The 46,049-nt window shown below is 74.3% G+C and carries 46 protein-coding genes, 2 tRNA genes and 1 pseudogene (1 of these 49 only partly in view); 20 read left to right on the top strand and 29 right to left on the bottom strand.

Annotated elements, in window-relative coordinates; genetic code table 11:
* Positions 1-213 carry the final stretch of a ribose-5-phosphate isomerase gene (locus CGE01nite_RS02455; RefSeq protein ID WP_048341619.1) on the top strand. Its footprint begins 234 nt before the window's first position, so only the last 213 of its 447 coding nucleotides appear in the window; the start codon falls outside the window, past its left edge; it ends in the stop codon at positions 211-213.
* Positions 214-255: 42 nt separating this feature from the next.
* Here the strand turns inward: CGE01nite_RS02455 and CGE01nite_RS02460 are convergent, their stop codons facing one another.
* The 5 genes from CGE01nite_RS02460 to CGE01nite_RS02480 all read right to left on the bottom strand — a co-directional run bounded on the left by CGE01nite_RS02460 (position 256) and on the right by CGE01nite_RS02480 (position 4,418).
* The gene (locus CGE01nite_RS02460) at positions 256-1,521 is read right to left on the bottom strand and encodes a GNAT family N-acetyltransferase (protein WP_141368753.1); all 1,266 of its coding nucleotides are present in this window, start codon (positions 1,519-1,521) and stop codon (positions 256-258) included.
* A gap of 40 nt (positions 1,522-1,561) precedes the next feature.
* Complete coding sequence (locus CGE01nite_RS02465) at positions 1,562-1,909, bottom strand: MGMT family protein (RefSeq protein WP_048341611.1); 348 nt, start codon at positions 1,907-1,909, stop codon at positions 1,562-1,564.
* A 45-nt stretch (positions 1,910-1,954) separates the two neighbouring features.
* On the bottom strand, positions 1,955-2,992 hold the full coding sequence (locus CGE01nite_RS02470) for an LLM class F420-dependent oxidoreductase (protein WP_141368755.1): 1,038 nt from the start codon (positions 2,990-2,992) through the stop codon (positions 1,955-1,957).
* 70 nt (positions 2,993-3,062) lie between these two features.
* Positions 3,063-4,049 (bottom strand): DUF1648 domain-containing protein, encoded by a 987-nt coding sequence (locus CGE01nite_RS02475; RefSeq protein WP_141368757.1) that lies wholly within the window; start codon positions 4,047-4,049, stop codon positions 3,063-3,065.
* A 6-nt stretch (positions 4,050-4,055) separates the two neighbouring features.
* Positions 4,056-4,418, bottom strand: coding sequence for a GntR family transcriptional regulator (locus CGE01nite_RS02480; RefSeq protein ID WP_048341614.1), 363 nt, complete (start codon positions 4,416-4,418; stop codon positions 4,056-4,058).
* 69 nt (positions 4,419-4,487) lie between these two features.
* Between CGE01nite_RS02480 and CGE01nite_RS02485 the strand changes: the two genes are divergently transcribed.
* Complete coding sequence (locus tag CGE01nite_RS02485) at positions 4,488-4,976, top strand: NUDIX hydrolase (protein WP_170210867.1); 489 nt, start codon at positions 4,488-4,490, stop codon at positions 4,974-4,976.
* A 27-nt stretch (positions 4,977-5,003) separates the two neighbouring features.
* Here the strand turns inward: CGE01nite_RS02485 and epsC are convergent, their stop codons facing one another.
* From epsC to CGE01nite_RS02510, 5 genes are all read right to left on the bottom strand, one after another.
* Positions 5,004-5,588 carry a serine O-acetyltransferase EpsC gene (gene epsC / locus CGE01nite_RS02490; RefSeq protein ID WP_048341615.1) on the bottom strand — a complete coding sequence of 195 codons (585 nt, stop codon included), beginning with the start codon at positions 5,586-5,588 and terminating at the stop codon, positions 5,004-5,006.
* An 80-nt stretch (positions 5,589-5,668) separates the two neighbouring features.
* Positions 5,669-6,604 carry a cysteine synthase A gene (cysK, locus tag CGE01nite_RS02495; protein WP_048341616.1) on the bottom strand — a complete coding sequence of 312 codons (936 nt, stop codon included), beginning with the start codon at positions 6,602-6,604 and terminating at the stop codon, positions 5,669-5,671.
* A gap of 463 nt (positions 6,605-7,067) precedes the next feature.
* Positions 7,068-7,439, bottom strand: coding sequence for a hypothetical protein (locus tag CGE01nite_RS02500; protein ID WP_141368761.1), 372 nt, complete (start codon positions 7,437-7,439; stop codon positions 7,068-7,070).
* Positions 7,440-7,674: 235 nt separating this feature from the next.
* Complete coding sequence (locus CGE01nite_RS02505) at positions 7,675-9,399, bottom strand: bifunctional 3'-5' exonuclease/DNA polymerase (RefSeq protein ID WP_371857560.1); 1,725 nt, start codon at positions 9,397-9,399, stop codon at positions 7,675-7,677.
* Positions 9,400-9,541: 142 nt separating this feature from the next.
* On the bottom strand, positions 9,542-10,186 hold the full coding sequence (locus tag CGE01nite_RS02510; protein ID WP_048342239.1) for an SGNH/GDSL hydrolase family protein: 645 nt from the start codon (positions 10,184-10,186) through the stop codon (positions 9,542-9,544).
* 75 nt (positions 10,187-10,261) lie between these two features.
* Here CGE01nite_RS02510 and CGE01nite_RS02515 point away from each other — a divergent pair.
* A tRNA-Pro gene (locus CGE01nite_RS02515) sits at positions 10,262-10,335 on the top strand.
* 56 nt (positions 10,336-10,391) lie between these two features.
* Here the strand turns inward: CGE01nite_RS02515 and CGE01nite_RS17525 are convergent.
* From CGE01nite_RS17525 to CGE01nite_RS02525, 4 genes and pseudogenes are all read right to left on the bottom strand, one after another.
* Positions 10,392-11,615: a helix-turn-helix transcriptional regulator gene (locus CGE01nite_RS17525; protein WP_371857561.1), complete on the bottom strand. Its 1,224-nt coding sequence runs from the start codon at positions 11,613-11,615 to the stop codon at positions 10,392-10,394.
* 1,179 nt (positions 11,616-12,794) lie between these two features.
* Positions 12,795-13,258, bottom strand: a pseudogene (locus tag CGE01nite_RS17530) (ATP-binding protein); the annotation flags it as partial.
* Complete coding sequence (locus CGE01nite_RS16850; protein WP_170210869.1) at positions 13,240-13,482, bottom strand: hypothetical protein; 243 nt, start codon at positions 13,480-13,482, stop codon at positions 13,240-13,242. The pseudogene CGE01nite_RS17530 and the gene CGE01nite_RS16850, both read right to left, overlap by 19 nt.
* Before the next feature lie 164 nt (positions 13,483-13,646).
* Positions 13,647-14,828, bottom strand: a complete 1,182-nt coding sequence (locus CGE01nite_RS02525; RefSeq protein WP_141368767.1) for an AAA family ATPase — start codon at positions 14,826-14,828, stop codon at positions 13,647-13,649.
* A 207-nt stretch (positions 14,829-15,035) separates the two neighbouring features.
* Here CGE01nite_RS02525 and CGE01nite_RS02530 point away from each other — a divergent pair, with 207 nt between their 5' ends.
* Complete coding sequence (locus CGE01nite_RS02530; protein WP_141368769.1) at positions 15,036-15,497, top strand: iron chaperone; 462 nt, start codon at positions 15,036-15,038, stop codon at positions 15,495-15,497.
* 29 nt (positions 15,498-15,526) lie between these two features.
* Here CGE01nite_RS02530 and CGE01nite_RS16855 read toward each other — a convergent pair whose 3' ends face one another.
* The 4 genes from CGE01nite_RS16855 to CGE01nite_RS02550 all read right to left on the bottom strand — a co-directional run bounded on the left by CGE01nite_RS16855 (position 15,527) and on the right by CGE01nite_RS02550 (position 19,371).
* Positions 15,527-16,099: a hypothetical protein gene (locus CGE01nite_RS16855; protein ID WP_170210870.1), complete on the bottom strand. Its 573-nt coding sequence runs from the start codon at positions 16,097-16,099 to the stop codon at positions 15,527-15,529.
* Between the two features lie 118 nt (positions 16,100-16,217).
* Positions 16,218-16,937 (bottom strand): glycosyltransferase family 2 protein, encoded by a 720-nt coding sequence (locus CGE01nite_RS02540; RefSeq protein WP_048342281.1) that lies wholly within the window; start codon positions 16,935-16,937, stop codon positions 16,218-16,220.
* Positions 16,934-18,250: a bifunctional PIG-L family deacetylase/class I SAM-dependent methyltransferase gene (locus CGE01nite_RS02545; protein WP_170210871.1), complete on the bottom strand. Its 1,317-nt coding sequence runs from the start codon at positions 18,248-18,250 to the stop codon at positions 16,934-16,936. The genes CGE01nite_RS02540 and CGE01nite_RS02545 overlap by 4 nt, the downstream gene beginning before the upstream one ends.
* A gap of 35 nt (positions 18,251-18,285) precedes the next feature.
* The gene (locus CGE01nite_RS02550; RefSeq protein ID WP_229747448.1) at positions 18,286-19,371 is read right to left on the bottom strand and encodes an acyl-CoA dehydrogenase family protein; all 1,086 of its coding nucleotides are present in this window, start codon (positions 19,369-19,371) and stop codon (positions 18,286-18,288) included.
* A gap of 436 nt (positions 19,372-19,807) precedes the next feature.
* On the opposite strand from CGE01nite_RS02550, the gene CGE01nite_RS02555 reads away from it, so the two are divergent.
* Positions 19,808-20,404: a hypothetical protein gene (locus CGE01nite_RS02555; protein WP_141368775.1), complete on the top strand. Its 597-nt coding sequence runs from the start codon at positions 19,808-19,810 to the stop codon at positions 20,402-20,404.
* Positions 20,405-20,453: 49 nt separating this feature from the next.
* Here CGE01nite_RS02555 and CGE01nite_RS02560 read toward each other — a convergent pair.
* A tRNA-Gly gene (locus CGE01nite_RS02560) sits at positions 20,454-20,527 on the bottom strand.
* Positions 20,528-20,768: 241 nt separating this feature from the next.
* Between CGE01nite_RS02560 and tig the strand changes: the two genes are divergently transcribed.
* The 6 genes from tig (at position 20,769) to CGE01nite_RS02590 (ending at position 27,135) form a co-directional block, all read left to right on the top strand.
* Positions 20,769-22,130 (top strand): trigger factor, encoded by a 1,362-nt coding sequence (gene tig / locus CGE01nite_RS02565; RefSeq protein WP_141368777.1) that lies wholly within the window; start codon positions 20,769-20,771, stop codon positions 22,128-22,130.
* A gap of 238 nt (positions 22,131-22,368) precedes the next feature.
* Positions 22,369-22,983 carry an ATP-dependent Clp protease proteolytic subunit gene (locus tag CGE01nite_RS02570; RefSeq protein WP_048342246.1) on the top strand — a complete coding sequence of 205 codons (615 nt, stop codon included), beginning with the start codon at positions 22,369-22,371 and terminating at the stop codon, positions 22,981-22,983.
* 56 nt (positions 22,984-23,039) lie between these two features.
* Positions 23,040-23,747, top strand: a complete 708-nt coding sequence (locus CGE01nite_RS02575; protein ID WP_048342247.1) for an ATP-dependent Clp protease proteolytic subunit — start codon at positions 23,040-23,042, stop codon at positions 23,745-23,747.
* 340 nt (positions 23,748-24,087) lie between these two features.
* The gene (gene clpX, locus CGE01nite_RS02580; RefSeq protein WP_048342248.1) at positions 24,088-25,353 is read left to right on the top strand and encodes an ATP-dependent Clp protease ATP-binding subunit ClpX; all 1,266 of its coding nucleotides are present in this window, start codon (positions 24,088-24,090) and stop codon (positions 25,351-25,353) included.
* 45 nt (positions 25,354-25,398) lie between these two features.
* Positions 25,399-25,734: a chorismate mutase gene (locus CGE01nite_RS02585; protein WP_369796491.1), complete on the top strand. Its 336-nt coding sequence runs from the start codon at positions 25,399-25,401 to the stop codon at positions 25,732-25,734.
* A 201-nt stretch (positions 25,735-25,935) separates the two neighbouring features.
* Positions 25,936-27,135, top strand: coding sequence for a baeRF2 domain-containing protein (locus CGE01nite_RS02590; RefSeq protein WP_141368779.1), 1,200 nt, complete (start codon positions 25,936-25,938; stop codon positions 27,133-27,135).
* Between the two features lie 63 nt (positions 27,136-27,198).
* On the opposite strand, the gene CGE01nite_RS02595 is transcribed toward CGE01nite_RS02590, so the two are convergent.
* The 4 genes from CGE01nite_RS02595 to CGE01nite_RS02610 all read right to left on the bottom strand — a co-directional run bounded on the left by CGE01nite_RS02595 (position 27,199) and on the right by CGE01nite_RS02610 (position 33,077).
* The gene (locus tag CGE01nite_RS02595) at positions 27,199-27,792 is read right to left on the bottom strand and encodes a PilZ domain-containing protein (RefSeq protein WP_048342250.1); all 594 of its coding nucleotides are present in this window, start codon (positions 27,790-27,792) and stop codon (positions 27,199-27,201) included.
* A 131-nt stretch (positions 27,793-27,923) separates the two neighbouring features.
* Positions 27,924-29,783, bottom strand: coding sequence for an AMP-dependent synthetase/ligase (locus CGE01nite_RS02600; protein ID WP_141368781.1), 1,860 nt, complete (start codon positions 29,781-29,783; stop codon positions 27,924-27,926).
* An 89-nt stretch (positions 29,784-29,872) separates the two neighbouring features.
* A complete protein-coding gene (valS, locus tag CGE01nite_RS02605) occupies positions 29,873-32,512 on the bottom strand; it encodes a valine--tRNA ligase (RefSeq protein ID WP_141368783.1) in 2,640 nt (879 codons plus the stop codon).
* Between the two features lie 61 nt (positions 32,513-32,573).
* A complete protein-coding gene (locus tag CGE01nite_RS02610) occupies positions 32,574-33,077 on the bottom strand; it encodes a hypothetical protein (RefSeq protein WP_053071570.1) in 504 nt (167 codons plus the stop codon).
* 165 nt (positions 33,078-33,242) lie between these two features.
* Between CGE01nite_RS02610 and CGE01nite_RS02615 the strand changes: the two genes are divergently transcribed.
* Genes CGE01nite_RS02615 through CGE01nite_RS02630 form a run of 4 tightly spaced genes read left to right on the top strand, consistent with a single transcriptional unit; the run spans position 33,243 to position 36,368 of the window.
* Entirely contained in the window at positions 33,243-33,533 is a 291-nt protein-coding gene (locus CGE01nite_RS02615; protein ID WP_141368785.1) for a hypothetical protein, read from the top strand.
* Positions 33,530-35,071, top strand: coding sequence for a WXG100 family type VII secretion target (locus CGE01nite_RS02620; protein WP_141368786.1), 1,542 nt, complete (start codon positions 33,530-33,532; stop codon positions 35,069-35,071). Before CGE01nite_RS02615 ends, CGE01nite_RS02620 begins: the two co-directional genes overlap by 4 nt.
* Positions 35,068-35,709: a hypothetical protein gene (locus CGE01nite_RS02625; RefSeq protein WP_141368788.1), complete on the top strand. Its 642-nt coding sequence runs from the start codon at positions 35,068-35,070 to the stop codon at positions 35,707-35,709. Before CGE01nite_RS02620 ends, CGE01nite_RS02625 begins: the two co-directional genes overlap by 4 nt.
* Entirely contained in the window at positions 35,706-36,368 is a 663-nt protein-coding gene (locus tag CGE01nite_RS02630) for a hypothetical protein (protein WP_141368790.1), read from the top strand. The genes CGE01nite_RS02625 and CGE01nite_RS02630 overlap by 4 nt, the downstream gene beginning before the upstream one ends.
* Before the next feature lie 47 nt (positions 36,369-36,415).
* On the opposite strand, the gene CGE01nite_RS02635 is transcribed toward CGE01nite_RS02630, so the two are convergent.
* Entirely contained in the window at positions 36,416-36,964 is a 549-nt protein-coding gene (locus CGE01nite_RS02635) for a CGNR zinc finger domain-containing protein (RefSeq protein ID WP_048342257.1), read from the bottom strand.
* A gap of 97 nt (positions 36,965-37,061) precedes the next feature.
* Here CGE01nite_RS02635 and CGE01nite_RS02640 point away from each other — a divergent pair, with 97 nt between their 5' ends.
* From CGE01nite_RS02640 to CGE01nite_RS02655, 4 genes are all read left to right on the top strand, one after another.
* Entirely contained in the window at positions 37,062-38,036 is a 975-nt protein-coding gene (locus tag CGE01nite_RS02640) for an EamA family transporter (protein ID WP_141368792.1), read from the top strand.
* Positions 38,037-38,182: 146 nt separating this feature from the next.
* Positions 38,183-39,154: a TIGR03557 family F420-dependent LLM class oxidoreductase gene (locus CGE01nite_RS02645; RefSeq protein ID WP_048342287.1), complete on the top strand. Its 972-nt coding sequence runs from the start codon at positions 38,183-38,185 to the stop codon at positions 39,152-39,154.
* A complete protein-coding gene (locus CGE01nite_RS02650) occupies positions 39,151-39,951 on the top strand; it encodes a coenzyme F420-0:L-glutamate ligase (protein WP_371857559.1) in 801 nt (266 codons plus the stop codon). Before CGE01nite_RS02645 ends, CGE01nite_RS02650 begins: the two co-directional genes overlap by 4 nt.
* On the top strand, positions 39,948-41,165 hold the full coding sequence (locus CGE01nite_RS02655; RefSeq protein WP_229747446.1) for a glycoside hydrolase family 3 N-terminal domain-containing protein: 1,218 nt from the start codon (positions 39,948-39,950) through the stop codon (positions 41,163-41,165). Before CGE01nite_RS02650 ends, CGE01nite_RS02655 begins: the two co-directional genes overlap by 4 nt.
* A gap of 3 nt (positions 41,166-41,168) precedes the next feature.
* On the opposite strand, the gene CGE01nite_RS02660 is transcribed toward CGE01nite_RS02655, so the two are convergent.
* The 5 genes from CGE01nite_RS02660 to CGE01nite_RS02680 form a co-directional block, all read right to left on the bottom strand.
* Positions 41,169-41,678, bottom strand: a complete 510-nt coding sequence (locus CGE01nite_RS02660; RefSeq protein WP_141368794.1) for a hypothetical protein — start codon at positions 41,676-41,678, stop codon at positions 41,169-41,171.
* 1 nt (position 41,679) lies between these two features.
* Positions 41,680-42,249 carry an HhH-GPD-type base excision DNA repair protein gene (locus tag CGE01nite_RS02665; RefSeq protein ID WP_141368796.1) on the bottom strand — a complete coding sequence of 190 codons (570 nt, stop codon included), beginning with the start codon at positions 42,247-42,249 and terminating at the stop codon, positions 41,680-41,682.
* A 52-nt stretch (positions 42,250-42,301) separates the two neighbouring features.
* Positions 42,302-43,096 carry a putative F420-0 ABC transporter ATP-binding protein gene (locus tag CGE01nite_RS02670; protein WP_141368798.1) on the bottom strand — a complete coding sequence of 265 codons (795 nt, stop codon included), beginning with the start codon at positions 43,094-43,096 and terminating at the stop codon, positions 42,302-42,304.
* Positions 43,087-44,100, bottom strand: a complete 1,014-nt coding sequence (locus CGE01nite_RS02675) for a putative F420-0 ABC transporter permease subunit (protein WP_141368837.1) — start codon at positions 44,098-44,100, stop codon at positions 43,087-43,089. Before CGE01nite_RS02675 ends, CGE01nite_RS02670 begins: the two co-directional genes overlap by 10 nt.
* Before the next feature lie 143 nt (positions 44,101-44,243).
* Entirely contained in the window at positions 44,244-45,386 is a 1,143-nt protein-coding gene (locus CGE01nite_RS02680; protein WP_141368800.1) for a putative F420-0 ABC transporter substrate-binding protein, read from the bottom strand.
* A 517-nt stretch (positions 45,387-45,903) separates the two neighbouring features.
* Between CGE01nite_RS02680 and CGE01nite_RS02685 the strand changes: the two genes are divergently transcribed.
* The coding region (locus tag CGE01nite_RS02685; protein WP_141368802.1) for an SDR family NAD(P)-dependent oxidoreductase at positions 45,904-46,049 on the top strand (146 nt) is incomplete at its 3' end.

A 46,049-nucleotide genomic window follows, 5' to 3' on the forward strand; every position in this document is an offset into this window, starting at 1 on the left:
GTCGTCGGCGTGCGCGCCGCGCTCGCGTGGAACCAGGCCACCGCGACCCTCGCGCGCCAGCACAACGACGCGAACGTGATCGCGATCGGCGCTCGCCAGCACTCGGTCGACGAGGCGCTCGAGCTGGTCGACGCGTTCCTCGCCGAGCCGTTCAGCGGCGACCCCCGGCACCAGCGCCGCATCGACCTCCTCGCGGAGTACGAGGCGCGCTGACGCCGGGGGGGGGCGGCCCGGACCCTCAGCGTCCGGCGGGCCTCAGAACACCCAGCTGCAGACGGGGGCGAGCGGCCAGCCGAAGGCCGCCGCCGCCGGCAGCAGGGTGCCCGGGGTCACCTCGGTGACCAGGCCCGCGCTCGCGAGCGCGGCGAGCGAACGCCCGCCGAGGTACGCGGCACCGAGCTCACGCACGTCGAGCCGCAGGTCCGGCTCGTCGTCGGTCGTGGCCACCTCGGCGGGGTAGCCGTCGGCGCCCGCCTCACCGGTCGTGAGCCGCCAGCGGCCCGCGTTGGCAGGAAGGCGCGCGTCGGTGACCTCGAGGACGAGGTCGACCGGCGCGCTGTACCGACGCGCGGTGAGCGCGGCGGGCAGGTCGAGCAAGCGGACCCAGATGTTGTCCGCGATGCGCGGGACGGCACCCCGGGGATCCACGAGCAGCCCGAGCAGCGGGTCGTCGGCGGGGAGCATGCCGCTGGAGACCTCGGCCGTGAGGTCGAGGTCCAGCACGAACGACCACAGGCGGTGCGCGGCGGCCGCGTCGGTCGCGACGGCCTCCCGGATCAGCACCGGGTAGCGCGGCCCGGGGTCGGCCCACGTCTCCTTGCGGCGCAGCAGCGCGTAGGCGCGCGGATCGCCCGCCTCGTCGTGCACCGTGACGATGCGCAGCGGCTCGCCGCCGTCGCGCCACGCGGGCGGGTCCACGACGCGACCGCGGCGCATCGCGTCGGTCGGGCGCGTGACCCAGCCCGGCCGCCCGGCGCCTGCCGCGACGTGCACGGCGTGCACGAGGTCGGTGTGCTTGTCGGGGTCGGCCGAGTCGAAGCGCACGGTCAGCGACTCGCTGCCCGGCACGTCGCGCAGCTTCGCGCCGCGCGGGATCTTGACCCGCACGTCGTGGGCGGCCGCGCCGTAGCCGAACCGCCCGTAGATGGCCATCTCCGCGGCGAACAGCGCCGAGACGGGCTCGCCGCGCTCGAGCGAGCGGGCGAAGTGGAAGTCGATCATGGCGGACAGCAGCCCGCGCCGGCGCTCGTCGGGTCGCACGCCGACCCACGTCAGGCCGGAGCAGGCGACCTCGCCGCCGGGGACGGGCAGGTCGAAGTCGTAGGACGCGTGCACGGCCGCCAACGTGCCGTCGGGGCGCTCGACCGCGGCGGTGCGGTCCCAGGGGAGCTGGTCGGGGACGATCTCGCTCGTCTTCTCGTCGGGCTCGAAGGCGAACGCGAGGTGGTCGACGGCGACGAACTCCCGCTTGCGGTCGTGCGGGACGGCGACGGTGCGGTATCCGGGCGGCAGAGGCGTCATGGAGACATCGTGGCCCGGCCGGGGGGCTGTCGGCACGTCCTTATCGAGCGGCGTCCGCGGTGTCGTCGGGGAACCAGATCGCACGCCGCAGCGCGACGCGTGAGCCGTCCGCGACCAGGGACGTCCCCTCGGCGCGCAGCTCGACGAGCGCGCGCTGCAGGTGCCGTGCCGGCGGTGCGCCGGAGGCGTTGACCACGCGCCACCACGGCACGCCGCCGCCGGCGCGTGCCATCACCTGGCCGACCTGACGCGGCCCGCCGCGCGCGGGCTCACCCGCGGCGACGAACCGCTCGGCCACGACCTCGGCCACCGTGCCGTACGTCATCGCGCGGCCGGCGGGGATGGTCGCGACGAGGTCGAGCACGGCCTCCAGGTACGCGTCGTCCACGGCGTCGAGTGTGCCGGACGCGCCGGCCTGTCCGCGTGCGGCGCGTCAGTCGCCCTGCAGGACGGCGGCGACGGCCGGCAGCGTGCGCGGGTCGCCCTGGACGACGAGCGTCGTGATCGCGGTCGAGCGCCACGCGGGGAGCTGGGCGCGCACGTCGTCGGGCGTGCCGACGAGCGCGACGTCCCGGACGAGATCGACGGGCACGGCCGCGGCTGCCCGCGCCTTGTCGCCGGCGAGGTAGTGCGCCTGGATCTCGTCGCACACCTGCGCGTACCCGAGCCGGTCCAGCACGTTGCGGTGGAAGTTGGCGCCCTTGGCGCCCATCCCGCCCGCGTACAGCGCGACGAACGGGCGGATCTGCTCGGCCGCGGCCTCGACGCTCTCGCCGAGCACCACCGGCACGGGCGCGACGACCTCGAAGCCCGCGGGGTCGCGGTCGTCGGACCGTGCAGCGAAGCCGTCGGCCAGCAGCGCGCGGTACTCGGCGTCCATGCGCGGCGAGTAGAACATCGGCAGCCAGCCGTCCGCGATCTCCGCCGCGAGAGCGACGTTCTTGGGCCCCTCGGCGGCCAGGTGGATGGGCAGGTCCGCACGTAGCGGGTGCACGGTGGGCTTGAGGGCCTTGCCGAGGCCCATGCCCTCGTCGGACGGCAGCGGGAGGCGGTAGAACGCGCCGTCGTACGCCACCGGGGCCTCGCGCGCGAGGACCTGGCGGACGACGGCGACGAACTCGCGCGTGCGGGCCAGCGGGCGCGGGTACGGCTGGCCGTACCAGCCCTCGACCACCTGCGGCCCGGACGCGCCGAGCCCGAGCACGAACCGGCCGCCCGACAGGTGGTCGAGCGTGAGCGCGGCCATCGCCGTGGCGGTCGGTGTGCGGGCCGAGATCTGCGCGATCGCGGTGCCGAGCCGCACGCTCGTCGTGCGCGACCCCCACCACGCGAGCGGCGTGAACGCGTCCGAGCCGTACGCCTCGGACGTCCACACGGAGTCGAAGCCGAGGCGCTCGGCGGCGATCACGGTCTCGAGCGCGCCGGGCGGCGGGCCCGCGGACCAGTACCCCAGCGAGTAGCCCAGTCGCATCCCGGCCTCCAGTGACGTCGTCGTCGCGCCGCAGGCCCTGCGGCGCGGTCAGGTTACCGGTCGGTACTTCTCACGCGCGTGCGCGGTCCGCGAGCGTGTTGAGCAGCGCGGCCGCGGTCGCGGCGTCGTCGACCGTCACGACGAGCACACGCCCGCCGGTGCGGTGCACCTCGACGGCCTGCCCGGCGCGCAGCGCGAGCGCCGAGCGCCCGCCGCGGCCGAGCCGGTAGCCCCAGCCGCCGAACTCGCGCAGCGGGCGGACGTCGACGACGGCGGCACGCTCGACCTCGTCCAGGGGGACCCGCACCGTCGGCCAGCCGACGAGCGAGCGCGCCTGCAGGCCCTTGTCGTCGACCGTCACGCGCCACACGAGCGTCACCGCGAGCAGCGCTGCGAGGATGACGGGCACGACGAGCACGGGCCAGGCGCCGAGTGCGACGACGAGCACGACCGACGCCGTGATCGCGACCACGGCGCTCACGACCGCGGCGGGAGCCGTGACGGTGCGGCTCCACGCGGCGCGCTGCGTGGCGGACAGGGGCACCCGCGGGGCGTCGGGGTCGACGCGTGCGCTGGTCGGCAGCGGCGCGTCACGCGGGACGAGCAGCGCCGCGGCGATGCCGACGGCCAGCGCGCCGAGCAGGGCCCCCACGATCGTGCCGCCCACGCCGGGCGCCTGGGCCGCGTCGGCCAGCCCGCGCTGCGCCGAGAGCGTGCCGAGCAGGATCAGCGCGAACAGCGTGCCCAGGCCGGCGGAGGTCGCCACGGCGATCCGGCGCATCGCGCCGTCCCGGCCGGCCCAGAACGCCATCGCCCACGCGCCGACGCACAGCACGAGCCCGAGCAGCAGCGGGGCGAGCGCCCCGCCGAACGAGGAGAACCCGTCGGGGCCGTCCGTGCCCCAGTGGGTCGCGACCGGGTCCGGCAGCTCGTCGCGCCACGAGAGCGCGACGAGCGCGCCGCCCGCCAGGAGCGCGACGGGCAGCACGAGGCCGAGCAGCGTCGAGCTGAGCCGGTGGGGGACCGGGGTCCGGACAGGGGTGGCCAACGCGGTCATGGGGGGTCAGTCCTCCGGGTTCTGGTGGAAGGCGTTCTGCAGCAGGGCGACCGCGACGGCCGGCGACACACCGGCGGTGCGGGCGGCGTCGACGAGGGCCGCGACGGGCGCGGCGAGCGCGGTGTAGTCGGGGTGCGCGGAGATCACCGCGCCGCGGCCGCGGCGCAGGTCGACCAGGCCCTCGTCGCGCAGGTCCTGGTAGGCGCGCAGCACGGTGTGCACGTTGACGTCGAGCGAGCTCGCCAGCACGCGTGCGGGCGGCAGCCGGTCGCCCGTGTGCAGCTCGCCGGCGGACACGGCAGCGCGCACCTGGGCGGCGATCTGCGTGAAGAGCGGCTCGTCGCGCGCCGGGTCGATGGTCCAGAGCATGCGAACAGCCTATTTGTTACCCAACAACTAGAACAAGTGCCGAGCAGGCGGGGAGTACGGTCGCGTGTCGTGGCGCAGATCCAGCACGTGACCAGGCTCGCGGCCTACGGCCTCGTCGAACGGGAGGGCCTCGTGCTCCTGGCGCGCGCGGGCGTCAGGTCCGACCTCCCGGGGACGTGGTGGCTGCCCGGGGGCGGTGTCGAGCACGGCGAGCACCCGGAGCAGGCGGTCGTGCGCGAGCTGCAGGAGGAGACGGGTCTCGCCGTCCGGGTCGCCGGGGAGCCGGCGATCCTGTCCGACCTGCTCGACATCCGGGCGCGCGGGATCCTGATGCACTCGGTGCGGCTGTGCTACCCGCTCGTCGTCGAGGCCGGCGAGCTGCGCGCCGAGGTCGACGGCACGACGGACGACGTCGCCTGGGTGCCGCGCGAGCGCGTCGCGTCCCTGTCGACGCTCCCGTTCGTCAGGCGTGCGCTCGGTCTGCCGGCACCGGACCCCGGCCGTGTCGTCGTGATCGACGCCGGACGGCTCGTCGACGAGGGTCCGGACGGCGACTGAGGCACCGCGCGCCCTGGACGCGCGACGTCAGATGTAGATGGCCGGGTCGTCGATCTCGGCGTCGAACGGCGCGGCGACGGGGCGCAGGCGGACCTGGGCAGGGACGCCCACCGCGATCGCGCCCGCGGGCACGTCGTGGATCACGACCGCGTTCGCGCCGACCTGCACGTCGTCGCCGATCCAGACGGGCCCGAGGATCTTGGCGCCCGCGCCCACCACGACGTTGTCGCCGAGCGTGGGGTGACGCTTGCCCTTGCGCATGGCCTTGCCGCCGAGCGTCGAGCCGTGGAACAGGACGACGTCGTCCCCGACCTCCGCGGTCTCGCCGATCACCACGCCCATCCCGTGGTCGATGAAGAGCCGACGCCCGAGCCGCGCGCCGGGGTGGATCTCGATGCCCGTCAACGCCCGCACGAGCTGCGACAGCAGGCGCGCCGGGAGACGCAGCGACGGCTCACGCCACATCGCGTGCGCGACGCGGTAGGTCCAGACGGCGTGCACGCCCGGGTAGGCGAGGGCGACCTCGAGCGCCGAGCGGGCCGCGGGGTCGCGACGGCGCGCGGCCTCGAGGTCCTCGCGGAACGTGGCGACGAAGTGCTGCAGCGAAGGCATGGGACCTGGCTCTCGGGGGACGAGGGGGTGAGCGGGACGGTCGCGCCCCGGCCGCACGCGGCGGCCGGGGCGCGTGCCGCTCAGTCGAGCAGGTCGGCGTAGAGGATCGTCGACAGGTAGCGCTCACCGAACGACGGGATGATCGCGACGATCAGCTTGCCCGCGTTCTCCGGACGCTCCGCGAGCTGCTTCGCGGCGGCGAGCGCGGCACCCGAGGAGATGCCCACGAGCAGGCCCTCCTCGGCAGCGGCACGGCGAGCGAACGTCACGGCCGTCTCGGCGTCGATGTCGATGACCTCGTCGTACACCGAGGTGTCGAGGATCTCCGGCACGAAGTTCGCGCCGATGCCCTGGATCTTGTGCGGGCCGGGCTGGCCGCCGTTGAGGATCGGCGACTCGGCGGGCTCGACGGCGACGATCGTGACGTCGGGCTTGCGCTCCTTGAGCACCTGTCCGACACCCGTGATGGTGCCGCCCGTGCCGATGCCCGCGACGAGGATGTCGATCTGGCCGTCGGTGTCGGCCCAGATCTCCTCGGCCGTCGTCTTGCGGTGGATGGCGGGGTTGGCCTCGTTCGCGAACTGGCGGGCCAGGATCGCGCCCGGACGCTCGGCGACGATCTCGTTGGCGCGGTTGACCGCACCCTTCATGCCCTCGGAGCCCGGCGTGAGGATGAGCTCGGCACCGAACGCCCGCAGCAGGGCGCGGCGCTCCTTCGACATGGTCTCCGGCATCGTCAGGACGACGTCGTAGCCGCGCGCGGCGCCGACGAACGCGAGGGCGATGCCCGTGTTGCCCGACGTCGCCTCGACGATCGTGCCGCCCGGCTTGAGCTCGCCCGACGCCTCGGCCGCGTCGATGATCGCGACACCGATGCGGTCCTTGACCGAGCTGGCCGGGTTGTAGAACTCGAGCTTGCCGACGACCGTGGCGGGGGCGCCGTCGGTGATCTTGTTGATGCGGACCAGCGGGGTGTTGCCGATGAGCGCGGTCGCGTCGTCGTAGATGCGTGCCATGGTTCCTCTTCGGTCGAGCCGACGCGGGTGCGGCGGCGGATGCGGGGGACTTGTCTGACGGGTACGAGCGAGAGCGGAGCTCTCAGGTGGCTGCGCCGGCGGTCGACGCCGGGGTGCGGACGGGCCGCCGGGGCGAGCGCTGGCGCACAGGACACGCCCACCGGGGAAGGGTGTCGTCGCGCGCGGGAGCCAGCGCTCTACCGACAGCGACAACAGGGCGCCACGAAGGCGCGCAGCGAGGAGGCAGGGGCGGACATCCGCTCGCTCATGCTCTCCTCCAAGGGCGGTCCGGGGACCGCAGTCGTTGGTGACCGTAGCGTCAACGCCATACCGGGCGCAAAGGTTCCCGCGCCTCGGACGCAGGTCAGGCGGTCCGGGCCGGCGCACAGCACGACGCCCGCCCCGGGGTCCCGGGGCGGGCGTCGGTTCCGCAGCGTGCGGCGGGTCGCAGAGCGGGAGGCGGTCAGGCCTTCTTCTCGGCGGTCAGCGTGATGACGGTGCCGACGGGGACGACTCCCTCGATCGGGTCCTGGCCCACGACGAGGTACACCGTCTCGGGCTCGGGCGTGATCTCGTTGCCGTCGGCGTCGACGACCTTGGTCTCGAGCCCGCGCAGACCCAGCGTGTCGATCGCGGTCTGGAGCTGGATGTGCGTGACGTCGAGCACCTCGGCCTCGGTGGGCGCCTCGGTCGCCTCGGGCGTGGCGGCCGCGCTCGAGGTGGCCTCGGCGGTCGCGGTGGTGTCGGTGGTCGCGTCGTCGGACGAGCAGCCGGCCAGCAGGAGCGTGGCGGCGGCGGCGAGCGCGACAGCGGTACGAACGGCAGACGACTTCATACGGAGAGATCCCCTTGGAACGATGCGTGTGGACGTCGCGGCGCGAGGCGCTGCGGTGCGGGCTCGGCGGCCCGGTTCGCTTCGACCCTAGGCATGACCACTGACACCTGTCGCCGGGATATCGGGCGATCCCGGACGATCGCGACCGTCTCGCTCGTCACACCTGGGCGCCCGCGCGCCTCGGCTGGGTCCTTCGTCCGCCGACCCGCGTCCGGTATCCGGGTTGAGGCGCAGGTCAGCGCGGTGCGTCGCGGCGCAGGGTCGCGGTGTCCTTCGCGGTGTCGTACGCCGTGGCCACGCCCACCGCGAGCGGGAACTCGATCGGGAAGCTCCCGAAGAGCAGCCGCCCCGCGGCGGTGGCCGCCTCGACGACGGCGTCCGCGACCGCCTCGGCGAACGGCGCCGGGCAGTGCACGACGAGCTCGTCGTGCAGGAAGTACACGAGGTGCGGCCGCCCGACGAACGGCGCGCGGACCGCGCCGGGTGCGTCCTCGTCGACCCCCATCGCCCACAGCCGGCGCCGGAGCTCGGCGATCCAGCACAGCGCCCACTCCGCCGCCGTGCCCTGCACGACGAAGTTGCGCGTGAAGCGCCCCCAGGCCCGCGTCTGGGCGCGGGCCTGCGACTGTGCGCCGTCGCTCGCGTCGGGGTCGAGCGCGTCGGCCTGGACCTGCAGCCATGCCGCGCCGGGCCGCGGGGAGCTGCGACCCAGCAGGGTCGAGACGATCTCGCCGCGCTCACCCGCGCGCGCGGCCTCCTCGACCAGGCCCGTCGCACGCGGGAACGCCTGGAGCAGTCGCGGCAGCACGCTCGCGCTCGCACCCGTCGTCCCGCCGTACAGCGCGCCGAGCATGCCCACCTTGGCGAGTGCCCGCTCCGGCACGACACCTGCCTCGACGATCCCCGCGTACAGGTCGCGGCCCGCGCCGGCCGCAGCCATGCGCTCGTCGTGCGCCATGCCCGCGAGCACGCGCGGCTCGAGCTGGGCGGCGTCCGCGACGACGAGGCGCCACCCCGGGTCCGCGCGCACCGCCGTGCGCAGCGTGCGGGGGATCTGCAGCGCGCCGCCGCCCGACGAGCCCCACCGGCCGGTGACGACCCCGCCCACGACGTACTCGGGCCGGAACCGCCCGTCGACGACCCACTCGTCGAGCCAGGCCCAGCCGTTGGCGCTGTGCAGCCGCGACAGCTTCTTGTACTCCAGCAGCGGGGCGATCGCCGGGTGGTCGAGGTTCGCGAGCTCCCACTGGCGCGTCGAGCTCACCGGCAGCCCGACGCGGCGCAGCGCGCGCAGCACGTCGGGCAGCGAGTCGGGGTTGAGAGTCGGCGCGTCGAGCTCGGTGCGCACCCGGGCGGCGAGGCGCTCCATCTCGGGCGGGCGCGAGCCACGCGCGGGACGCGGCCCGAGCCGAGAGCGCAGCACCTCGTCGTGCACGTCTGCGTCCCACGGGAGCCCCGCGTGCCGCATCTCGGCCGCCGCGAGAGCGCCCGCCGACTCGCCCGCGACGAGCAGCCGGAGCCGGCCCGCGACAGCGCTGCCGGCGATCGCGCTGCCCGCGACGGCCGCGTCCTGAGCGGCGAGCTCCGCGAGGCACGCGTCGACGTCGGGCGTCCGCGCGAGCTCGGCGGGCACGGCCGCCGACGAGTCGCCGGGGTGCTCGTCGGACGCGGCGTCGCCGTCCGTGGCCTCGAACAGCGTCGTCGGTGCGGCCGGACCCGGCTCGGCGGGTGCCGCCGCCGGCTCGTCGAACGCACCCGCCGCGCCGGTCGCCAGGGCCGACGACGCGGTCGCGACGGAGGCGCGCAGCAGGCGGTGCGTGAGGCGCAGGTCCAGGCAGCGCTCGACGCGCACGCCGTCGGCCAGCAGCCGCGGGTACCACGCGGTCGTGTCCGCCCACGCCCAGCGCACGGCTCGCTCGGTGCCCAGCACCGCGTCGCGAGCCGGCGCCTCCGGTGCCACGACCGCGACCACGGCGCGCGGCTCGGGGTCCCGCGCGCCCGGGTGTGCCACGACGACGATCACGTCACGAGCCTGCCGCACACCGCCGACACCGTCGTCCCGCCTGACCCGCCGCGGTGCGGTGAGGGCGCTCGGTGCCGGGTCAGGCGGGCAGGCCGAGCCGGTTGAGCCACGCCTCGGCCAGCAGCCCGTTGCCCGCGGGGGTCAGGTGCACGCCGTCCGTGGTCCAGTGCTCCGCGCTCGCGGCGATCGTGGCCTCGGCGAACATCGAGTCGGCCTCGAGCAGCACCGCGCCGTACTCGCCGGCGAGCCGACGCACGACCTCGATGCGGGGGTCCAGGTCCTCGCGCCACGCCTCCTGCTGCGGGCTGAGCGGCAGGAGGAACGGCTCGACGAGCACGAAGCGCACGTCGAGGCGCTCGCGCGCCGAGTCGAGCAGCGCCCGATAGGAGTCCTCGTACTGCTCGGTGCTCGTCGCCCGGCCCTGGTCGTAGCGGCGCCAGGTGTCGTTGATGCCGACGAGCAGCGAGATGACGGTCGGCTCGAGGGCGAGCGCGTCGGCCTCCCAGCGCTCGCGCACCAGAGCGGCCGTGTCGCCGCCGACGCCGCGGTTGTGGAACCGCAGGCCGAGGTCGGGCCGTCGGGCGCCCGCGAGCGCCGCTGCGACTGCGACCCAGCCGTGCCCCAGGCTCTCCGGGTCGTCCCGGTCGCGGCCCCAGTCGGTCAGGGAGTCGCCTTGGAACAGCACACGGTCGCCGCGGGTGAGGAACGTCGTCACGGGCGACATCCCATCACAGGCGAGGTCGTCCGGGCGGGCGCGGCCCGTCCCCTAGGCTGGGTGCCGCGCGGGCCGCCCGCGTGACGGGGTGTGGCGCAGGTTGGTAGCGCGTCCGCTTTGGGAGCGGAAGGTCGCCGGTTCGAATCCGACCACCCCGACGTCTGACCCACCGGGTCTGCCACGCAGCTGCGCGCGGCGAGCCGCACGGGCCGGCTCAGCGCGAGCCTATGAGCCCGCGCCGGTGGGCCACGTCCACCGCCTCGGCGCGGCCCGAGACCTCGAGCTTGGCGAGCACGTTCGAGACGTGCACCGAGACGGTCTTGCCGGAGATGAACAGGCGCCGCCCGATCTGGTTGTTCGACAACCCCTGGGCGACGAGCTCGAGCACCTCCGCCTCGCGTGCCGTGAGCACGTCCGAGCCGGCGGTCCGCGCGCCGGGCAGGGCCAGCCGGCCGCGCCGGGCGAGCTCCCTGATCGCCGTGGCGAGCGGGACCGCACCCATGTCCTCGGCGTCCGCGAGCGCGCGCGCCGCCTCGAGCGCGGCCTCGTCGCGGTCGCCGGACAGCAGCAGCGACTCGGCCAGGCGCCACCGCGAGCGTGCCTCCTCGTAGCGGTAGCCGTACCCGAACGCGTCGACAGCCGCGCGCCAGAGCTCGACCGTGCCGGGAGGCGACCCGAGCAGGCGCGCGTGCTCGGCGCGACCTCGTGCCGTCCACGCGAGGCCCTCGGGCCCGACCTTGCGACCGGGCGGCAGTGGGCGCTGAGCGGTCTGCTCGATACGCGTCGCGAACCGCTCGCCGGCCGCGACGCGCGCGCCCGGGTCCCGTCCGCGGACGCGGTCCTCCTGCGCGGCGTCGGCGAGGGCGGCCAGCGCGATCGACGACAGCCAGATGCCCGCGAAGAACAGGGGGAGCCAGGCCTTCTCCAGGTGGGCGATGACGCGGTCGACAAGCTCGACCGACTCGTCGAAGCGGCCCCGCCACGCGAGCGCGTCGGCGCCGCAGCCACCGGCGACGTGCGCGATCGCCGTGTCGCGGGACCACAGGGGTTCGAGCCTGCGGCACCGCTCGACGACGTCGCTCTCGCCGCGCGCCGTGGCGGCGTACAGCACGATGAGGTCGAGGAAGCCGCCGTCGTCGTCGGCCCGTTCCGGGACCTGGACGGGTGTGAGGTCCCCGCGTACGTAGGCGACGAGCGCCGCATACCCCGCGAGGTCGAGGCCGTGCGTCGTGTTGGTGAGGCCCGTGGCGCGCGCGCGCTCCACGCCGGTCGCGGCGAGCCGCGCGGCACCGTCGAGGTCGCCGACGTCGTAGCGCGACGACGCCATGTTCTGCAGGATCCGCAGTTCCGTCGTCGTGTCGCCCACCGCGCGCGCGGCGTCGAGGGCCTGGGCCAGGATCTGGTCCGCGCGGTCCGCGTCGTCCGACGCGACCAGCATCGCGAGCGAGGTCAGGGCGTCGGACTCGGCGTCGAGCGCACCCACGTTGCGCGCCACGTTGAGGGCCTCCTGGACCACGTCGAACGCCTCGACGTCCCGGTCCAGCCAGACGAGCGAGCGCGCGTGCGTGGCGAGCGCCCACGCACGAGCGGCGCTCGGGGTCGGGCCGAGCTCGTCGAGCGCGAGCGAGGTCTCGGCCAGCGCCTGCTTCGCGCGATCGAGGGCCTGCAGGTGCCGCGCGAGGCGGGTGCGCAGGGGAGCGCGTGCCTCGTCGTCGGCCGCCTCGACCGCGGACCGCGCGAGCTGGACCGCGCGGTCGCGCCGTGCGGCGTTGCCCGCGGCGTTCGCCGCGGCGGTGAGCGTCGCGACGCGCGAACCGGCGTCCGGCACCGCGTCCCAGAGCCGCAGCGCGACCTCGAGGTGCCGCAGCTCCTCCTGGGGTGCGAGCAGCTCGTGCGCCTGCTCGGCGGCCGCGAGGGACGCCTCGAGTGCTGTGGGCAGGTCGGGTGCCGCGAGCGCGTGGGTCGCGAGCTCGGCGGGACCACCGAGCGCGGGGTCGGCACGCAGCACCCGGACGTAGGCGCGGTGCAGCGACGAACGCTCGCCGGGCAGGAGGTCCGCAGCGATGGCCTCCGCGAGCAGGGCGTGCCGGAACGCGAGGTGGCCGTCCTCGACGCCCAGCACGTGCTGGCCCACGGCCTCGCGCAGCGCCCCGTCGACGTCGAGCTCGGGGGAGGCGACGCGGGCGGCGGCGCGCAGCACGGGTTCGGCGACGCGCCGTCCCGCGACCGCGGCCACGCGTGCGAGCTGCTGGACCTGCGGGTCGACCTGCTCGATGCGCGCGCGCAGCACGTCCGCGAGCGAGCCGGGCAGCGCGTCGCCGTCCGCGGACTCGAGCAGCTCCTGCGCGAAGTACGCGTTGCCACCCGAGCGCTCCGTGACGCTCCGGACGACCTGCTCGGCGACCGCGTGGCCTGTGAGCGCCGCGGCGAACTGCGCGACCTCGTCGGCGGTGAACGGCGGCAGCTCGACGCGCGTCACGCGCGGGTGGCGGGCCAGCTCGGCCGCCACCGGCCGCCACGGGTGCCGACGGTGCAGGTCGTCGGTGCGGTAGGAGATGACGAGGAGCACGTGCTCGCGAGCCAGGCGCGCGACGAGGAAGCGCAGCACGTCGCGGCTCGACGCATCGGCCCAGTGCGCGTCCTCGACGGCCACGAGCAGCGGCCGCCCGGGACGCCCGACGGCGGCGAACAGCTCGGCGAGACCCTCGAACAGCTGGAGCTGGTCGCCGTCGTCCGCGCCCGAGTCCCCGGACCCGCGCACGAGGCGCCCGAGCGCAGGGCGCCGTCGAGCGTCGCGGCGACCGCGTCCGGGTCGATCTCGCGCAGGCGTGAGACGGCCTCGGCGAACGGCAGGTACGGCAGGCCGATCTCGCCGAGCTCGACGCAGTGCGTCACGACGACCGTCGCGTCGCTCGTCGTGCTGGCCAGGTGACGCAGCAGTGCCGACTTCCCGACGCCCGCATCCCCGGCGAGCAGAACCGCGCCGGGCACGCCGGAGCCCGCCCGTCGCAGCGCGTCCGTGAGGACGTCGACCTGCTCCGAGCGGGCGACGAAGGGGGTGCTCATCGGGCCGCGGACCATGCCCCCGATCCTCGCAGCGACCACCCACGCGTGACACCACCGAACGCCCGGCGGACAGCGCTCGTCGTCGTCCCGGCGGGGCCGGCCGCACCCGGCGAGCGCCCGTGCCGCCGCGCGGCCGCACGTCCACCCGACCGCGTCCGCGAGCGCGCGTCACGCAGGTCGGTGGCCGCCTGCTGCAGCCGGTAGGTCAGCTCTGCCTCGATGTCCCACAGCTCGCTCATGTCGGTTCCCTCCCCACGGGTGCCGCCGGTGCGCCACCCTCGGTCTCGACTCTGGTGCTGAGGCGACGTGCGGGGGATCGGGCGATCGACCAGTCCTTCCTGAGGGCGCCCGGCCCGGTGCGTCTGAGGTACCTCAGACGCAGGTGAGCTGCGGCGGCGGCCGCTCAGCGCGAGGGCCACTGCCACGCGGGCTGGTCGAGCGGCCCTTCGCACCCGGCCACCACCGTCTCGCCGTTCTCCAGCAGCAGCGCGACGTCGTGGACGTCGCGCGCGGACAGCCCGTCACGGGCGTCGGCGCGCAGGGCGGCGGCCAGCTCGTCCGAGTGGGTCACGACGACCACCTGCGAGTCCCGGCTGGCGCGCCGCACGAGCTGGGCCAGCGCGGGCAGCACCTCGGGGTGCAGGCTCGTCTCCGGCTCGTTGAGCACCATGAGCTCGGGCGGGCGAGGCGTCAGCAGCGCCGCGACCCACAGCAGGTAGCGCAGCGTGCCGTCGGACAGCTCGCCGGCCTCGAGCGGTCGCAGCAGCGACTCGCGGTGCAGCTCGAGCGCGAACCGGCCGTCGATCGCGCGTACCACGGCGCGGGCGCCCGGGAACGCCCGCTCGACGTACTCGTCGATCTCGTCACCGCGCCCGAGCTCGCGAGCCGTCTCGAGCGCGGCAGCGAGGTCGCGCCCGTCGTGCGCAAGGGCGGTCGTCCGGGTCCCGACGCGCACCTGACGTGCGGGCGCGTCGGCGTCGGTGCGCAGGTGGTCGTAGAACCGCCAGCCGCGCAGCCGCTCGCGCACCGCGACCACCTCCGGCGCGCCGGTCGGGTCGACGACCTCGGACAGCATCGAGTCGTACGGGCGCAGCCGTCCACCCACCGGTTGCCACGTGCCCTCGTCGTCCCGGACGCGCACGGCAGGACCGCGGCGCTCCGCGAGCGTGGTCGCCGGGCGCAGCAGGGGACCGGACCAGATCGTCTCGACCTTGATCTCCGGGTCGAGCATGAACGGCGACCCGCCGTCCTGCGGGAGCCCGAGGTCCACCGCGTAGCCGAGCTCCTGCGGGCTCGCGAAGCCCAGCCGCAGCGCGACCGGGCGGGCGCGCACCGTGCCCTGCGCGGTGCCGCCCCTGCGCCGCGTCCCGTGCTCGGGTCCCGCCCACAGCGTCGAGCGCAGCCCGCCCTCGCGTGCGACTGCACCCACCGCGCCGCCGAGCGCGCACTCTGCCAGCAGGCGCAGCGCGCGGTAGACGCCGGACTTGCCGGTCCCGTTCGCGCCCGTCACGACCGTCAGCCGGCCGAGCGGCAGGACGAGCTCGCGCAGCGAGCGGTAGCCCTCCACGGCCATGGTCTCGATCACGTGCACTCCCCGGTGTCGCGGTGACCTGCGCGGTCAGCGTGCCATGGCGGTGCGACACCGCGTCGGTGCTGTCGGCAGGCGCCGCTCGTGCGCGGGGTCGGACGCCGCTCGTCGGGCGCGCAGTCGATCGATCAGGATTCGAGAAGCGGCGCCGCGTGCCCGGTCCGTAGCGTGGTCGCAACGACGAGGACCACGAAGGAGACAGCGATGAGCAGCACGACGTCGACGTCCGGATCCACCACCGACACGTTCACCGCCGACGAGCGCGCGGCGATGAAGGAGCGCGCGGCCGAGCTCAAGGCGCAGTCCGGCCGCGCGGGCAAGGCCGCCAAGGCCGCGGACCTCGAGGCCGAGGTGCTCGCGAAGATCGCCGAGATGCCCGACGACGACCGCGTGATCGCCGAGCGCATCCACGCGATCGTCCGTGCCGAGGCGCCCGACCTGGCGCCGCGCACCTGGTACGGCATGCCTGCCTACGCGAAGGACGGCAAGGTGCTGTGCTTCTTCAAGGCCGCGGCGAAGTTCAAGACGCGCTACGCGATCCTGGGCTTCGAGGAGCCCGCGGCGCTCGACGACGGCCCGATGTGGCCGACGTCCTACGCCGTGACCGAGCTGACCGACGAGGTCGAGGAGGCCATCGCCGCCCTGATCCGCCGCGCGGTGGCATGACGTCGGGCGCTCGGTAGGCGCCGGGCCCGTCACCGACCAGCGGCGAGCTCGTCCACGGTCAGCGGCGCGTCGGCCTCGATCGTGATGTCGTCCGCCAGCGGGTGCTCGAGCGAGTCGTCGGCGGCGATCTCAGGCGACAGCACCGCTGAGGTCGACCACTGCGCGAACCCGGCGCCGGTGTCGAAGACCTGCACGTCGAAGTCGACGGTCGTCTCGCCCCCGCCGGTCAGTGCCGAGATCGCGACGGGGTCGGCGACGAGCTCGAAGCTGCCGTCCGACCTGGTCAACGTCGCGGCGATCATGACCAGCTCGACGCTGTCCCCGACTTGCTGCTGGCCGAGCGCCTCGTGGTCGGGCCACGCCATCGCCATCACGGGAACCCCGGCTCCAGCGCCGGTCACCGTGCCGGCGGTGAGCACGGGGCCGTCGAGCTCAGGCGAGGGAGTCACGTCCACCCACCCGGCGAGCGTCTCGAGCTGCTCGGCGGTGGAAGGGCGCGGGCCCACGTCGGCGGGCGCGGACGGGCCGATCAGCGCAGCGGCAGTCAGTACCGCACCGCACACCAGCGTCGCGCCCGACAGGCGCTTGACCAAGGACGACATGTGCTTCCCCCTGTTCGTCGCCCCGCGCAGCGCGCAGCGACGAGACGAGTAGAGCACCGGAGCAGACCCTCGTGTGCGGGTTTGGTGGCACAGTCCTCCCGTCTGCATGTGACCCAGGTCACGCGTCGAGCGAGCGCAGCAAGGTGGTGCGCACATACCGCGCGTACCCGCCGGGCGTGCGCCCGACGGGGCGTCCGGACGTGAGCACGTCGGCGTCGTCGGACGCGACGACGCGCGCGTCGCCGCACGCACGGATGCGCGCCACGAGGTCGACGTCCTCGTGCTCGGGTTGCAGGCCGAACCCGCCCACCCGTTCGTAGGCGTCGGCCCGCACGCCAAGGTTCGCGCCGTGCACGTGTCCGTTGGGCCGGCCGGGCTCGCGGGTCGCGGACCACGCGCGCAGCTGGTCGGCGGACAGGTCGGCCGGGTCGGGGCGCACGGTCCCGACGACGACGTCGGCACCCTCGTCGGCGAGGTCGACCTGGCTGGTCAGCCAGTGCGCGGGCACCTTCGAGTCGGCGTCGGTGCACGCGATCCACGTGCGGTCCCGCGCCACGGACGAGCCCGCGAGCCCGCGTGCGACGGCCAGCGCTCGTGCGGCACCCACCGAGCGCGCGTCGATCGACCTGACGTCCACCGGGAACGTGCGTGCGACCGCCTCGGACCCGTCGCGGCACGAGTCGAGCACCACGACGACGCGCGCGTGCAGGCCTCTGACGCGTGCGAGCTCGTCGGCAGCGACCACCACGGACTGCAGGCACCGGCCCAGGAGCGCTTCCTCGTCGCGGACCGGGATCGCGACGACGACGTCGAGCACCGGGAGCGCGCCGCCGGTCACGCCAGGCCCGTCCGTCGCGCCACGGAGCGCGGGTCGCGGCTCCACACGTCGAGCAGGAAGTCCTCCTCGACGTGCCGGACCACCGTGGTCAGCCCGAGCTCCGCGGCCAGCGTGCGGTGCACGTCGTCGCCGCTCAGCGGGTACTGCGCCACCGGGTGACGCCAGTGGCACGCGACGAGGGTGCCGTCGGCGGTGAGTGCGTCGCGCAGCCGCCGGGCGGTCGTCGCGAGCTGGGGTCGGGTGAGGTAGTAGCCGACCTCCGAGAGCACGACGAGGTCGTACGGCCCGCCGGGCACGCCGTCGGCGAGGTCGTGCTGCAGGTACTGCACCGTGCCCAGGTGCGCGGTGCGCTCCTTCGCGGACGTCAGGGCCGAGGGTGCGACATCGGTCGCGACGAGCACGTCGCAGCGTGCCGCCAGGAGCTCGGTGAGCGTCCCGACCGAGCAGCCGATCTCCAGCGCCGCGCCGAACCGCTCCCGGGGCAGCGCGGCGAGCGTGGTCGCGCGCTTGCGGCTCTCGTACCACCGCGACGCGAGGTGCCACGGGTCTGGTCGTCGTGCGTAGCTGGCGTCGAAGAACGACGCACCGAGCGGCTGCGGCATCGGCGCGGAGGCGGTCACGAACACCTCGACGTCCCGGTCGAAGGTGCGCACGAAGTCCGGGTGCAGGACGGCGGCGTCGGCGGGATCGGGGGACAGCGGCCGGACCTGGGTGACGTGCCGCGCCACCGCCCGGCTCTTGAGCACCACGGACCGGTCGGCGAGCGGCAGCGCCCGCAGGCGCTCCCACGGCACCGCGGGGTCCTCGGGCGTGCCCCAGTGCCACATCCACAGCGGGTACTCGAGCAGCTCGGCACCCAGCTCGTCGGCGAGCTCGGCACAGATCTCCCCGACGACGCGGTGGTCCCGATGGCCGTCCCCGCGCCACGGGCCGACGACCAGCGCGGCCGGTTCACCCCGAGTCAGCACGTCGCGCACATCGGCCGCGACCGCCGCGCGGTGCTCGCGGGTCGCGCCGTCGGGGTAGTCGAGCAGCGTGACGGGCGAGCCGGGCGAGAGCACCGCGAGCGCGTCGGTGACCTCGGCGGCCCGCCGGACGGCGAGCTCGGCGGGGGTGAGGGTGGGGGAGCCCGGGTGCGACGCGGCCCCGTCGGTCACGACCACGACGTGCGCGGGACGCCCCGCGGCGGCGAGCTCGGCGAGCAGGCCACCGGCCCCGAGCGTCTCGTCGTCCGGGTGGGCGGCCACCACGACGACCCGCCCGCCGACGGGACGCGGCAGCGCGTGCAGGCCCCGCAGCCACGGGTCCCACACCTGCGGATCCGTCCCCGCGGCTCGTCCGTCGAACGTCACCACGGCTGACCGGGCAGGGCGATCACCGCGCGGCCGAGCGAGACGTCGTCGCGCTCGGCGTGCTGCTGACGGATGTAGACCTGCAGGTCTGCGACGCGCTTGGCGTAGGCCTCCTCCTGCGTGAGCGGGCCGGGGCCGAGCGCGTGGGCCGCCGAGCGCAGCACGTCCTCACAGGTCCGGGCGACCACCGCGCGCACCCGCTTGGCCAGGACCCGGCCCGCCTCACGCGCGTCCTCGTCCTCGGACCGGCGGCCGTGGTCCGTCCGGGCGCCCGAGGCGTCCACGGCACGCGCCGCCGCCGCGAGGCTCGTGCGCGCGCTCGCGAGGCGCTCGTCGATCGCCCCGACGTGCATCGCGAGCAGCGGGTCGTCGCCCCGCGTGCGCGCGTGCTGCAGGACGCGCCGCGCCACGCCGACCGCGCCGCCGTACCAGCATGCGGCGACGCCGATCGCGCCCCACCAGAACCCCGGCCGGTCCAGGTACCAGCTGCCGCTGCGGACGAGCGTGGCCGGGACGTCACGCAGCTCGAGCGGGCCGCTGGGGATCTCCCGCAGCCCGCGCGAGACCCACCCCTGACGCGAGGCCACGACCCCGGGCGCCGACAGGTCCGCCGCGAACAGTCCACGCTCGTCCCCGCCGCCGACCCGTGCGGTGACGAGCGCGCACCCGAGCCGGTCCGCGAGCGAGCACCACGGCTTGGTCCCGTCGAGCCGCCACGACCCGTCCGGTGCGCGACTCGCCTCGAGCCGCGTCCCGGTCATCTCCGCCGCGTACACGCCCCACGTCGCGGCTGTCGGCAGCGGGCGCTCGTCGTCGGGCGTGCCGGCCTGGCTCAGGATCGCCAGCGCGTCCAGGTGCGGCTCGACGGCGCGCGCGACGGCGACGTCGGCCGCAGCGCACGTCGCCAGCAGCTCCCACAGGCGCGTCGTGGCGCCGTTCCCGGGCAGGAGGTCCGTCGGCCAGGTCCGGACGTGCGCGAGCGCCTCGTCCACCGACCCCGGGACGGACGGCCACGCGTCAGGATCCGGGCTCGTGCCCAGCACGACGGGCCGGTTCTCGCTCAGGTCCGCTCGCACGGGCACGCCTCACCTCGCTCCGCGCGGGACCGGTGCGCGCCGAGCGGCTCCGTCCCGCGCACTCCTGCCGTTGCTGGACGAGTCGAGAGGATAGGCAGCCGAGCGGGCTCGCGCTCGCCGAGGAAGACGCGTGGGAGGGGTGCTCGCGGATCGCCGGCGCGGCAGGTCAGGAGTGTCGAATGCGCGAACGAGACCGCCGGCGCAGGCATCCCGGCACTGGCCGCGGACCCCGCGGCCGCCGAGGCGTCGCGGGCCCTCGTCCAGGCGAGCCGCATCCCCGCCGAGCAGGCCTGACCTCGGGTTCTTCGCCGCCCACCCGGCTCGGTGCGGCGCCCGTGGGCCGCGACCGACGCGCCCGTCGCCCGCGGCCGGCGCACCGCCGGACGGGTGACGCCCACCTGCCCCGCCCCCCAAGCGCGTCGCGGACCCTAGGGTCGTGCGCATGTGGGACGAGGAGCTGGTGGGTGACGTTCGTCGGTGGGTCGAGTCGGGCGACTTGGACGTCGCGTGCGAACGCCTCGCCGAGAAGCTCCGCGAGACCGGCGTCGACGGGTTCACCCGGGCTGCGCGCGGAGGGTTCACCAACTCGCCCGACGAGGTCCGGCGCTGGTTGCAGCGCTGCGCCGGGCTCCTGACGACCCTCGGCGGCGAGTACCCCGCCCTCTACACCGAGATGAACGGCTACACCCTCAACACGGATCACTGGTCGGCGGCCCTGGAGGCGTGGTCGGCGCCGATCGACGACTTCGAGGCCTTGGACGACGGCCCGGCTGACGTCCCGCTGCACTACCGCGAGGACCTGACCCTGCGCGGCTGGGCCTCCATGCAGGGGTCCTTCGAGCGCTATGTCGGCGAGCACGCGCCCCGGTCCGCCGACGTCGAGACCGCCACGAGCGTCGCGGAGCTGCTGGTCCACGTCGCATTCCTGCGCCTGGTCCGGGATGCGTGGCTGGCCGGTCCCATCGAGGGCATCTCGGTGCCGCTCGCGGTGACGACGCACGACTCCGAGCTCGGGATCGTTCTGCAGCCTGTGGAGTGACGCGTCGATCCCCGCGACCGGACGGCGGGGACCACGCGCGGTGGACGGATGGAGCGGACGACGGGAATCGAACCCGCGTAGCCAGTTTGGAAGACTGGGGCTCTACCATTGAGCTACGTCCGCACGGGCCGCGAAGGCGCGGCCGGCGACGTCAGGGTACCGGCTGGTGCACGGTGTCCCGAAACCGGTGGGTCCGCGCCGGGGGCGTCCCGGCGCCTCCCGGTGATTCGTCCGCGATCCCGGCCGTGGCGTACCATCGAGGGTCGCCCGTGCGCGCCGAGAGCCTCCTGAGCCCGACGCCGCGCAGCGCCTCGCACGCCGCCGGGAAACGGCGAACCATTCCGATCAGTTGGAGAGCATCGAAGTGAAGAGCGCCGTCGAGACCCTGGAGCCGACGAAGGTCAAGCTGACCGTCGAGGTGACGTACGACGAGCTCCGGCCGAGCATCGCGCACGCCTACGAGCACATCGCGGAGCAGGTGACGGTCCCCGGCTTCCGCAAGGGCAAGGTGCCGCCGCGCATCATCGACCAGCGCGTCGGTCGTCCGGCCGTCATCGAGCACGCGGTCAACGAGGGCCTGGGCAGCTTCTACGCCGAGGCGGTCCGCGAGAACAAGCTGCGCCCGCTGGGTCAGCCCGAGGTCGAGGTCACGAAGGTGCCCGGTCTCGTCGCCGGCGAGGAGGAGGGCGAGCTGCACTTCTCCGCCGAGGTCGAGATCCGTCCCGAGATCACGGTCCCCGCGCTGTCCGAGATCGCCCTCGAGGTCGACGGCGTCGAGGTCACGGACGAGGACCTCGAGGGTCGCCTGGACGCGCTGCGCGAGCGGTTCGGCACGCTCGTGGGCATCGACGCCCCGGCCGCGGCCGGCAACTTCGTCGTGATCGACCTCGTCGCGAAGATCGGCGACGAGGAGGTCGACTCGGTCTCCGGCGTCAGCTACCAGATCGGCTCGGGCAACATGCTCGAGGGCCTCGACGAGGCGCTCACGGGCCTGTCGGCCGGCGAGACCACCACGTTCGAGACCGAGCTGGCCGGCGGCGAGCACGCGGGCGAGAAGGCGCTGGTCACGGTCAACGCGACCACCGTCAAGGAGCGCCAGCTGCCCGACGCGGACGACGACTTCGCGCAGCTCGCCTCGGAGTTCGACACGCTCGACGAGCTCAAGGAGGACCTGCGCGAGCAGGCCGCCCGCACCAAGGTCTCGAACCAGGCCGTCCAGGCCCGCGACCTGCTCGTCGAGAAGCTCGTCGCGGCCACCGAGATCCCCGTGCCGTCGGGCGTCGTCGAGGCCGAGGTGCACCGCCACCTCGAGTCCGAAGGCCGCCTCGAGGACGACGAGCACCGCGCCGAGGTGACGGAGCAGGCGCAGACCGCGCTGCGCAACCAGATCCTGCTCGACACGCTCGCCGAGCAGCTCGAGGTCAAGGTCTCGCAGCAGGAGCTCGTCGAGTACCTCGTGCAGGCCTCGCGCCAGTACGGCATGGACCCGAACACGTTCATCAAGACGCTCGACGAAGGTGGTCAGATCCCGGCGATGGTCGCCGAGGTCGCGCGCTCGAAGTCGATCGCCGTCGCGCTGCGCCAGGTCAAGGTCACCGACCCGTCGGGTACGGCCGTCGACCTGTCGGACTTCATCGGCACCGACGCGGACGACGCGGCCGACTCGCAGGACGACGCGGCCGCGGCCGCGGCTGTCGCCGACGCGGCGGTCGACGCCACGGCCTGACCGGCACACGGCCTGATCGGCTCAGCCGCTCGCGCCACCAGCACGTCGCAGGGCCCCGCCACCGGCTTCCGGTGTCCGGGGCCCTCGTCGTCGTCGGGGTCCGGCACGGGGCCCGGAGGCCAGGGTGACCCCTGGACTGCGCCGTCAGCGAAAACGGGCCCTGCGCGGGCCTGAGGAGGGCGGCGCGCGCGTTAGTGTCACAGCGACGCAAGGACCCCGCTCAGATCAAGGAGCCTTCGTGAACGACTTCCCGGCCATCGCCCGGGCCGACTCCCCGGGACTCGGCCTGAACGACCACATCTACAACCGGCTGCTGCGCGAGCGGATCATCTGGCTCGGCTCCGAGGTGCGCGACGAGAACGCGAACGCGATCTGCGCGCAGATGATGCTGCTCGCGGCGGAGGACCCCGACAAGGACATCTGGCTGTACATCAACTCGCCCGGTGGCTCGATCACGGCGGGCATGGCGATCTACGACACCATGCAGTACATCAAGCCGGACGTCGCGACGATCGCGATGGGCATGGCGGCCTCGATGGGGCAGTTCCTGCTCTCGTCGGGGGCCAAGGGCAAGCGCTACGCGACGCCCCACGCCCGCGTGATGATGCACCAGCCCTCGGGCGGCATCGGCGGCACCGCCACGGATGTGCGCATCAACGCGCAGCTGATCCTGCACATGAAGAACGTGCTCGCCGAGCTGACCGCCGCGCAGACGGGCAAGTCGCTCGAGCAGATCAACTCCGACGCGGACCGCGACCGCTGGTTCACCGCACCCGAGGCCCTCGAGTACGGCTTCATCGACCACGTCGTCGAGGCTGCGAGCTCGGTGACGGGCCGCGGCGGCACCGCCTGAGCTTGTTGAGCTGCGCCGGCGACGGCGTGTCGACCTTCTGACCTCGAGGAGAACCTGTGAGCACCGAGTCCCAGTTCATCGCCCGCGCGGGCGCGCTGGCGGGCGGCTTCGGTCGTCCGGCCGTGGCCGCGCCCTCCGCCCGTTACGTGCTGCCGCAGTTCGAGGAGCGCACGGCCTACGGCTTCAAGCGCCAGGACCCGTACACCAAGCTGTTCGAGGACCGCATCATCTTCCTCGGCGTGCAGGTGGACGACGCCTCGGCCGACGACGTCATGGCCCAGCTCCTGGTGCTCGAGAGCACCGACCCGGACCGCGACATCACGCTGTACATCAACTCGCCCGGGGGCTCGTTCACGGCGCTCACGGCGATCTACGACACGATGCAGTACATCAAGCCGCACATCGCCACGGTCTGCCTCGGGCAGGCTGCGTCGGCCGCGGCCGTGCTGCTCGCCGCGGGGACGCCGGGCAAGCGCCTGGCACTGCCGAACGCGCGCGTCCTGATCCACCAGCCCGCGATGGAGGGTGGCGGCTACGCGCAGGCGTCCGACATCGAGATCCACGCGAACGAGCTCATCCGCATGCGGGAGTGGCTCGAGGAGACCATCGCGCACCACACGGGGCGTGACCTCGAGCTTGTGCGCCAGGACATCGAGCGCGACAAGATCCTCACCGCGAAGCAGGCGCTCGAGTACGGCCTCGTCGACCAGGTGCTCGCGAGCCGCAAGGGCGTGCGCCCGACGGTGGTCGAGCCCACCGCCTGACCGGGCACCGCGACGGGCGCGCGAGGACTGTCGTCCTCGAGCGCCCGTCGTCGTCCGACGGGGCTCAGAAGGGGCAGCGGCGGACCCGCAAAGCCGACCGTTAGCCCAGGCCCGGGCAACCGAAACGTTTCGGGCGGGCGAATTGGCCCGGACGAGGCAGGACACGCCGCGACACGGGGCGGGGTACGCCTGACACGGGGCGCGGCGTAGTGTCCAATGGAGGACCGGCGTCGAGGCGCCGGGTCGGCCGGGACGTCCCGGCCGGACGCAGGATCAAGCGCAGTTTCCAGGCAAGGACGCAGGCCGCTCACGGCGGCGGGGCGCGAGGAAGGGACGAGACGTGGCTCGGATCGGAGACGGCGCCGACCTGCTCAAGTGCTCTTTCTGCGGCAAGTCCCAGAAGCAGGTCAAGAAGCTCATCGCCGGGCCCGGCGTCTACATCTGCGACGAGTGCATCGAGCTGTGCAACGAGATCATCGAGGAGGAGCTCGCCGAGGCCAACGAGACCGGCCTGGTGGAGCTGCCGAAGCCCCGCGAGATCTTCGACTTCCTCGAGCAGTACATCATCGGCCAGGACTCCGCCAAGAAGGCCCTGTCCGTCGCGGTCTACAACCACTACAAGCGGATCCAGGCCGGCGAGGGCGTGCGCAACGCCGACGACCAGGTCGAGATCGCCAAGTCCAACATCCTGCTGGTCGGGCCCACGGGGACCGGCAAGACGTACCTCGCCCAGACGCTCGCGCGCATGCTCAACGTGCCGTTCGCGATCGCCGACGCCACCGCGCTGACGGAGGCCGGCTACGTCGGTGAGGACGTCGAGAACATCCTGCTCAAGCTCATCCAGGCTGCGGACTACGACGTCAAGAAGGCCGAGCAGGGCATCATCTACATCGACGAGATCGACAAGATCGCGCGCAAGAGCGAGAACCCGTCGATCACGCGCGACGTCTCCGGCGAGGGTGTGCAGCAGGCGCTGCTGAAGATCATCGAGGGCACCACGGCCTCGGTCCCGCCCCAGGGCGGGCGCAAGCACCCGCACCAGGAGTTCATCCAGATCGACACCGGGAACGTGCTGTTCATCGTCGCGGGTGCGTTCGCGGGCCTCGACGACATCATCGCGGCGCGTGCGCGCAAGCGCGTGGTCGGGTTCGGCGCCCCCCTGGTGGACGCGCACGAGGAGGGCGACCTGTTCTCCGAGGTCCGTCCCGAGGACCTGCAGAAGTACGGGCTCATCCCGGAGTTCATCGGGCGTCTGCCCGTGGTCGCCGCCGTGGGACGCCTGGACCAGGACGCTCTGGTGCGCATCCTGACGGAGCCGCGCAACGCGCTCGTCAAGCAGTACCAGCGGATGTTCGAGATCGACGGGGTCGAGCTCGACTTCGACGACGGCGCCGTGGCCGCGATCGCCGACCAGGCGCTCCTGCGCGGAACCGGCGCGCGCGGGCTGCGGGCCATCATGGAAGAGGTCCTGCAGCAGGTGATGTTCGAGGTGCCCAGTCGCGACGACGTGGCGCGCGTGCTCATCACGCGCGAGGTGGTGCTCGAGAACGTCAACCCCACGCTCGTGCCGCGGGAGAAGCGTCCGCCGCGCGAGAAGAGCGCCTGACGCGCTCGTCGGCGACCTAGGATCGCGTCCGTGACCGACCAGGACGTGCCCCACCCGCCGGTGCCCGCGACGCAGGAGCCCGCAGGCATCCCGCCCGAGCTGGCGCGCCTGCGGCACAGCATCGACAACATCGACGCCGCGCTCGTCTACCTGCTCGCCGAGCGGTTCAAGGCGACCAAGCAGGTCGGCGTCCTCAAGGCCCAGCGGGGCCTGCCGCCCTCGGACCCGGGCCGCGAGGAACGGCAGGTCAACCGCCTGCGCGAGCTCGCGCACCAGGCCGATCTCGACCCGGTCTTCGCCGAGAAGTTCCTGGAGTTCATCGTGGCCGAGGTCATCCGCCACCACGAGGCGCTCGCGCAGGACCACGGCACCGAGGCCTGACCGCAGCGCGCGACGCTCGCGGCGTCGGGAGCAGCGGCGTCGGGAGCAGCGGTGTCGGGTGCCCGCCTGGGGTGGCGTGGCACGCGTTCGTGCGGTTGGTTAGGAATGGTCAAGCGAGGCTCGGGCGGCGCGGCGGATCGCGCGCGTCTCCCGGGCACGCCCGCCGCAAGGTCCACGTCGTGGACCGGGGGAGGTTGCCGCATGGACCTGCACTGGCTCAAGCCGCTGCTCGGCCGCACGTCGCCGTTCACCACCGTGTTCCTCGACGCGACGAGAGCCGAGTCGGCGGGGGAGTCGGAGGCGGCGGACCGGTGGCGGGCAGCGCGGCGCACGCTCGAGCGTGACGGTGCGTCCACGTCCGTGCTCGACGAGATCGAGGACCTCGTCACCGTGCCCACAGGGGTGCGTGGTCCGCACGGGCGGGTCGTGGTTGCGGATGTCGACGGTGTCGTCGTCGACCGCGTCGTCTCCGAGCCGCCGGCGCAGACCGTCGCCGTCTACGGACCCGTCCCCGACCTGGTGGCCGCGGTGCGGGCCGCCGACGAGGCGGTCGACCTGCTCGTCGTCGCGATCGACCGCTCGGGCGCCGACCTGACCTGGAAGTCCGCGGGTGGGGCACGCGCGGCGTCGACGCCCGACGAGCCGGCGCGGGAGAGCGTCGAGGGTGGGCACGACGACGTGCACAAGACCCGCGAGGGCGGGCTGTCGCGCCGCAGCCAGACGCGTGCCGAGGACTCCTGGGAGCGCAACGCCGAGGCGGTCGCCGCGTACCTCGACAAGAGGGTCGCCGAACGGGCGCCCGAGCTCGTCGTCCTCACGGGCGACGTGCGGGCGGTCGCGCTGGTGTGCGAGAAGACGGGCCAGCACGTGCGCGAGGTCGCCGTGGAGGTCACCGGCGGCAGCCGCGGTGAGGGCGCGAAGGCCGAGGCGTTCGCGGCGCGCGTGCGGGCCGCGGTCGACACGTTCCGCGAGCAGCGCCGGCAGCGGGTCCTCGACCGGTTCGGTCAGTCGCTCGGGCGGGGCGACGGCGCGGTGACGTCGCTCGACGACGTGGTCGAGGTCCTGCGCCGGGGTCAGGTCGCCGAGCTGGTCCTGGCGGACAGCGCGCTGGCGAGCCTGCAGGAGCGCGAGGTGCTGGTCGGTGGGCAGCCGCTCGAGCTCGCCACGAACCAGGGCGACCTCGACACGCTCGGCGTCTCCGAGGGTCGGCGCTTCCCTGCGTCCGTCGCACTCGTCCGCGCCGCGCTCGGCCAGGACGCGGGGGTGACGTTCACCGGGGACGCGACCACCGAGCTCGTCGACGGCGTCGGCGCGCTGCTGCGGTGGTCCGACGAGTCGACGCCGAGCGAGCAGCTGCTCACGCAGTCGGCGGACGCGAAGCGGGTGCGCACGATCGTCTGACCGGGTGGCGACAGGGGTCGCCGGGTTGTGCACGTAGGCCGGTGCCGGTGCCAGCCGGTGCCGTCACCGGTCCGCGCGTGCCCGTGCCTCTTCGCGCTGGAGGCGCAGCACGAGGCGGAACAGCGCCTCGCGGGTGGGCTCGCTGAGGTCGAGGAGGTCGCATCCGTAGCGCCAGCCCCAGGTGGCCTCCTCGATGCGCAGCACGCGTGCGCGCAGGTCGACGGACCCCGCGTCGACCGGCAGCGAGAGACGCACGACGTCGCCGTGGTCGAGCGCGGTGGGGCTCGCGAACCGGATGCCGGACGCGCTGACGTCGACGACCGAGAGCCGGATCGCCTCGTTCGTCGGGACGCGCTCGAGGACCCCGATGCAGGCGGCCGAGTACGACGCGCGTGCGCACGAGCGGCGCTGGTTCTGCGCGACGAGCTCCTGCACGACCACGCTGACGTGCTCGTCGGACACCCCGCCGATCAGACCGGTGTACCGGCACTCACCCTTGACCGGGTCGAGGACGACCGCGTGCACGACGTCGCCGATGTGCTGGTTCTCGAGAGGGGCCTGCACGCGCGCGACGAGCACGCCGGTCTCGTACTTCTCGACGAACCCGATCGTCGAGCCGTGCTTCGCCCCGACGTGGCAGACCGCCAGCTCGTGCATCGGTGCACCTCACCCCGTCATGTCGGCGCCGCCCCCGAAACTGGTCGGCTGTCCATGTTGTACACCATGGTCGGGCAGACCTCTGACAAGGGACCTGCGACCTGGAGCGACGGCGCGTCGGTGGCGGCGGCCTACTCCTTTCGGGTGCCCGCCGGACGGATGTCGACGTACAGCTCGTCGATCACGTCGGCGAAGTCCTTGAGGACGAGCGCGCGCTTGACCTTCAGCGACGGCGTCAGGTATCCGTTCCCCTCGGTGAGGTCGGTGGGCAGCACGGTGATCTTGCGGATCGACTCGGCACGCGACACCGCCTCGTTGGCGCGCGCCACGGCGCGGTCGAGGGCCTCGAGGACCGCCTCGTGGGTGCTGGCAGCCTCGACGTCCATCTGCGGCAGACCGTGGTTGGACAGCCAGCCCGGCAGCATCTCCGGGTCGAGCGTCACGAGCGCGCCGATGAACGGCCGCTGGTCGCCCACCACGACGACCTGGCTCACGAGCGGGTGCCCGCGCAGGCGGTCCTCGAGGACCGCGGGTGCGACGTTCTTGCCGCCCGCGGTGACGATGATCTCCTTCGAGCGACCCGTGATGCGCAGGTAGCCGTCCTCGTCGAGCGTCCCGAGGTCACCCGTGCGGAACCAGCCGTCGACGAGCGCGGCCTTCGTCGCCTCCTCGTCGTGCCGGTAGCCGCGGAACACGTGCGGACCCGCGACCCAGATCTCGCCCGTGTCGTCGACGCGCAGGCGGGTGCCGTGGAACGCCGGCCCGACGGTCCCGACCTTGATGAGACCGGGCTGGTTGACGGCGGTCGGCGCGGTCGTCTCGGTGAGGCCGTAGCCCTCCAGCACGCGCACGCCGATGCCGCGGTAGAAGTGCCCCAGGCGCTCGCCGAGGGGGGCGCCGCCCGAGATCGCGTACTCGGCGCGCCCGCCCAGCGCCGCGCGCAGCTTGGTGTGCACGAGCCGGCCCGCGAGCCGGTGCTGGCTGCGCAGCGCGGCGCTCGGGCCCTGCGGCGTGTCGAGCGCGCGCGAGTAGGTGATCGCGACCTTCGCCGCCCACCGGAAGACCCGCAGCGACAGGCCACCGCCGGCCTTCTGCTCCGCCGAGTTGTAGACCTTCTCGAACACGCGGGGGACGGCCAGGATGAACGTGGGCTGGAACGCGGCCAGGTCGGGCAGCAGGTTGCGGGTGTCCGGCGTGTGCCCCAGCACCGCACCCGACGGTACGCACAGCACCTGGATGAAGCGCGCGAACACGTGCGCGAGCGGCATGAACAGCAGGGTGCGCGAGTGCGGCCTCGCGCAGACGTCGGTGAGTCCCTCGACGCCCAGCAGCGTGAGCGAGACGAAGTTGCCGTGCGTGAGCTCGACGCCCTTGGGCCGGCCGGTCGTGCCGGACGTGTAGATGATCGTCGCGAGGTCGTCCGGGCCGGTCAGGGCGCTGCGGCGGGCGATCTCGCCGTCGGCCACGTCGGCGCCGGCGGTGACGAGGGCGTCGAGACCGCCCGAGTCGATCACCAGCACGTCGGTCAGGCCGGGGAGGTCGTCGCGGACCTGGGCGACCACCGCGGCGTGCGCCTCGGTCTCGACGACGACCAGCCGTGCCCCCGCATCGGCGCAGATCCACCGCACCTGCTCGGCGGACGAGGTCTCGTAGACCGGCACCCCGACCGCGCCCGCGGCCCAGATCGCGAAGTCGAGCAGCGTCCACTCGTACCGCGTGCGCGACATGATCCCGACGCGGTCGCCGGGCTGGATGCCGCGCGCGACGAGCCCCTTGGCGACCGCGGTCACCTCGGCCGCGAAGGCGCGGACCGTCACCGGGGTCCACGGTGCGCCGGGGCCGGCCGACCGCTCGATCATCGTGCCGTCGCCGTCACGCTCGAGACGACGCGCGAGCAGGCCCGGGATGGACCGCGGGGCGTCGGCGGGAACAGGGGCGACGTCGTCCGGGTGCGAGGCGGGCCTCGAGGTCGGGTCAGGGTCTGCGGGCATGGCGGTCTCTCCGTTCGGCACGCACGCGACCCTACCGCTCGGTAACCGACCGGGAGCGGGCCGGACGGCCGCTCCCGGTCGGCCCCGTGTCAGGAACCGCGCTTGACCGACTCGCCGAGCTCGGCGTCACGCGCGACCGCCTGCTCGACGTCCGCGCCCACGACCTCGAGGGTCCCCGTGGCGCGGCCGGCGGCCCGCACGTCGTCGAGCGCGAGCTCGACGGACGCGAGCTGCGCGGACGGCACCTCGAGGCGCGCGGCGAGGATCTCGGTGCGCATCGAGACCTTGGCCTCGGACTTGACCTTGCGCAGCGCGGCGAGCGCCGCGCCCGCGGCGGTGACCGTGGCGAACGAGGCCTCGCCCGAGGCGGTGCGCAGCGGAGCCGACGTCGGCCACGCGGCGCGGTGCACCGAGCCCTCGCGCCACCACGACCAGACCTCCTCGGTCGCGAACGGCAGGACCGGCGCGAGCAGGCGCAGGAGCACGTCGAGCGCGAGGCACAGCGCGGTGCGGGCGCTCTGCGCACCCGCGCCCTCGCCGTACGCGCGATCCTTGACGAGCTCGAGGTAGTCGTCGCAGAACGTCCAGAAGAACGTCTCGGTGAGCTCGAGCGCACGCGTGTGGTCGTACGCCTCGAGCGCGGCTGTGGCCTGCTCGACGACGTCGGCCAGGCCCGCGAGCATCGCCTGGTCGAGCGCGACGGTCACGAGCGCGGGGTCGAGCGACGGGGCCTCGTCGGCCGAGCCGAACGACAGCGCGAACTTCGAGGCGTTGAGCACCTTGATCGCGAGACGGCGGCCGATCTTCATCTGGCCGACCTCGAACGCCGCGTCCGTGCCGAGCCGCGCCGAGGCCGCCCAGTAGCGCACCGCGTCCGAGCCGTGCTCCTCGAGCAGGCCCATCGGCGTGACGACGTTGCCCTTGGACTTCGACATCTTCTTGCGGTCGGGGTCCAGGATCCAGCCGCTGATGGCCGCGTCGGACCACGGCAGCGAGCCGTGCTCGAGGTGCGCGCGCACGACCGTCGAGAACAGCCACGTGCGGATGATGTCCTGGCCCTGCGGGCGCAGGTCCATGGGGAACACGCGCTCGAACAGGTCCGGGTCGGAACGCCAGCCGCCCGCGATCTGCGGGGTCAGGGACGAGGTCGCCCACGTGTCCATGATGTCCGGGTCGCCGACGAACCCTCCGGGCACGCCGCGCTGATCGGCCGTGTAGCCCTCGGGGACGTCCGACGAGGGGTCGATCGGGAGCTGGTCCTCGCGCGGGCGCAGCGGCTCGTCGTAGAGGGGCTGGCCGTCGGCGTCGAGCGCGTACCAGACGGGCAGCGGCACGCCGAAGAAGCGCTGGCGGCTGATGAGCCAGTCGCCGTTCAGGCCGCCGACCCAGTTCTCGTACCGGACCTGCATGAACTCCGGGTGGAAGTCGATCTCGGCGCCGCGCGCGAGCAGCGCCGTGCGCAGCTCCTCGTCGCGACCGCCGTTGCGGATGTACCACTGGCGGCTCGTGACGATCTCGAGGGGCTTGTCGCCCTTCTCGTAGAAGTTCGCCTTGCGCTGCGTGGGCGTGGGCTCTCCGTCGAGGTCGCCGGTCTCGCGCAGGCCGGCGACGACCGCCTCGCGCGCCGAGAAGGTTGTCTTGCCCGTGAGCCCCGCGAAGCGCTCGCGGCCCTCGGGCGACGTGATCCACTCGGGCGTCTCGCGCAGCAGCCGACCGTCGCGCTGGACCACCGAGCGCGTCGGGAGCTGCAGCTCGCGCCACCACTGCACGTCGGTGAGGTCACCGAACGTGCAGCACATCGCGATGCCCGCGCCCTTGTCCGGCTCGGCCGCGGGGTGCGCGAGGACCGGCACCTCGACGCCGAACAGCGGCGTGGTGACCGTGGTGCCGAACAGGTGCTGGTAGCGCTCGTCGTCGGGGTGGGCGATGAGCGCGACGCACGCCGGGAGCAGCTCGGGCCGCGTCGTCTCGATGTGGACCGGGCCGTCGGCGCCGTGGAACGCGACGCGGTGGAACGCGCCCGGGTAGTCGCGTGCCTCGAGCTCGGCCTGCGCGACGGCCGTCTGGAACGTCACGTCCCACAGCCCGGGGGCCTCGGCCTGGTACGCCTCGCCGCGCTCGAGGTTGCGCAGGAACGCCTGCTGCGCCACGGCTCGCGACTCGGCGGAGATCGTCTGGTAGGTCATCGACCAGTCGACGGACAGGCCGAGCCGGCGCCACAGCGCCTCGAACTGCCGCTCGTCCTCGACCGTGAGCCGCTCGCACAGCTCCACGAAGTTGCGGCGGCTCACCGGGACCTGGTCGGCGGCCTTGATCGTCTTGCCATCGGTGCCCTCGTGCGGCGGGGTGAAGTCCGGGTCGTAGGGCAGCGAAGGGTCGCAGCGCACGCCGTAGTAGTTCTGGACGCGGCGCTCGGTGGGCAGGCCGTTGTCGTCCCAGCCCATCGGGTAGAAGACCTCGGCGCCGCGCATGCGGCGGTAGCGCGCGACGACGTCGGTGTGCGTGTAGGAGAAGACGTGCCCCACGTGCAGCGAGCCCGAGACGGTGGGCGGCGGCGTGTCGATCGAGTAGACCTGCGCGCGGGACTTCGAGCGGTCGAACGTGTACGTCCCCAGCTCGGCCCAGCGAGCCGACCAGGACTCCTCGAGCCCTTCGAGGCCGACCTTGTCCGGTACGCGGCGGCCGGCGGAGGTCGTCGGGGCGTCGGTCCGGGGGGTCAGGTCGCTCATGACCGCCCATCTTCCCAGACGTCGCGGGTGTTGCTGTACGGGTTTCGTGCGCCGGGACGTCTCAGCGCGGGTCCGCGGGCACGAGAGCGTCGGGCTGCGGCAGGAGCGCCTCGATCTGCGAGAGCATCCAGGAGTTGTAAACCGCGCCGATCACCGGCCCGCTCGGCCGGCTCGAGCGCACGCGCGCACCCAGGTCGACGACGACCGGCCAGGCGAACGCGGCGAAGTCCCGCACGATCGTCGTGAGCGCGTAGCGGTGCGCGTCCTCGTCCGCCGAGTCGCCGATCACGGCCGAGATGACTCCGACGCCGGACTGCAAGCCCCGCATTCCGCCGTGCGCGAGCTCCGCCTGGTCGAGCGACGAGCGTGTGAACCGGGCGAGCTCGTCCGCCGTCACGTGCGACGTCGTGGCGACGTGGACGAGCAGGTGCAGAGTCGTCGCACCCCAACGCACGCGGAAGTCCCGCCGGTACCCGACGAGCCCCCACGGGGGTGTGCTCCGCAAGCTGTACCCCGAGGTGGCGAGCCTGTCCTGGACGAGCGACTGGTATCCGAGGGTGTCCACGTCGCTCCTTCTGCGCGGGTGACTGCCGGCCGATCGTCCCACGCCGGCGCCGCCCGCGAGGGGCGTTCGGCAGACGGCCGGGCCCGGGTTCCGGGCCGGTCGCTCGTCTGTCACGATGACCCGGGCCGATGCACGACGAGGTGTGCCCGACGGAGGGTGGGGGACGTGAGCGACGAGGTCGAGCTGCAGCCCGCGGCGGTCGGCGCGATGGCGGTGCGGTTCCGCGCGTCCGGCATGGAGCTGGGACGCGTGCGGGACGCGCACGCCGCCGCGGCCGCCGAGGCCGTGGTCCCGGTCGCCCGTGCCCACGAGCGCGCCGTGCACCGGTGGACCGAGGGGCTGCGCGTCGCGGCGGCTGCGCTGGTCGAGGTCGGGACCGAGCTCGACGCATGCGTCCGCGCCACGACCGACGGCGACGAGAAGACGGCCGCGATCTTCCGGGGGGTCCAGCCGTGAGCGGCGGGATCGTGGACGTCGACTTCGACAAGGTCGTCCAGTCGCTGTGGCGTGGGCTCGACTCGCTCGACGAGGCCGGGTTCTCGCTCAACCCGCTCGACCTCGTGCAGAACGTCGCGGCCGCGGGTCGGCTCGTCGACAGGATCCGCACGATCGCGACCCAGCCTCCTCCCGGCGACCCGGCTGCGAGCGTACGGGCGGCTCACGCGTGGTCGACCCTCGCGCGCGGCCTGACGGCGACGACCGACAAGGTCGATGCCGACCGCGTGCACCGACGCAGCGTCTGGACGGGCAGCGCGGCGCGCGCGTTCGACGCCACCGCGGTCGAGCTCGACCGCCGGCTCACCGACGCGGCGACGGGTGCCCGGCGCGCCGCCGTCGCGCTCGAGGAGCACGCCGAGGCGCTCGCCCGCGCGCAGCGGCGGCACGGGGACGTCGCGGGCTCGTTGCGGCGTGCGCGCGACGACATCCCGCGCCACCCGGGGGAGCTCGACCAGCTCGACGACGTCGTGCGGCACCTGCGCGAGGCGCTGAACGCCGCCCTCGAGTCCTGGCGGGACGCGGGTGCGGCGGCGAAGGCGTGCGCGAGCGAGCTCGCCGCGGTCGAGGCCACCATGCCGTTCCCGGACGGCGCGGCCCCCGGCATGCGCGCGCTGGATGCCCTCGGGCAGCACGGCACGGGCTCGGGCCGCCTGCCGCTCGTCGACGGCGTCCTCGAGCGCGCACGAGCCGCGTACGAGGCGATGTCCGCGCAGGACCGCGCCGCGTTCGACGCGCTCATGGCCGACGCGGCGTCGCAGCGGCACCGGGCGTGGCTGCTCGCCGCGCTCGCGGCGGGGCACCCGATCGCCACGCTCCGGCGGTTCGCGCAGCGGATCAACCGCGCGCCCGACCCCGACGCCCTGCTCGACCCGCAGTCCGCGCTGCGGCACGACGGCCCGTTCACGCAGACGACCGGCACGACCTGCGGCTCGTCGTCGCTCGTCTACGCGAGCATGCTGCGCGACCCGGCTCTGGCGCTGCGCGTGCTCACCGGCTACGACGCGACCACCGGCCAGGCCGATGACCCCTCCCGCACGCCGGGCGACCGGTTCAAGGACCTCGAGACCGAGATGAAGCGCCGCACCGACGACCCGCGCGTCGACCCCGATCGCGGGTGGCGGCCCGACAACGTGTCGATGCCGTGGATCCCGGCGCTGGGGACCTCACCGTGGGCCGCGGCCGAGGAGCTGGACGCGATGGCGCCCGACGGCGTGCGGTACGAGGTCGACATGGTCGACCCGGCCTCGTCGGACGACAAGCAGGACGCGTACCGCTCGCTCGTGGAGTCCACCGACCAGGGCCACCCGGCCATCCTCTACGTCGGGGACGAGACCGCCCCGCGGCACGTCGTGCTGGTGTACGCCCACGCGGACGGGTCGATCGAGCTCTACGAGCCCGGGCACGGGCAGCGGGTCGTCGTGACGCAGGAGCAGTTCGTCGCCGGGGAGTTCTCGGTGGGCGGGTGGCCCAAGCCGTGGGCGGTCGTCACGCCGTGACCGTCCGCACCTCGCGCGGGAGGGCCGTCGGTGCGCTCGTGGTCGGCGCGCTCGCCGCGTGCACGCCGTCGGCTCCCGACGACCAGACGACGGGCGTCGACGTCCAGCGCTACCAGGACCTGGCCGCCGACCCGTGGCTCGCGGCGACCTCACTGACGGTCGGCCGGTACGCGTTCGGCACGAACCGCCAGTTCGAGCCCGGCACGGGACGGGGGACGCGCACGACGACGGGGACGCTCGCGCAGGTGCTGGCGGCCGAGACGACCTCGGCAGCACGCGAGGGCTGGGTCGTCGCCGCGGCGCGCTGCGGTGACGGCTCGGGCTCGGGGTGGCCCGTCACGATCGAGCTGGTGCGCGCGCTGTCCGACGGGGCCGTGGCGGTCGGTGAGGTGCGCGTCGAGCAGGACCAGTCCGGGGCCCAGCAGCCCGAGGGCGAGGACGCTGCCGCACGCGCGCTGCCACGCCGCGTGCTCGTGGCGGCATACGCGCCGCACCACACCAACCGTGCGAACCTCGACGTGCCCGACGAGCCGGTCGAGTTCGACGCGCTGGAGTGCCTCGGCGGTCCTGGGGGAGCGAGCGTCGGACCGAGCGACCTGCTCGCGCAGGTCCAGGGCGTCGACGAGGCCACGCGATGACGTCTCGAGACGCCGCCCGGGTGCTGGCTGGTCGCGTGCCCGGTGTCGTCGGAGCGGCCGCCGTCGTCCTCGTCGCCGGGCTCGTGCTCGGCGCCCTCGGGGGCTGTGCGCGCGACCTGAGCCGCGGCGACGTGCTCGACGCGCTGCGGGCGCAGTCGTGGCCGGTGGACGCGACCGTCGAGAGCGCGCAGGACCCCGGTGGCGGTCGCTACGAGCGGCCGCGCGCGTCGGCGCGCAGCGAGTCGCCGGATGAGCCGTGGCGCGCGGTCGGCGCCGAGGTCGAGCGGGCCGTCGTGGCGGGATGGGTGCCGGTGTTCGCGCAGTGCGCCGGACCGCAGGACTCGGTGCGCGTCGACCTCGTGCGCGAGGTGCTGCCGGGCGTGCCGGCCACGGCGACGGTCACGGGGGAGGTCGTCGACGAGCTCGGGCTGCCCGTGCCGCTGTCAGGCGGCTCGACCGTGGTGTCGGTCGCGGTCGTCGCGGCCGCTCCGCAGGACGTGTCCGACCCCGCGCTGCTGCCGACGTCGGTGCGCGGCGGCGTGGCCGGGGAGGCGGTGGATCTCGCGACGTGCCTGGCCGACCCGGCCGCGAGCGGCGACCTGCGCTGGGTGGGCACGCCGGCTGCGTTGCCGACGCTCGGCGGCCCGCTGCCACGCTGACGATGCTCACGCCCGCCCCGGCCGAGGTCGTGGGCACGTGTGTGGCGTCAGTCCGTGCTGTGCCGCGCACGGTAGGCCGCGACGTGCGCGCGGTTGCCGCAGTTGTTGACGTCGCAGAACCGGCGTGAGCGGTTGCGCGACAGGTCGACGAGCACTGCGGTGCAGTCCTCGCCCGCGCACCGCCGCAGCCGGTCGTACTCGTCGGAGCGCACGACGTCGGCCACGCTCATGGCGGTCTCGACGAGCATGACGGTCGCGAGCGGCGCATCCGGGACGGTCGCGTGCAGGTGCCAGTCGAGCGCGTCGTGGCGCGTGAGGAACGGCACCGCCGCGGCGTCGCGCAGGATCGTGTTGACGAGCTCCGCCGCCTCGTCGCGGTCGACCTCCCAGAGCCGGCTCAGGTGGGCGCGCGCGTCGTGCACCTGCGCGAGCTCGGCGAGGTCGCCGTCGTGGCGCACCGAGTAGCCCCAGCGTCGGTAGAAAGCGTCGAGCTGCTCGACGCTCGCGAGCGTGTCCTCGCCGTCGCGTCGGCGGTCGCTGTTCACCAGCTCGACGGCGGCCTGGAGGTTCGCCTCGGTGTCACGAGCAAAGACCACATTGACTCCTGACCATGTCGGGTCCTAGTGTCACGAGCATAGGAGCCTGTGACCCCTGACATGGAGCGCAGGTCGGCGTCACGTCAGGGAGAGCGTCATGCAGGGCACGCGCGCGCGCAGCGTGGGGATCGTCGCCGGGCTCGTCGCGGCGCTCGCGTTCGCCACGAGCGGGCCGGTGGTCAAGCCGCTGCTCGCCGCGGGCTGGACGCCCGGCGCGGCGATCCTCGTCCGGCTGTGGCTCGGCACGCTCCTGCTCGCCGGGCCCGCCGCCTGGGCGCTGCGGGGGCGCTGGCCCGCGCTGCGCGCCGAGTGGCGCACCGTCGTCGGCCTCGGCCTGCTCGGCGTCGCGGGCGCGTCCACGTTCTACTTCCTCGCGGTCGATCGGCTGCCCGTCGCGGTCGCGCTGCTCGTCGAGTACACCGGGCCGCTGCTCCTGCTCGGCTGGTCGTGGTTCCGCACGCGCCGCACCCCGTCGCGCGCGACCCTCGCCGGGGCCGCGCTCGCGATGGCCGGGCTCGTGCTCGTGCTCGACGTGACCGGGTCGCTCGAGCTCGACGCGCTCGGGCTCGTCTTCGCGTTCGTCGCGGCGATCGGCAACGCCGCCTACTTCGCGCTCACCGCACGGCCCATCGCGCTCCCGCCGGTGAGCCTCGCCGGTTCGGCGATGCTCGTCGGGGCGCTCACCGTGACGCTCGTCGCGCTCGCCGGGATCCTGCCCGTGGCCGCGCCGCGCGTGCAGGTCACGATGCTCGGGGCGCAGGTCGAGTGGTTCGTCCCGCTGCTCGTCGTCGGCGCCGTGCCCACGGCGTTCGCGTACGGCGTCAGCGCGGTCTCCGTGCGGCTGCTCGGGGAGCGGCTCGCGTCGTTCCTCGCCCTCATGGAGGTGCTGTTCGCCGTCCTCCTGGCCTGGCTGCTCCTCGGAGAGGCGCCGCTGGCGATCCAGGTCCTGGGCGCCGCGCTCGTCGTCGTCGGGGTCGCGCTGGTCCGCTCCGGTGCCGCGTCCGACGGCGAGCTGCGCGACGGGATGCCGGAGCCGGTGGTGCCAGCGGTGCGCGAACCCGCGCGCACCTGACCGCCGCGCTCAGTCGCACACCGGGGCGCACGGCATAAGGTCGATCGGGTACGGCCGCGCTGCGCGCGCGCCACGGCGAGCGAGACGAGAACGAGGACCACGTGACTGGTGTGACGGCGTCCGGCCTGACGGTCGGCTACGCGGCGATGCTCGAGCAGTTCCACCCCACCGAGGCGGTCGCGCTGTCGGCGTACGCCGAGCAGCACGGCTTCTCGGGCGTCATGGCGGCGGACCACTTCCAGCCGTGGGTCCCGGCACAGGGCCAGGCCGCGTTCGTGTGGAACGTGCTCACGGCGATCGGCGAACGGACCAGCGGCGACATGGGGCCCGGCGTGACCGCACCGACGTTCCGCTGGCACCCCGCGATGGTCGCGCAGGCGAGCGCGACGCTCGCCGCGATGTACCCGGGGCGGCACTGGCTGGGCCTGGGCTCCGGCGAGGCGCTCAACGAGCACATCACCGCGCAGTACTGGCCCGAGGCGCCCGAGCGGATCAACCGCATGTTCGAGGCCATCGACATCATCAAGAAGCTGTTCAACGCGTCCCTCGCGGGCAAGGACGTCAAGCACTCCGGCGAGTTCTACAAGATGGAGTCCACGCGCCTGTGGACGATGCCGGAGGTGGCCCCGCCGATCCTCGTCGCCACCGCGGGCCCGATCACCGCCAAGCGTGCGGGTCGGCACGCGGACGGCCTCATCACGGTCGGCGCGCCGCTCGAGAAGATCGAGGGCCTGTTCTCGCGCTTCCACGACGGCGTGCGGGAGTCCGGCCGCAACCCCGAGGACCTGCCCAAGGTCCTGCAGGTGCACCTGTCGTGGGCGCCGACCGACGAGGAGGCGCTCGCCAACGCGATGCACGAGTGGCCCAACGGCGGCATGAAGTTCCCCAAGGCGGACATCCGCTCGCCGTTCGAGCTCGAGCAGATGGCGCGGCTCGTGCGTCCCGAGGACTTCGAGGGCCGCATGGTGATCTCCGCCGACCCCGACGTGCACCGCGCCGCGATCCAGAAGTACGTGGACCTCGGCTTCGACCGGATCTACCTGCACAACGTGGGGCGCAACCAGCGCGAGTGGATCGAGACCTTCGGCGAGCAGGTGCTGCCGAAGCTCGTGCGGTGAGCGTGGACGAGCTGCGGGTGTGGGCCCCCGAGGGCCTGCGTGAGATCACCCCGGGCGACGACCTGGTCGCCCTGCTCGTCGACCTGCTCGTCGACGACGCCCGTGCGCACCCCGACCGCGCGCTCGCGGACGGGGACCTGCTGGTGCTGACCTCGAAGGTCGTCTCCAAGGCCGAGGGCCGCGTGGTCGCGGCCGACGACCGCGAGCAGGCGATCACCGCGGAGACCGTGCGCGTGGTCGCGACGCGCGAGCACGCCACGGGGGTCACGCGGATCGTCGAGAACCGGCTCGGGCTCGTCATGGCTGCGGCCGGGGTGGATGCGAGCAACACCCCCGAGGGCACCGTGCTGCTGCTGCCCCTCGACCCCGACGCGAGCGCCCGCGCGCTGCGTGCCGGGATCGCGGCGGCGTTCGGCGTGCGCGTGGGGGTGCTCATGACGGACACCGCCGGGCGGCCGTGGCGCGATGGCGTCACCGACATCGCGATCGGCGCCGCGGGCGTGCGCGTCCTGGACGACCTGCGGGGCGAGTCCGACTCGTTCGGCCGTCCGCTGACCATGACCGTGACGGCGGTGGCCGACGAGGTCGCGGCCGCCGCGGAGCTCGTCAAGGGCAAGGCCGCGGGCCGGCCGCTCGCCGTGGTCCGCGGGCTCGCGCAGCACGTGACCGACGAGGACGGGCCGGGCGCGCGCGTCCTGGTGCGCGTCGGCGAGCAGGACATGTTCCGTCAGGGCAGCGCGGAGGCGTACGCCCAGGGCTGGAAGGACGCCCTGGGCGAGCGGCCGTCCTCGTCGTGAGCCGCGCGGAGCGCGTGGCCCTGGTCGTCGCGGTCGTGCTGGTCGCGGTGGCCGTCGGCGTGGGTGCGGTCGTGCTGGGCCAGGGGCGCGCGTCGTCGGCCGGGCCTTCGTCGGGCCTGCCCTCGTCGTCGCCCACCTCGACGCCGACGCCCGCTGCGAGCGCACCCGCGGCGAGCCCCACGCCCACGCCCGACGACGGCTGGACGCTCGAGCAGAAGGTCGGCCAGCTCTTCGTGGTCGGCGTCGACGTCAGCGGGCCCGCCGACGTCAGCCGCGAGGCGATCGAGCAGTACCACGTGGGGAACCTGTTCCTGCACGGCCGCAGCGCGGCCGGCATCGACGAGGTCCGCGCGCTCGTCGAGCGGTACACGGGTCTCGTCGGGCCGACCACGACGCACGGCACGCCGATGCTGGTCTCGACCGACCAGGAGGGCGGCACGGTCCAGGTGCTGCGGGGCGACGGGTTCGACGACATCCCCGCCGCGACCGAGCAGGCGACGTGGGACGTGGCCGAGCTGCGCGAGCGTGCCGCGGGGTGGGGCGCCCAGCTCGCCGCGGCCGGCGTCAACCTGGACCTCGCACCCGTGATGGACCTCGTGCCGCCCGGGACACAGGCCGACAACCCGCCCGTCGGCGCGCTGCAGCGCAACAACGGCACCACCGTCGACTCCGTCAGCACGCACGCGAACGCGTTCTCCGCGGGCCTGCGCGACTCCGGCGTCGCGGTCGCGATCAAGCACTTCCCGGGCCTCGGGCGGGTCACCGCGGACACCGACTCGTCCGCGGACGTGGTCGACGACGTGACGACGCGAGACGACGAGCAGCTCGACGTGTTCCGCGCCGGGATCGACGCGGGCGCGCAGCTCGTCATGGTCTCGACCGCGGTCTACACGAAGCTCGACCCGGACCACCCGGCCGCCTTCTCGTCCACGGTCGTCACGGACCTGCTGCGCGGCGAGCTGGGTTTCGACGGGCTGGTCGTGACCGACGACCTGTCCGGCGCCGAGCAGGTGCACGCGTGGTCACCGGCCGACCGGGCGATCTCCGCGATCGATGCGGGGGTCGACCTCGTGCTCGTGTCCAAGGTGCCGGACGTCGCGCCGGAGATGGTGCAGGCGGTCGTCCACCAGGCACAGGTCGACGACGAGTTCCGCGCCGAGGTCGAGGCGGCGTGGCAGCGCGTGCTCTCCGCCAAGTCGTCGATGCTGGGCTGAGCCTCAGCCCTCGACGCGGGCGATCGTCGTGGCGTCGGCGAAGGCCACCGGCTCGCCCGGCGCCTCGCAGTACACGATCAACGAGCCGACCTTGCCCTGCGCGTCGGACTGCGCCAGCGGGACTGCGGCGTCGTCGACGACTCCCTGCGCGGTGAACGAGTCGCCGGCCGCGGGGTCGGCGTGGAGCGTGACGCCCGTCGACAAGGTCACGACGTACCGGCCGTTGCCGGTGCCGCCCTCGCCCTCGTCGACCACGGTCGTGCCGTCCGGCCACAGCGGGTGCCGTTCGACGCCGTCGACCAGGACGTTGACGCAGCCGTTCTCGTGCAGCACGAGCCGGCCGGTGATCGGGGCGGGCTCCGCCGTGAAGTGCCCCGCGCCGTCGTCGGGCAGGTCGCTCACCTCGACGTGCCCGTAGCCCGCGGTGTCGTCCTCGTCGGCGCCGCACGCGCCCAGGGCGGCCGTGGCAGCGAGGACGCCGACGACGGTGAGGGCGGCGAGTCGCGGCGCCATCTCAGCGCGCCTTCGCGGCGGCCTTGGCGGCCTTCTTCGTCTCGCGCACCAGCTGCAGCGAGGTCGCGTCGGTCACATCCGCGATCGAGCGACGCGAACCGTCCTCGCCGTAGGAGCCCGCCGCCTCGCGCCAGCCCGCGGGCTGGACGCCGCGCTGCTTGCCGAGCAGCGCGAGGAAGATCCGCGCCTTCTGCTCGCCGAACCCGGGCAGGGCCTTGAGCCGCTTGAGCACCGTCGCGCCGTCCGGGTCGTCCTGCGTCCAGATCCGGGTGACGTCGCCGTCGTAGTCCTCCACCACCGCGCGCGCGACGGCCTGGATGCGTCCCGCCATCGAGCCGGGATAGCGGTGCACCGCCGGGGGCGTGGCGCACAGCGCCGAGAACTCGTCGGGGTCGGCGTGCGCAATCGCCTCGGGCGAGAGCGTGCCGAGCCGGTCGAGGATCTTCGCCGGCCCCGCGAACGCGGCCTCCATCGGGTACTGCTGATCCAGCAGCATCCCGAGCAGGAGGGCGAACGGGTCGTCGTCGAGCAGCTGGTCCGCGGCGGCGTCGCCGGTCATCCAGAGCGTCATGCGGCCCATTGTCGCCCGGCGGTCGTCGCGGTGTCCCGGATATGCGAGCCCGTCACGCGGGCGGGTCGCCGGTGCCGCCGGTCAGGGCGATCACCGGGCGGCCCGTGCGGGGGTGCGTCAGGACCACGGCGTCGACGTCGTAGACCTCGCGCAGCAGCGCCGGGGTCAGGACGTCGCGCGGGGGCCCCGCCGCGACGAGGCGACCCTCGGACAGTACGAGGACGTGGCTGCAGAAGGCTGCGGCGAGGTTGAGGTCGTGCAGCGCCGCGACGGTCGTGATGCCCAGGTCGCGGACGAACGCGAGCAGCGAGAGCTGGGCGGACACGTCGAGATGGTTCGTCGGCTCGTCGAGCAGCAGGAGCTCGGGCTGCTGGGCGAGAGCGCGCGCGATGTGCACGCGCTGGCGCTCGCCGCCGGACAAGGTCGACCACGCGCGCTCGGCGAGGTGCTCGGCGGTCGCGGCCGCCAGGGCCCGGTCGACCGCGGCGTCGTCGGGGTCGGAGCCCCACAGGGTGCGGAACGGGATCCGGCCGAGTGCGACGACCTCGCGCACCGTCAGCGGGACGGTCGCGCTGGACTCCTGCTCGAGCAGGGCCACGCGGCGCGCGCGGTGCCGACGGTCGAGCGCGTGCACGGGGACCTGCGCGCCCGCCTCGTCGTCCGCGACCAGCACCGCGCCCGCATCGGGCGGCAGGATCCCCGCGACGAGCCGCAGCAGCGTCGTCTTGCCCGCGCCGTTGGGCCCGAGGAGCCCGGTCAGCGCGCCGGCCGGGGGAGTCGCGTCGACCCCGTCGACCACCCACCGCCCGCCCAGGCGCGCGCCGACCCCGGCGATCGTCAGCTCCACGCCGCACCCCTGCCGCGCCGCAGGATCAGGGCGAACACCGGCACGCCGACGAGCGCGGTGACGATGCCCACGGGGATCTCGCGTGGCGCGAAGACCGTGCGCGCGAGCGTGTCGGCCCAGATGAGGAACACACCGCCCGTGACGGCCGCCACCGGGAGCAGGCGACGGTGGGCCGGCCCGGTCAGCACCGAGACCGCGTGCGGCAGCACGAGTCCGACGAACCCGATGGCCCCGCTCACGGCGACGAGCGCGCCCGTGAGCAGCGCGACGAGGGTCATGAGCGTCCACCGGGTGCGGTCGACGTCGATCCCGAGCGCGGCGGCCGCGGTGTCGCCGAACGTGAACGCGTCGAGCCGCGTCGCCGTCGCCACGAGCACGCTCCCGACGACGAGCAGCGCGCCGCCCGCGATGGCGACCGACGACCAGGTGGTCCCCGCGAGCGAGCCCATGAGCCACGAGAGGATCTCGCGGTAGGAGTCACCGGTCGCGGTCCAGAAGATGACGAACGACGTCGCGGCCGCCGCGAGCTGGGAGACCGCGAGCCCCGCGAGCACCGCGCGCGTGGGCGTCACGGCCCCTCCGGTGCGGGCGAGCGCGAGCGTCGCGACGAGCGCGGAGATCGCGCCGACGAACGCCGCGACCGGCAGGAGCACGGCCACGCCCAGCACGAGCACCGCGACCGCGCCGAGCGACGCGCCCGACGACAGCCCCAGCAGGTACGGGTCGGCGAGCGGGTTGCGCGTGAGGGACTGCATGACCGCTCCGGCCGCCGCGAGCCCGGCGCCCACAGCCGCCGCGGTGAGGACGCGCGGCAGCCGCAGGTCCCACACGATCGCGTCGTGCAGCGGCGGCACGTCGCCGACGAGGCCGAGGTGGTGGCCCACGACGCGCGCGACCTCGCGCACGCCGAGGTCCGCGGGGCCGATCGTGACGGCGACGAGCAGGCTCACGACCAGCGCGGCCCCACCCAGGCCCAGCAGCAGCGCGAGCGACGGTCGGCGCACGGGCGCCGCGCGGTCGTCGTCCCGCGCGGGACGGCTCGACCCGGCGGGGCGACCGGTGAGCGGCGCCGTGGCGTCGGCGGCGCGGCGGTCCGTCGGCTCCTCGGCGGCACGGCCGCCCGGGTGGTTCGAGGGCACGCGGCGGCTCAGCCTCCCAGCGCCGTGACCTGGGCGACCAGGTCCGCCACGGTGTCCGCGTTGCGCACGCCCGCCTCGGTGGCGGCGAACGGGACGACGACGTAGCGCTCGTTCTTCACCGCATCGAGGGCGGCCGTCGCGGGGTTGGCCGCGAGCGCCGCCTTCTTGTTCTCGGCCGTGTTCCACACCGAGTCGACGAGGACCAGCAGGTCGGGGTTCGCCGCGACGACCTCCTCCCAGCCGACCGACGTCCAGGTGTCCTGCACGCCCGCGAACACGTTCGTCAGGCCCGCGGCGCTGAGCAGCATCTGCGGGGCACCGATGCCCGCGCCGACGAACGGCGTGTCCGTGCCCGACGACCACCACACGACGCTCTGCCCCGCGAGCGGCTCGACGCCGTCGAGCGTCTTCTGCTGCTGCGCGACGACCTGCTCGGCCGCGGCCGGCTCGCCCAGCACGGCCCCGGCCTCCCGGATCTCGGAGAACACGTCGTCGAACGTCAGCGGGTCGGGCTGGTACCCCGGCTCCTTGCACGCCGACGGCGAGACATACGTCGCGATGCCGTAGCCCGCGAGCGCGTCACGCTCGCCGACGCCGTCCGCCGAGAAGTTCGACTCCCACCCGCCGTAGACGAAGTCCGGCTCGACGGCGAGCAGCGCCTCCTGGCCGGGCACCTTCTCGGAGATCACGGGCACGTCGGCGAGGGCGGCGGCGAGCTCCTGCGGGGGCGGGCCGTCGCTGAAGGCGGTCCCGACGAGGCGGTCGGCCGCGCCGAGCGCCGCGACCATCTCGGCGGTCGAGGACTTGATCGTGACGATCCGCTCGGGCGGTGCGTCCAGCGTCACGAGGGTCCCGCAGTTGTCCACGGTGAGGGGGAAGGCCGCCGCCGGAGGGTTCGTGCTCGCGGTCGCGGCGGGTGTGCTGGCGGCCGGGGTCCCGGGCGACGCGGGCGCGTCGCCGGCGCAGGCCGCGAGCGCGAGCACCGGGACGACGACGAGCGGGACGAGGGCGGCCCGCAGCGCGCGGGCGCGGCCCGACGCACGCCGGTCGGCGCGCTCGAACGCGGGCCGGCCGTGCTCGGGCTGGCGGTGCTCGGCCAGGCGGTGTGCGGGGTGCCGGTGTGCGGGGTGCCGGTCGGCGGGCGTGGGCATCGGTCCTCCGGGTGTGCTCGACGCACCGCGCACGCCGTCGGGCGCGGAGAGGGGCGGGGTGTCGGCGCACGTCGCGTCGTGGAGGACCGTCCCAGTCCGGGGCGGCGCGACCTGGTCGAACGTCCGACCAGGTTCCGCCGGTCACCCTAAGGACGCGCCCCCACCCCACGCAAACCCCCCGAGACCCCCGCGCTCGTGCGCCAGCCCCGCGCACGCCCCGCCACGCGCCGCCTCTCGTCCAGCCCGCGCCTGCTCCGGCTTCGAGTGTCCGCGGCGCGATCATCCGCTGGGTCGTGGCTGGGGGTGGGGTTGAGGTTGTGGTTGCTCCGGCTTCGAGTGTCCGCGGCCTGAGTGGGTGCTGGGTCGTGGCTGGGGGGTGGGACGGGAGGGGTGGGACGGGGAGGGGTCGGAGGAGTGCTCGGTGGGGGTGCTGGGGTCGTAGCGTGGCCCCCGGGCGGGCGCGAGCCGTGGGTCGCGCGCCGCCTCGCATCCGCGTCGAGACCTCAGGAGCCACGTCATGACCAGCACTCGCCGCCGCGCCGTCGTCACGGGCGCGTCGTCCGGCATCGGCGCAGCGACCGTCCGGCGGTTGCGTGCCGACGGGTGGGACGTCGTCGCGGCGGCCCGGCGCGGCGACCGGCTCGAGGAGCTCGCTGCCGAGAC

It is taken from the genome of Cellulomonas gelida (assembly GCF_006538725.1).
GTDB classification, from domain to species: Bacteria; Actinomycetota; Actinomycetes; order Actinomycetales; family Cellulomonadaceae; genus Cellulomonas; species Cellulomonas gelida.

What these genes read in the sequence shown, in the direction of transcription:
- CGE01nite_RS02595 (WP_048342250.1), bottom strand. Translation starts at nt 27,792, where the DNA reads ATGCACGAGCTGGCGGTCTGCCACGTCGGGGCGAAGCACGGCTCGACG.
- CGE01nite_RS17525 (WP_371857561.1), bottom strand. Translation starts at nt 11,615, where the DNA reads ATGCTGGTCGCGTCGGACGACGCGGACCGCGCGGACCAGATCCTGGCC.
- CGE01nite_RS02680 (WP_141368800.1), bottom strand. Translation starts at nt 45,386, where the DNA reads ATGCCCACGCCCGCCGACCGGCACCCCGCACACCGGCACCCCGCACAC.
- CGE01nite_RS02555 (WP_141368775.1), top strand. Translation starts at nt 19,808, where the DNA reads ATGTGGGACGAGGAGCTGGTGGGTGACGTTCGTCGGTGGGTCGAGTCG.
- CGE01nite_RS02590 (WP_141368779.1), top strand. Translation starts at nt 25,936, where the DNA reads ATGGACCTGCACTGGCTCAAGCCGCTGCTCGGCCGCACGTCGCCGTTC.
- CGE01nite_RS02600 (WP_141368781.1), bottom strand. Translation starts at nt 29,783, where the DNA reads ATGCCCGCAGACCCTGACCCGACCTCGAGGCCCGCCTCGCACCCGGAC.
- epsC (WP_048341615.1), bottom strand. Translation starts at nt 5,588, where the DNA reads ATGCCTTCGCTGCAGCACTTCGTCGCCACGTTCCGCGAGGACCTCGAG.
- CGE01nite_RS02530 (WP_141368769.1), top strand. Translation starts at nt 15,036, where the DNA reads ATGAGCAGCACGACGTCGACGTCCGGATCCACCACCGACACGTTCACC.
- CGE01nite_RS02640 (WP_141368792.1), top strand. Translation starts at nt 37,062, where the DNA reads ATGCAGGGCACGCGCGCGCGCAGCGTGGGGATCGTCGCCGGGCTCGTC.
- CGE01nite_RS02510 (WP_048342239.1), bottom strand. Translation starts at nt 10,186, where the DNA reads ATGTCGCCCGTGACGACGTTCCTCACCCGCGGCGACCGTGTGCTGTTC.
- CGE01nite_RS02665 (WP_141368796.1), bottom strand. Translation starts at nt 42,249, where the DNA reads ATGACGCTCTGGATGACCGGCGACGCCGCCGCGGACCAGCTGCTCGAC.
- CGE01nite_RS02645 (WP_048342287.1), top strand. Translation starts at nt 38,183, where the DNA reads ATGCTCGAGCAGTTCCACCCCACCGAGGCGGTCGCGCTGTCGGCGTAC.
- CGE01nite_RS02470 (WP_141368755.1), bottom strand. Translation starts at nt 2,992, where the DNA reads ATGCGACTGGGCTACTCGCTGGGGTACTGGTCCGCGGGCCCGCCGCCC.
- CGE01nite_RS16855 (WP_170210870.1), bottom strand. Translation starts at nt 16,099, where the DNA reads ATGTCGTCCTTGGTCAAGCGCCTGTCGGGCGCGACGCTGGTGTGCGGT.
- CGE01nite_RS02660 (WP_141368794.1), bottom strand. Translation starts at nt 41,678, where the DNA reads ATGGCGCCGCGACTCGCCGCCCTCACCGTCGTCGGCGTCCTCGCTGCC.
- cysK (WP_048341616.1), bottom strand. Translation starts at nt 6,604, where the DNA reads ATGGCACGCATCTACGACGACGCGACCGCGCTCATCGGCAACACCCCG.
- CGE01nite_RS02500 (WP_141368761.1), bottom strand. Translation starts at nt 7,439, where the DNA reads ATGAAGTCGTCTGCCGTTCGTACCGCTGTCGCGCTCGCCGCCGCCGCC.
- CGE01nite_RS02630 (WP_141368790.1), top strand. Translation starts at nt 35,706, where the DNA reads ATGACGTCTCGAGACGCCGCCCGGGTGCTGGCTGGTCGCGTGCCCGGT.
- CGE01nite_RS02475 (WP_141368757.1), bottom strand. Translation starts at nt 4,049, where the DNA reads ATGACCGCGTTGGCCACCCCTGTCCGGACCCCGGTCCCCCACCGGCTC.
- CGE01nite_RS16850 (WP_170210869.1), bottom strand. Translation starts at nt 13,482, where the DNA reads ATGAGCGAGCTGTGGGACATCGAGGCAGAGCTGACCTACCGGCTGCAG.
- CGE01nite_RS02460 (WP_141368753.1), bottom strand. Translation starts at nt 1,521, where the DNA reads ATGACGCCTCTGCCGCCCGGATACCGCACCGTCGCCGTCCCGCACGAC.
- CGE01nite_RS02480 (WP_048341614.1), bottom strand. Translation starts at nt 4,418, where the DNA reads ATGCTCTGGACCATCGACCCGGCGCGCGACGAGCCGCTCTTCACGCAG.
- valS (WP_141368783.1), bottom strand. Translation starts at nt 32,512, where the DNA reads ATGAGCGACCTGACCCCCCGGACCGACGCCCCGACGACCTCCGCCGGC.